47 protein-coding genes (1 of these 47 cut by a window edge) are annotated in these 56568 nt (G+C 73.0%); 23 read left to right on the top strand and 24 right to left on the bottom strand.

The genetic code is table 11. The annotated features are described in order from the left end of the window. On the top strand, positions 1–54 hold the 3' portion of the coding sequence (locus tag G1H19_RS11515; protein WP_162392171.1) for an aldose epimerase family protein. The gene continues 1125 nt to the left of window position 1, outside the view; only the last 54 of its 1179 coding nucleotides appear in the window; its start codon lies off the left edge, out of view; it ends in the stop codon at positions 52–54. A 257-nt stretch (positions 55–311) separates the two neighbouring features. Beyond that, entirely contained in the window at positions 312–1175 is an 864-nt protein-coding gene (locus G1H19_RS11520; RefSeq protein WP_152731046.1) for a hypothetical protein, read from the top strand. Here the strand turns inward: G1H19_RS11520 and G1H19_RS23960 are convergent. Then, on the bottom strand, positions 1168–1302 hold the full coding sequence (locus tag G1H19_RS23960; protein ID WP_268895304.1) for a hypothetical protein: 135 nt from the start codon (positions 1300–1302) through the stop codon (positions 1168–1170). The two genes, G1H19_RS11520 and G1H19_RS23960, sit on opposite strands and share 8 nt — an antisense overlap. Before the next feature lie 126 nt (positions 1303–1428). After that, positions 1429–1830, bottom strand: a complete 402-nt coding sequence (locus G1H19_RS11525; RefSeq protein WP_152731047.1) for a hypothetical protein — start codon at positions 1828–1830, stop codon at positions 1429–1431. Positions 1831–2118: 288 nt separating this feature from the next. Here G1H19_RS11525 and G1H19_RS11530 point away from each other — a divergent pair, with 288 nt between their 5' ends. Continuing rightward, positions 2119–2316, top strand: a complete 198-nt coding sequence (locus G1H19_RS11530) for a hypothetical protein (RefSeq protein WP_152731048.1) — start codon at positions 2119–2121, stop codon at positions 2314–2316. A 34-nt stretch (positions 2317–2350) separates the two neighbouring features. On the opposite strand, the gene G1H19_RS11535 is transcribed toward G1H19_RS11530, so the two are convergent. Next, positions 2351–2776: an SDR family NAD(P)-dependent oxidoreductase gene (locus tag G1H19_RS11535; protein ID WP_152731049.1), complete on the bottom strand. Its 426-nt coding sequence runs from the start codon at positions 2774–2776 to the stop codon at positions 2351–2353. Between the two features lie 285 nt (positions 2777–3061). Here G1H19_RS11535 and G1H19_RS11540 point away from each other — a divergent pair, with 285 nt between their 5' ends. The 7 genes from G1H19_RS11540 (at position 3062) to G1H19_RS11570 (ending at position 10934) form a co-directional block, all read left to right on the top strand. Then, entirely contained in the window at positions 3062–3559 is a 498-nt protein-coding gene (locus G1H19_RS11540) for an FBP domain-containing protein (protein ID WP_162392170.1), read from the top strand. 63 nt (positions 3560–3622) lie between these two features. Next, complete coding sequence (locus G1H19_RS11545) at positions 3623–4762, top strand: hypothetical protein (RefSeq protein ID WP_152731050.1); 1140 nt, start codon at positions 3623–3625, stop codon at positions 4760–4762. A 190-nt stretch (positions 4763–4952) separates the two neighbouring features. Beyond that, complete coding sequence (locus G1H19_RS11550; RefSeq protein ID WP_152731051.1) at positions 4953–5858, top strand: NAD-dependent epimerase/dehydratase family protein; 906 nt, start codon at positions 4953–4955, stop codon at positions 5856–5858. A 222-nt stretch (positions 5859–6080) separates the two neighbouring features. Beyond that, positions 6081–7019 (top strand): LysR family transcriptional regulator, encoded by a 939-nt coding sequence (locus G1H19_RS11555; protein ID WP_162392169.1) that lies wholly within the window; start codon positions 6081–6083, stop codon positions 7017–7019. A gap of 146 nt (positions 7020–7165) precedes the next feature. Continuing rightward, entirely contained in the window at positions 7166–8347 is a 1182-nt protein-coding gene (locus tag G1H19_RS11560; protein ID WP_152731052.1) for a sugar ABC transporter substrate-binding protein, read from the top strand. Then, a complete protein-coding gene (locus tag G1H19_RS11565; RefSeq protein WP_152731053.1) occupies positions 8347–9903 on the top strand; it encodes a sugar ABC transporter ATP-binding protein in 1557 nt (518 codons plus the stop codon). The genes G1H19_RS11560 and G1H19_RS11565 overlap by 1 nt, the downstream gene beginning before the upstream one ends. Next, positions 9900–10934: an ABC transporter permease gene (locus G1H19_RS11570; protein ID WP_152731054.1), complete on the top strand. Its 1035-nt coding sequence runs from the start codon at positions 9900–9902 to the stop codon at positions 10932–10934. The genes G1H19_RS11565 and G1H19_RS11570 overlap by 4 nt, the downstream gene beginning before the upstream one ends. 15 nt (positions 10935–10949) lie before the next feature. Here G1H19_RS11570 and G1H19_RS11575 read toward each other — a convergent pair whose 3' ends face one another. Beyond that, positions 10950–11546 (bottom strand): TetR/AcrR family transcriptional regulator, encoded by a 597-nt coding sequence (locus G1H19_RS11575; protein ID WP_152731055.1) that lies wholly within the window; start codon positions 11544–11546, stop codon positions 10950–10952. An 83-nt stretch (positions 11547–11629) separates the two neighbouring features. On the opposite strand from G1H19_RS11575, the gene G1H19_RS11580 reads away from it, so the two are divergent. Next, a complete protein-coding gene (locus tag G1H19_RS11580; protein ID WP_152731056.1) occupies positions 11630–13153 on the top strand; it encodes an MFS transporter in 1524 nt (507 codons plus the stop codon). Between the two features lie 90 nt (positions 13154–13243). On the opposite strand, the gene G1H19_RS11585 is transcribed toward G1H19_RS11580, so the two are convergent. Beyond that, positions 13244–14137, bottom strand: coding sequence for a LysR family transcriptional regulator (locus tag G1H19_RS11585; RefSeq protein ID WP_152731057.1), 894 nt, complete (start codon positions 14135–14137; stop codon positions 13244–13246). A 37-nt stretch (positions 14138–14174) separates the two neighbouring features. On the opposite strand from G1H19_RS11585, the gene G1H19_RS11590 reads away from it, so the two are divergent. Beyond that, positions 14175–15293, top strand: coding sequence for a hypothetical protein (locus G1H19_RS11590; RefSeq protein ID WP_152731058.1), 1119 nt, complete (start codon positions 14175–14177; stop codon positions 15291–15293). Between the two features lie 66 nt (positions 15294–15359). On the opposite strand, the gene G1H19_RS11595 is transcribed toward G1H19_RS11590, so the two are convergent. From G1H19_RS11595 to G1H19_RS11610, 4 genes are all read right to left on the bottom strand, one after another. After that, a complete protein-coding gene (locus tag G1H19_RS11595; protein ID WP_152731059.1) occupies positions 15360–15605 on the bottom strand; it encodes a hypothetical protein in 246 nt (81 codons plus the stop codon). Between the two features lie 65 nt (positions 15606–15670). Continuing rightward, entirely contained in the window at positions 15671–16912 is a 1242-nt protein-coding gene (locus G1H19_RS11600) for an ANTAR domain-containing protein (protein ID WP_152731060.1), read from the bottom strand. Positions 16913–17073: 161 nt separating this feature from the next. Then, on the bottom strand, positions 17074–17823 hold the full coding sequence (locus G1H19_RS11605) for a GAF and ANTAR domain-containing protein (protein WP_152731061.1): 750 nt from the start codon (positions 17821–17823) through the stop codon (positions 17074–17076). A 1-nt stretch (position 17824) separates the two neighbouring features. Further along, entirely contained in the window at positions 17825–18727 is a 903-nt protein-coding gene (locus G1H19_RS11610; protein WP_162392168.1) for a GAF and ANTAR domain-containing protein, read from the bottom strand. Positions 18728–18951: 224 nt separating this feature from the next. On the opposite strand from G1H19_RS11610, the gene G1H19_RS11615 reads away from it, so the two are divergent. The 4 genes from G1H19_RS11615 (at position 18952) to G1H19_RS11630 (ending at position 22339) form a co-directional block, all read left to right on the top strand. Next, on the top strand, positions 18952–19191 hold the full coding sequence (locus tag G1H19_RS11615) for a hypothetical protein (protein WP_152731063.1): 240 nt from the start codon (positions 18952–18954) through the stop codon (positions 19189–19191). Then, entirely contained in the window at positions 19188–20669 is a 1482-nt protein-coding gene (locus G1H19_RS11620) for a DHA2 family efflux MFS transporter permease subunit (protein ID WP_162392167.1), read from the top strand. Before G1H19_RS11615 ends, G1H19_RS11620 begins: the two co-directional genes overlap by 4 nt. Positions 20670–21719: 1050 nt before the next feature. After that, the gene (locus tag G1H19_RS11625; protein ID WP_152731064.1) at positions 21720–21926 is read left to right on the top strand and encodes a DUF2191 domain-containing protein; all 207 of its coding nucleotides are present in this window, start codon (positions 21720–21722) and stop codon (positions 21924–21926) included. Continuing rightward, on the top strand, positions 21917–22339 hold the full coding sequence (locus G1H19_RS11630; RefSeq protein ID WP_162392165.1) for a PIN domain-containing protein: 423 nt from the start codon (positions 21917–21919) through the stop codon (positions 22337–22339). The genes G1H19_RS11625 and G1H19_RS11630 overlap by 10 nt, the downstream gene beginning before the upstream one ends. Positions 22340–22380: 41 nt before the next feature. Here the strand turns inward: G1H19_RS11630 and G1H19_RS11635 are convergent, their stop codons facing one another. Further along, the gene (locus tag G1H19_RS11635) at positions 22381–22605 is read right to left on the bottom strand and encodes a hypothetical protein (RefSeq protein ID WP_152731065.1); all 225 of its coding nucleotides are present in this window, start codon (positions 22603–22605) and stop codon (positions 22381–22383) included. A 194-nt stretch (positions 22606–22799) separates the two neighbouring features. Between G1H19_RS11635 and G1H19_RS11640 the strand changes: the two genes are divergently transcribed. After that, a complete protein-coding gene (locus tag G1H19_RS11640) occupies positions 22800–23387 on the top strand; it encodes an ABC transporter ATP-binding protein (RefSeq protein WP_162392164.1) in 588 nt (195 codons plus the stop codon). Here the strand turns inward: G1H19_RS11640 and G1H19_RS11645 are convergent. Together G1H19_RS11645 and G1H19_RS22615 are read right to left on the bottom strand one after the other, a co-directional pair. Next, entirely contained in the window at positions 23368–23772 is a 405-nt protein-coding gene (locus tag G1H19_RS11645) for a hypothetical protein (RefSeq protein WP_152731067.1), read from the bottom strand. The genes G1H19_RS11640 and G1H19_RS11645 overlap by 20 nt on opposite strands. Before the next feature lie 72 nt (positions 23773–23844). Beyond that, positions 23845–24183: a site-specific integrase gene (locus G1H19_RS22615; RefSeq protein WP_202925710.1), complete on the bottom strand. Its 339-nt coding sequence runs from the start codon at positions 24181–24183 to the stop codon at positions 23845–23847. 248 nt (positions 24184–24431) lie between these two features. Between G1H19_RS22615 and G1H19_RS11655 the strand changes: the two genes are divergently transcribed. Then, complete coding sequence (locus G1H19_RS11655; protein WP_162392097.1) at positions 24432–25397, top strand: hypothetical protein; 966 nt, start codon at positions 24432–24434, stop codon at positions 25395–25397. A gap of 227 nt (positions 25398–25624) precedes the next feature. Further along, positions 25625–26467 (top strand): HNH endonuclease, encoded by an 843-nt coding sequence (locus G1H19_RS11660; protein WP_162392163.1) that lies wholly within the window; start codon positions 25625–25627, stop codon positions 26465–26467. Between the two features lie 328 nt (positions 26468–26795). Here G1H19_RS11660 and G1H19_RS11665 read toward each other — a convergent pair whose 3' ends face one another. Together G1H19_RS11665 and G1H19_RS11670 are read right to left on the bottom strand one after the other, a co-directional pair. After that, the gene (locus G1H19_RS11665; protein WP_152731069.1) at positions 26796–27596 is read right to left on the bottom strand and encodes a hypothetical protein; all 801 of its coding nucleotides are present in this window, start codon (positions 27594–27596) and stop codon (positions 26796–26798) included. A gap of 39 nt (positions 27597–27635) precedes the next feature. Beyond that, positions 27636–27905 carry a hypothetical protein gene (locus G1H19_RS11670; protein WP_152731070.1) on the bottom strand — a complete coding sequence of 90 codons (270 nt, stop codon included), beginning with the start codon at positions 27903–27905 and terminating at the stop codon, positions 27636–27638. Positions 27906–28134: 229 nt separating this feature from the next. Here G1H19_RS11670 and G1H19_RS11675 point away from each other — a divergent pair, with 229 nt between their 5' ends. Next, positions 28135–28629 carry a hypothetical protein gene (locus G1H19_RS11675; RefSeq protein ID WP_152731071.1) on the top strand — a complete coding sequence of 165 codons (495 nt, stop codon included), beginning with the start codon at positions 28135–28137 and terminating at the stop codon, positions 28627–28629. A 64-nt stretch (positions 28630–28693) separates the two neighbouring features. Here G1H19_RS11675 and G1H19_RS11680 read toward each other — a convergent pair whose 3' ends face one another. The 9 genes from G1H19_RS11680 to G1H19_RS11720 all read right to left on the bottom strand — a co-directional run bounded on the left by G1H19_RS11680 (position 28694) and on the right by G1H19_RS11720 (position 50661). Next, positions 28694–29509, bottom strand: coding sequence for a phospholipase D-like domain-containing protein (locus tag G1H19_RS11680; RefSeq protein WP_152731072.1), 816 nt, complete (start codon positions 29507–29509; stop codon positions 28694–28696). After that, on the bottom strand, positions 29485–31347 hold the full coding sequence (locus G1H19_RS11685) for a hypothetical protein (RefSeq protein WP_152731073.1): 1863 nt from the start codon (positions 31345–31347) through the stop codon (positions 29485–29487). The genes G1H19_RS11680 and G1H19_RS11685 overlap by 25 nt, the downstream gene beginning before the upstream one ends. Before the next feature lie 7 nt (positions 31348–31354). Next, positions 31355–34795, bottom strand: coding sequence for a helicase C-terminal domain-containing protein (locus tag G1H19_RS11690; protein ID WP_152731074.1), 3441 nt, complete (start codon positions 34793–34795; stop codon positions 31355–31357). Positions 34796–34991: 196 nt separating this feature from the next. After that, positions 34992–37358 carry a DISARM anti-phage system protein DrmE domain-containing protein gene (locus G1H19_RS11695; RefSeq protein WP_152731075.1) on the bottom strand — a complete coding sequence of 789 codons (2367 nt, stop codon included), beginning with the start codon at positions 37356–37358 and terminating at the stop codon, positions 34992–34994. Further along, complete coding sequence (locus G1H19_RS11700) at positions 37355–39538, bottom strand: MBL fold metallo-hydrolase (RefSeq protein ID WP_152731076.1); 2184 nt, start codon at positions 39536–39538, stop codon at positions 37355–37357. Before G1H19_RS11700 ends, G1H19_RS11695 begins: the two co-directional genes overlap by 4 nt. Beyond that, on the bottom strand, positions 39535–45810 hold the full coding sequence (locus G1H19_RS11705; RefSeq protein ID WP_152731077.1) for a hypothetical protein: 6276 nt from the start codon (positions 45808–45810) through the stop codon (positions 39535–39537). The genes G1H19_RS11700 and G1H19_RS11705 overlap by 4 nt, the downstream gene beginning before the upstream one ends. A 1003-nt stretch (positions 45811–46813) precedes the next feature. Continuing rightward, a complete protein-coding gene (locus G1H19_RS11710; RefSeq protein ID WP_152731079.1) occupies positions 46814–49030 on the bottom strand; it encodes a hypothetical protein in 2217 nt (738 codons plus the stop codon). A 45-nt stretch (positions 49031–49075) separates the two neighbouring features. Continuing rightward, the gene (locus G1H19_RS11715) at positions 49076–49753 is read right to left on the bottom strand and encodes a hypothetical protein (RefSeq protein ID WP_152731080.1); all 678 of its coding nucleotides are present in this window, start codon (positions 49751–49753) and stop codon (positions 49076–49078) included. 452 nt (positions 49754–50205) lie between these two features. Then, positions 50206–50661 (bottom strand): hypothetical protein, encoded by a 456-nt coding sequence (locus G1H19_RS11720; RefSeq protein ID WP_152731081.1) that lies wholly within the window; start codon positions 50659–50661, stop codon positions 50206–50208. Between the two features lie 444 nt (positions 50662–51105). On the opposite strand from G1H19_RS11720, the gene G1H19_RS11725 reads away from it, so the two are divergent. Then, a complete protein-coding gene (locus tag G1H19_RS11725) occupies positions 51106–51537 on the top strand; it encodes a DUF1016 N-terminal domain-containing protein (RefSeq protein WP_162392162.1) in 432 nt (143 codons plus the stop codon). Between the two features lie 74 nt (positions 51538–51611). Here G1H19_RS11725 and G1H19_RS11730 read toward each other — a convergent pair whose 3' ends face one another. After that, positions 51612–53357: a zinc-ribbon domain-containing protein gene (locus tag G1H19_RS11730; protein ID WP_162392161.1), complete on the bottom strand. Its 1746-nt coding sequence runs from the start codon at positions 53355–53357 to the stop codon at positions 51612–51614. A gap of 199 nt (positions 53358–53556) precedes the next feature. On the opposite strand from G1H19_RS11730, the gene G1H19_RS11735 reads away from it, so the two are divergent. Beyond that, positions 53557–55191: an exonuclease domain-containing protein gene (locus tag G1H19_RS11735; protein ID WP_202925709.1), complete on the top strand. Its 1635-nt coding sequence runs from the start codon at positions 53557–53559 to the stop codon at positions 55189–55191. A 298-nt stretch (positions 55192–55489) separates the two neighbouring features. Continuing rightward, positions 55490–56568: zinc-ribbon domain-containing protein (locus G1H19_RS11740; protein WP_163638814.1), on the top strand; the 1079-nt coding region annotated here is incomplete at its 3' end.

Below are 56568 nucleotides of genomic sequence, written 5' to 3' on the forward strand. Positions count from 1 at the left end.
CTGCTCCCGGGCGAGGTCTACGACAGCACCACGGTGTTCGAGCTCTCCGACTGAGCCCGCACCGATCCCACGGAGGCCCCGGCCCGCGACGGCGCGCCATCGGATCTCAATGTGGGTCCTGGCGGCCGGAGGCCGCCCGATGTGACCACCACCGTGGCCCCGGTCCAACGGGACCGGGGCCACGCTGTGTCTGCGGCGCTGGTGCGACGTCGGACGTCGAACTGGCTCCGGCTGTCGCTCTTCCGGCTGAGACCAGCCTGCTCGTGTGTCGGGCTGGTTGTCCTGATCCGGAGATCGCGCATGCTGTGCGAGTGCCCGCCGAGGTGATTCCTGCGTCCGCCCTGGTGGCTCATGTGGAGGCCGATGAGCCTGAGGGCGTCCTGGCGGCTTTGTCAGAGCTGTCCGACGAGATGCGTGCTGAAGCGTGGGAGGTGCTGCGCCGGCCGCTGTCCGCAGTGCTGGGACCGGACGACCGTGCCGGGTTCACCGAGGACGGGTGGCAGAGGCACATCCGCACGCGAGCTCTGGTGGCTCTGGCCGTGGGTCCCAGCGACATCGTGCGGCGGGTGGGCGCGTGGGTCCTCCTGCCGGAGCACCCGTCCGACGTGGACCGCGTGCTGGGGTCCAGGACGCCTCACTGGCGCGGGGAGTTCACTGCGGCGACGCTGCGCGCTTTCGCGTCTGAGCCGGAGGTCGGGCTGATGGGCCCCTTCTGGTGGGTGTGGTGGCAAGAGCTGCGCCAGCGGGAGCGCAACGGCGTGCTCTGTTTCGACCCCAGCTCTGCGGACTATCTGGTCATGATGATCCGGGGTCTGCTGTTCAGCGGCTCCATCGTCGACGCCGTGCACGCTGACGCCCAGCTGGCCGACCGCGCGATCTGGTCCTTGTTCGAACCGGCGCCAGGCGTGCAAAAGGCACTGTTGGGTGCCGAGCGGTTCTGGGACCGGAGCAACACGTGGCGGATCGCCCTGGTTCGACTCGCCCTCGCTGGGGTGCTCGACGATGAGCGGCTGGCCGATGCGGCCACCATCGCCGCCGGCGACGAGCGGATGGGCCGCAATCACCGCGCCTGGTACCGGAAGATCCCCGAGCTGTTGGCCGACCCGAGCCGCATCCCGGAACCCGCCGAGCACGGTGCCCCGCCGGCCGGCAACCAGCTGTACCGGCTCAGCTGACGCGCCTCAGATCGGGCGGCTCGGACAGCGGCGGGGGCGCGGAGGCGGCAGCATAGAGTGCCTGCACCTCGGCCGGATCGGGCAGCGGGTCGCCCGCGGTCGCGACGCGCACGTCGAGCTCGGTCACCTGCGCATGCTCGCACCGACGGCCTCCTCGACACCGGAGGGCCACGATGGTGCGCTGCTTCGCCGGACTGATCCGCCCCGCACAGGCGGGGTCGACGCTGTGGAACGGCCCGGCTGCGGACGGCGGCTACGCGGTCGAGCCCAGCTGGCCGATCAGGGACCACGCGCCGGCCCCCACCGCACACAGGGCCACCGCTCTCACGAGGAGCATGCGCTTCGGCAGTCGGAACGAGCCGGAGGACAAGCGATGGACGACCACCGTCATGGCGAGGGTGGGCGGCAGTTCCACGAGGAGAGAGAGGACGAACCCGAGGAAGAAGACAGGGAAGGGGTCGGAGAAGCAGGGGGCGCTGCGGCAGGGGGCTCCGTAGTCCCGAGTCAGCGCGTGGACGGCGGCCTTGGCGAGCAGGTAGCAGATGTGGATGCCCGCGAACGTCCCGATCGTCCCCCAGGGAGAGACACGATCATGGCCGTCGGCCATCACCGGCGAGGGCTCCGGGGGCATGGCCGGCCAGGGATCGGGGTTCACGGGGCGACCGACGTCCGAGCCCGGCCACGTGGTCGGGTGGGGATCGGTGGACGCAGCACGGAGTGCACCCGTGCATCAGAGCAGGCCGCCGTGCCCGAGCGCGGCAACCGGTGCGGTCAGCGCCGGGCGACGTACCGTGGCGCTGTCGCGGTGTGCTCGTGCAACGACACGGGATGACGGGAACCGGCGCCGGCTCCAGTTCGCGCCGTCGCTGCCGATGTGTCCGTGACCAGGTACGACGCGCCCCCGGCCGGGTCACGGCCGGCGCCAGATCAGGGAGAACACGCCATGGACTACCTCCGCGAGCTGCAGTCGTCCAAGCCGCTGCTGTTCTGGCTGCTCGTCGCGGTCGCGTTCTGGGCCGGGTTCCAGCTGCTGCTGTTCGTCGTCGGCCTGGTCATCGGGCCGTTCGGGCTGCCGTCCTGGGCGCCCATCGCCCTGGTGATCGGCGCCCTGGTCGTCATCGCCCGGCGCCAGCAGCGCTAGTCCGGCGCCGCCGGCGCGTCCGGTCGGCGCCGGATCAGCGGATCTTCGCCTTGCAGGTGTGGAAAACCCCGGTCAGGTTGACGTCGATCGTCTCCTGCCACTGCTCCAGGGTGATCTCCCAGCTGTTGCCGGCCGAGCAGATGCCCGCGTTGGCGACCACGACGTCCAGCCGGCCGAGCTCGGCCACGCCCTCGCTCACAGCGGCCTGGACGGCGTCGAAGTCCCGGACGTCGGCCTGCCGCGCGACGATCCGCCGGCCCTGCGCCAGCACCAGGCGGACCGTCTCGGCCAGGTCCTCGGGGGTGGCGCCCGCGTAGTGCGTGGTGGCCGGCTGCGCGCACACGTCGATCGCGATGACGTCGGCTCCCTCGGCGGCCATCCGGACGGCGTGTGCCCGCCCCTGGCCGCGGGCGGCTCCGGTGATGAAGGCGACCTTGCCCTCGAGACGGTGAGCGGCCATGGCGTGACCTCCGGTGCGGCGGCGAGTGGTGCTCGCACCGGATACCTGCTGGTCAGAGGGTCAGCGCGGGCGCCGCTCCCGCGCCGGCGGCACCCTGGGGTCACCGTCGGCACGTCCGGCCGTGCCGACGGTCGCCCCCACGTGCGGGCCGCCGACCCACGCTGCTGCCGGAAAACGGGTGTCGAGCGGTGGGGCGCCGGGCCTAGCGTCGAGGGCGGCGCTCAGCCGGGTCCCCGCCCGGTGGCGCGCGTCCCCCGACGCACCACCACGAGAGGAGGACCCGACGTGCGGGCCCTGACCGAGAAGGAGATCCGCCGCTCCTTCGTCAACTGCTCCCGCAGCGAGGCCGCCGGGCTCACCCTGCCCCGCGACCTGGACGACGTGCCCTGGGAGGACCGCGAGTACCTCGGCTGGCGCGACCCGAAGGCACCGCTGCGCGGCTACGCCGTGCTCTGGCACGACGACGGCCCGGTCGGCATCGCGCTGCGCGCGGCCGAGAGCAGCATGTCCTCCCGGACGGCGGCGATGTGCCTGCTCTGCCAGAGCACCCTGTCCGGCGGTGAGGTGTCCCTGTTCACCGCCCGCCGCAGTGGACCCGCCGGGCGCAACGGCGACACCGTGGGGCAGTACATCTGCGCGGACCTGCAGTGCTCGCAGCGGATCCGCAGCGACGTCCCGCCGTGGCTGCGCGACCGTGACCCGGCGGAGGTCGTCCCGCAGCTGGCCGGTGACCTGCTCGATCGCATCGGCGCGTTCGTCGGCCACGTGGTCGACGGGCAGTGACCGTCGGCTGCCGGCCAGGTCCGCGCCGTGGGACCCGGGCACCGGCAGAGGGAGGACCAGCGCGTGGACGGTGAACGGATGCTGGTCAACTTCTTCTACGCCCAGCCCGTCGGGCACGCCATCGAGGCGCTGTACCACGCCCAGGGGCACGCCCTGGCCGTGCCCGGCCGGCAGGTGTCCGTGGCGCTCAACGCGGCGACGGCGACGGAGCTGGCCGGGTACTGCCCGTTCGTGTCCGCCACCTACCGGATCGAGCACCCGTTCCTGGAGCCGTGCGCCGACTCGGCGTCCCGCCTGGCCGGGCTGCCGCGCGACTGGGACTGGGTGGTCGACGACACCCGGCGCCACCAGCCCCTGCAGTACGAGCTGTTCCCGGGGATGCGCGACTACTACACGGCGTCCGACACGCACCTGCGGGCCGCCGTCAGCCGCTCCGTGGTCGGCGCCGAGCGGGCCGGCTACCTCCGGCACCAGCAGCTGCGGCTCGAACTGCCGGCCGACGCCCGGGCCGCCGCGGTCCGGCGGCTGGACACCGGCCGGGCACCCCGGATCGCGCTGATGCCGGCCGGTTCCAGCGACGCCTCGCTCTACCCGTCCCCGGGTTCGTGGCTGCTGGTGCTCGACGCGCTGGCCGACGCCTTCCCCGGCGTCCAGATCGCCCTGGTGGGCCGGACGGCGCGCGACGAGCGGACCAGCACCGCCCTGGACGCCGACGGCCTGGCGAGGCTGCGGGGGCACCGGTCGGCACCGGTGGACTGCTTCGACCTGCCGCTCGCCGAGCAGCTGGCCGTCGTCGAGGCCTGCGACGTGTTCCTCGCCCCGCACACCGGGTTCGGCATGGCGGCGCTCGCCGTCGGCACGCCCTGGCTGTCGCTGTCCGGGGGCAGGTGGTTCGAGTACTGGTTCAACCACATCCCGTTCCGCTCGTTGCTGCCGGACCCGGACCGGTACCCGAGCTTCACCCAGTTCGACCCGGCGGCGATCGTCGTCGACGGCGACGAGGGGCCACGGACGCCGAGCATGACCCGGGCGCGGATCCGCGCGGACCTCGACCGGCTCGTGGCCGCGGCGCGGGAACTGGTGGCCGGCTCGCTGCCCTACGAGCGGGCCCTGGCGGAGTACTTCTCCGACCTGCGCGACGTGCACGGCGGCGACACCTCGGCGCTGTGGTCGATCGACTTGGTGCACCTCGACCACCTGTGACCCCCGCCGGGCGCGGGGAGACGGCGACCACGGGCGGCCGCGGCTGGAGCAGGGGCGCTGCCGGGTCCACGGCACGGCACACCGAGACGAGGTCCCGCCTGCGTCCCGTCCCCGCGCTCCGCGCGGTCGCCGTACCGCCCGCACGGTCCCCGACGGGCGTCGGACGGCGGTCGCTGGCAGGGTGCAGGGCATGGCCGACCCCACTCCCGTCGTCGTCGTCACCGGTGCCAACGGCCTGGTGGGCGCAGCGGTCTGCCGGGCACTCGCCGAGCGGTCCGCCCAGGTGCGCGCCGTCGTCCGCCGCGCCGGCACGGCGCCGCCGCTGCCCGGGGTCACCGAGCACGTCGGCGACCCGGCCGACGAGGACCTCGCCCGCACGGTCACCACGGGCGCCGACGCCGTGGTCACCACGGTGCACCCGATGGGCTCCTCCCGGCAGGTGCAGCACCAGGTGGGCGTCGAGGGCACGCAGGTCCTCGCCCGGGCAGCCCGGGACGCCGGCGTCGGCCGGCTCGTGCACGTGTCCACGGCCGGCATCTACGACCGCTCCGCCGGCATCGGGGACGTCGCCGAGGACGGGGCGCTGCTGCCCGAGGGCAGCGATGACTACCCGGACACCAAGCAGGCCGCCGACGCAGCGCTGGCCCGGATCGGCGGCCTGACGACCGTCCTCGTCCGCCCGCCGGCCATCCTGGGTGCCGGCGACACGTCGGTCTGGAACACGCTGCGCCCGCGGCAGCTGCGGGACGGGGACCGCCGGAGGAACCCGGCGGAGACGTGGGCCTGGGTGCACGTGGAGGACCTGGCGTCCTTCCTGGCAGACGTCGCCACCGGTGCCGTCGCGAGCGCCGACGACCCGGACCGGGGTCCGGTGGCCGGCGGCACGACCCCGGTGATCGTGGCGGGGGAGCCGGCGACGTGGCGGGACTACCTCGGCACGGTCGGCGAGGCACTGGGCGTCGAGGCCGAGTGGACCGACGAGCCGGTCTGGACCGGGCAGCTGCGCACCGACCGCGTCCGCGCCTGGGGCTGGACGCCGCGGGTGCAGCTCGCCGCCGCGCTGGACGAGCTGCGCCGGGGCCTGGCGGGCACCTGACGCCGCACTGCCGGCGGCCGGGTCCAGGGGTCCTGGCTGGTCCCCGGGGAGTCGGTCCACCGCGGCGACGACCCGCGCCTGCGGGCCCGGCGTGTTCCGCCGGGTCCGGGACGATCGGCCCGGCTGGACCAGCGTTCGGAGCGCCGGTCGGCCCGGAGAGGCCTGACGCGCAGGCAGACTCCTGGTGTCCGACCCGATGTCCGGCGTCCTACAGGGGTGCGTGTGCGCGAACTGAAGTCCCTCGACCTGAACCTGCTGGTCTCGCTGGACGCGTTGCTGCGGGAACGGAGCGTCACGCGCGCGGCTGACCGGCTCGGATTGAGCCAGCCGTCCCTCAGTGCGGCGCTCGCGAAACTGCGCCGGCACTTCAGGGACGAACTCCTCGTCCGCCGGGGCAACCAGTACGAGTGGACCCCGCTCGCCGTGCAGCTGAACGAGCGGGTGACGGTCGCCCTGGACGGGGCCTCGCGGGTCTTCGCCGTCCAGCCGGACTTCGACCCGTCCACGGCCGTCCACCAGTACACCCTCCTGTCCTCCGACTACTCCCTGGCCGTCCTCGGGCAGGTGATCGCCGGACTGCTGGCCGAGCGGGCACCCCGCATCAGCGTGCGCTGGGACCAGGTCACGACGGCGGCGGTCGACGACGCGTCCTCGAGTCTGCGTGCCGTGGACGGTCTCATCGTCCCGCGCGGGTTCATCACCGCAGTCCCGCACCAGGACCTCTACGTCGACGAGTGGGTGTGCGTGGGGGCGGTCGACAACCCGCTGGTCGGGGACTCCCTGACGTTCGAGGACCTGGGGCGGCTCCCGTGGGTCCTCACCTTCCACGACCGGACGGCCTACAGCGCACCCGCCCAGCAGATGCGACTGCTCGGCATCGAGCTCAACGTGCAGATGGTGATCCACGGCTACCTGGCCGTCCCGCACCTGCTGGTCGGCAGCAATCGGTTGGCGCTGCTGCAGGGCCACCTGGCGCGGCAGGTCGCGGGTCCCGGCTCGGGACTGCGCGTGCTCACGCTGCCGTTCGAGCCGGTGGCCCTGGTCAGCGCCCTGTGGTGGCACCCGATGTACGAGCGCGACCCACAGCACATCTGGCTCAGGTCGCTGCTCGCCGAGGCCGGCACGCTGCTGACGGCTGCCCAGCACCATCAGATCGACTGATGTTGATCATCAGCACTTCGATCTACACCGCTGTGCCTCGGATCACTACTTTCCGCTCATCGGTCCTGCACCGGTGACAGGACTTCCCCTGCCGCGCTGATCTGGAACGTGGCACTCCCGAGGAGATGACAGTGCACAGTCCCATCGTGCCCGCCCCCCGACTGACTCGGATGCGGAGAGTTCTCGCCGTCCTGGCCGTCGCCGCGCTGGCGACCGCCTGCGGGGCGGGTGAGTCCGCCGACACGGCGGCCGGCGAGCCGGCCGGCTCGTCCAGCGCCGCGGGCGGCGAGCAGGGCGTCGACGCCCTGCAGGCGTGGTACGACGGGACGGCCGAGCAGCCGCCCACGACCTCTCCCGCCCCGGTCGCCGGCAAGGAGGTCTGGGTCGTCACCTGCGCGCAGGCCTCGCTCGGCTGCAAGCTCGGCGGGGACGCCGCCGTCGAGGCGGGCACGGCGCTGGGCTGGAAGATGGAGGTCTGCGACGGGAAGTTCAACGCCGGCGGCGCCCAGGGCGCCTGCCTGCGCCAGGCGCTGTCCGCCGGAGCAGACGGCGTCCTCACCTTCAGCATCGACTGCGCGAACATGCAGCAGGGCCTCATCGAGGCGAGCACCGCGAAGGTCCCCGTCATCAACATCAGCGGCATCGACTGCGACGACCCGCTGCTCGGCGGGACGGACCCGCTGTTCGCCCACTCCGTGCTGCCGTCGTCGGCCTACCCGGACAACGCCACCTACCTCGAGGCCACCGGGGAGGCGCGGGCGGACTGGATCATCGCCCAGACCGACGGCAAGGCCAAGATCCTGGCGATGGACTACGAGGGCCAGGCCGGCGCCGCGCACGTCATGAAGGGCTTCGAGCGAGGCCTGGAGAAGTGCGGTGACTGCGAGGTCGTCACGATCCCGTTCGCCGGGGCCGACATCGCGACCGGCAAGCTGCCGGCCAAGTTCCAGGCCGCGCTCGTGCAGAACCCGGACGCCAACGCCGCCTACGTCACCTTCGACTCGTTCTTCCTGACCGGCATCTCGCAGACCATCGCCGCGTCGGGCCGGACGGACCAGCTGGCGGTCATCGGCGGGGAGGCGCTGCCCCCGAACGTCGAGCAGATCGCCGAGGGCTCCGGCGGCCAGGACGCCGCGGTGAGCCTGCCCTTCGCGTGGAGCAGCTACGGCGCGGTGGACGACCTCAACCGCATCTTCGCCGGTGAGCAGCCCGTCGCGCAGGGCTTCGGGTTCCAGCTCGTCGACGCCGACCACGGCATCGAGGGCGGGCAGCTCGTGGAGAAGGTCGACTTCCGCGCCGCCTACCGCGCCGCCTGGGGCGTCTCCTGATGCCCGCGCCGGACGGTGTGGCCCTGCAGGTGCGGGGGTTGTCCAAGACGTTCCCGGGGACCCGCGCACTGGCGGACGTCTCGCTCACCGTCCGGCGCGGCACCGCCCACGCCCTGCTGGGCGGCAACGGCTCGGGCAAGTCGACGCTGATCAAGGTGCTTGCCGGCGTCTACACCCCCGACCGGGGGGCCGAGCTGCAGCTGTCCGGGCGGGTCCACGACCTCGACCAGTGGTCGCCCATCGCCGCTCGCGACGCCGGGCTGCGGTTCGTGCACCAGGACATCGGCATCGTGGAGCGGATGACCGTCGCGGAGAACCTCGCCCTCGCGCGCGGCTTCCCCACCGCGGCGGGCGGTCGGGTGGACTGGCGCGCCCTGCGCCGCTACACCCAGGACCTGCTCGACCGCTTCGAGATCTCCGTCGCCCCGGACGCACCGATGGCCGCGCTGCGCCCCTCGGACCGGACCATGGTGGCCATCGCCCGCGCGCTCCAGGACGACGAGGACGGTGGCGGCGCCGACGGTGCGCCGGCGTCCGTGCTCGTGCTCGACGAGCCGACGGCCAGCCTGCCCGAGCACGAGGTCGACGTCCTGCTCGACGCCCTGCGCCGACGGGTGGCCCGCGGGGCCACGATCCTGTACGTCAGCCACCGGATCCAGGAGGTCCTGTCCCTCACCGACGAGATCACCGTGCTGCGCGACGGCCGGCGCGTGGGCACGGTCACCACGGCCGACGTCGACGAACGCGCGGTCGTCGAGCTGATCGCCGGACGCCCGGTGGAGTCCCTGTTCCCCGAGCCGGTCGGTCCCGCCGACGACGACCCGGCGCTCACGTTGAGCGGTGTCAGCGCCGGCCTGGTGCACGACGTCGACCTGCACGTCCGCAGGGGCGAGATCGTCGGCGTCGCCGGGCTGCTCGGGTCGGGACGGACCGAGCTGCTCCGTGCGGTCTTCGGTGACCTGCCACTGCGCAGCGGGAGCATCGCGGTGGCCGGGCGACCGGTGGTGCTGCGGTCCCCGCTCCAGGCGATCGAGGCCGGGCTGGCGTTCGTGCCGGAGGACCGGCGCGCCCACGCCTCGTTCCCCGCCCTCACCGTCCGGGAGAACCTGTCCGCGGCGGTGCTGCGCACCTACTTCCACCGGCTGGGCAGCCGGCGGGGGCAGGAGGTGCGCGACTCCCAGCAGCTGGTCGACCGGTTCGGCATCAGGACGGCGTCGGTGGAGACCCCGTTCGACCTGCTGTCCGGCGGCAACCAGCAGAAGACGGTGCTCGCCCGCTGGCTGCGCCGCCGGCCCGCCGTCGTCCTGCTCGACGAGCCCACCCAGGGGGTCGACGTCGTCGCGCGGGCCGACATCTACCGGCAGCTGCGCGAGGCAGCCGCCGCCGGGACGGCCGCGGTCGTCGTCGCCTCCGACTTCGACGAGCTCGCCCACCTGTGCGACCGCGTCGTGGTCCTGCGCGGCGGTCGACTGGTCGCCGAGGTCTCCGGTCCACAACTCTCCGCCGGCCGGCTCGTCGAGCTGGCCTACTCCCCAGAACAGGTGATCGGTTCATGAGCGTTGCCGACGAGAAGATCGCGCCCGGCGAGCAGGAGGCCTCCGCTTCGCCCGCGCGGAGGCGCCGGCCCTCCGTGCACGACGCCGAGCGGTTCGCGCTGCCCACGCTGCTCGTGCTGCTGCTGGTGGTCTTCTCCCTCATGCCCGAGGGCGGGGACACCTTCATCTCGCTGATCAACATCCGCACCGTCCTCAGCGAGCAGTCCGTCGTCACGCTGCTGGTGCTGGCGCTGCTGTTCCCGCTGGTCGCCGGCTACATCGACTTCTCCGTGGCCGCGGTGGCGACCCTGGCCTCGGTGGGCACCGCCTCGGCGATGTCCGACCACGACCTGCCCGTGCTCGTCGCGGTGCTGGTCGGCATCGCACTGGGGCTGCTCGTCGGGCTGGTCAACGGCGTGCTCATCGCGCGGCTGAAGCTCAACGGGTTCATCACCACGCTGGCGATGGCCACGCTGCTGGGCGGGCTGGTCCAGTGGTACACCGGCTCGGTGGCGATCGTCACCGGGATCTCGCCCAGCCTCACGGCGTTCGGGTCGCTGACCTGGTTCGGCGTGCCCCGCATCCTCTTCCTGGTCGCGCTGGCCGCCGTCGTCGTCTGGTACGTCCTGACGCAGACGCCGCTGGGCCGTCGGCTCGCCGCGGTCGGGGCGAACCCGCACGCCTCCCGGCTCGTCGGCGTCGACGTCGAGTCCGTCGCCATGCGCTCGTTCCTCATCGCCGGTGCCGTCGCCGGCCTGGCCGGGGCGATGATCGTGGCCCGCACGGGCAGCGCCACCGTGGAGGGCAGCACGTCACTGCTGTTCCCCGCCCTCGCCGCGGTCTTCCTGGGCGCCACCGCGATCACGCCGGGCCGGCCCAATGTGCTGGGTGCCGTCATCGGGGTCCTGTTCGTCGCCTTCAGCGTGAACGGCCTGACCCTCGCCGGGGTGGCGAGCTGGGTGGACCCGGTCTTCAACGGCGCCGCGCTGCTCGTCGCCATCGGGCTGTCCACCTACCTGTCGCGCAAGCGCGGGATGACGGTCAGCAGGTGAGCGCCGGGTCCCCGGTCAGTCGGCGTCCGGGGCGGTGACCAGGGCGGCGAGGGCGGGTTCGAGCAGCCGGGTGACGTCCTCGCGGGAGGCGCTCGCCAGGGGTGGGAGCTCCAGCAGGTAGCGCGCGATGGTCACGCCCATCAGGCAGGCGTTCAGCACCGCCGCCCGCAGCTCCGCGTCGTCGCCGCCGATCACCCCGGCCATCGTGCTGATCCGGTCGCACATCACGTCGTCGCGCACGGCGGTCGTCGCGCTGGGGTGGGTGAGACAGTTGCGGGCCAGGGCGAGCGCGGTGTCCCGGCCCTCCTCGTCCTCGAAGCGGTCGAGCACCTCCTCGATCGCCAGCCGCGGCACGTCGGCAGCCGACGTGCCCGGGCCCCAGACCGGCTCGTCGGGCATCCGGGTCGCGGCCGCGAACAGGGCCTCCTTGGACCCGAAGTGCTGCATCACCAGCGCCGGGTCGACCCCGGCGGCCGAGGCCACGCCGCGGATCGTCGTGCGCTCGAACCCGGCGTCGGCGAACTGCTGCCGGGCCGCTGCCAGGATGGCGGCCTCGCTGCGCTGACGGCGGTCGTCCCGAGTGAGTCGGTGAACATCTGGCGATCCGGGCATGGAATCGACTCTACGGCCGTTGAGCCGTCCGAACCTCATGGTCAACGGCTGTTGAGTCACACGAACGAAGGGTCGTCCCCGGCATGTCCTCGATCTCCGATCCCGCACGCACGGAGCCCGGCGCTCCCGTCACCGCACCACCGGTGCCCGGCGGGCGCGACGTCCGCTGGCTCGCCCTCGCCGTGCTCGCGATCAGCCAGCTGATGATCGTGCTCGACGCGACCATCGTGAACGTCGCCCTCACCGACATCCGGGACGCCGGCCTCGGTTTCACCGAGGCCAGCCTGCAGTGGGTCGTCAACGGGTACACCCTGGCCTTCGGCGGGTTCCTGCTCCTCGGTGGCCGGCTGGCCGACCGGTTCGGCCGCCGCCGGCTGTTCATGGCCGGTGCCGTGCTGTTCGCCGTCGCCTCGCTGGTCGGTGGCCTCGCGCAGAGCGAGGCCATGCTCATCGCCGCCCGCGCCGCGCAGGGCCTCGGCGGTGCCGTCATGGCGCCGGCCGCGCTGTCGCTGCTGACCGTGGTCTTCCAGGAGGGCCGCGACCGGGACCGTGCCCTGGGCCTGTGGGCCGCCATCTCCGCCGGTGGCGCCGCCGTCGGCCTGATCCTCGGTGGCGTGCTGACCGCCAACTTCTCCTGGCGGTGGGTGCTGCTGGTCAACGTGCCGATCGCGCTGGTCGCCGTCCTCGGGGCCCGTGCCTTCGTGCCCGAGAGCAGGGACGAGTCCGCGGGCAGGTTCGACGTCGCCGGTGCCGTCACGGTCACCGGTGGTCTGGTGGCGCTGGTCTACGGCCTGGTCCGTGGGGCCGAGCTCGGCTGGGCCCGGACCGAGACCTACCTGGCCTTCGCGGTGGCGGTGGTGCTGCTCGGTTCGTTCGCGGTCATCCAGGCGCGCCGCGAGCACTCGCTGCTGCCGACCCGGCTGCTGCGCAACCGCAGCGTGCTCGGCGCGGACATCGCGTCGCTGACCATCGGCGCAGCCATGTTCGCCATCTTCTTCTTCCTCGCGATCTACATGGGCGGCATCCTCGGCTACGGCCCGATCCGCACCGGGCTGGCGTTCCTGCCGATGACCCTCCTCATCGGTGTGGGTGCGGCCATCAGCTCGACGCTCATCGGCCGGGTCGGCCCCCGCCCGCTGCTGATGGGCGGGACGGCGGTGGCCGCCGCGGGGCTGGCGCTGCTGACCCGCATCGCGCCGGACTCCACCTACGCCGGCACCCTGCTGCCCGCGCTGTCGCTGGTGGCGCTGGGCATGGGCCTGGCGTTCGTGGCGCTGACCAGCGCCGCGGTCGCCGGGGTGCCCGACGAGGACAGCGGCATCGCCTCGGCGATGCTCAATGCCGGCCAGCAGGTCGGCGGCGCGCTGGGCCTGGCCGTGCTCACCGCGGTCAGCACGGCGCGCACGAACTCCATGACCCCCACGGTCGCCCCGCAGGACCCGGCGTTCCTGCAGCAGGTCAACGAGGCACTGACGTCGGGCTGGGCGCTGGGCTTCGCGGTGGCCACCGCGATCATGCTGCTGGCCACCGTGATCACCGGGTTGATGGTGCGGGTCAGCAAGGAGGACGCAGCCGACGCCGCCCGGGGCGGGGTGCACGTCGGCTGACCGATCGCACCGACGGGCCGCGGACCGACACCGGTCCGCGGCCCGTCGGCGCCGGCACGGCCTCACCTGCCGCCGGCGCCTCGTCGTCCGTCAGGGTGCGCCACCCACCGCCGCGACGACGGCATGGACGGCCGTGCTGGCGTCGGCACTCCTGCGCCACACCGCGTACACCTCCCGGGACGGCGCCGCGGGCACGGTGAGGACGGCGAGCTCCGGTCCCAGCGGTGGACGGGCCAGCCGCGGGATCATCGCGACCACCGCTCCGGCCGCGACCAGCGACAGCTGGGCCGACACGTCGTCGACGACGTGGCGCACCCGCGGGCCGCTCGGTGCGGCCGCGAACAGCCGCCGGAAGGAGGTGTGGCTCCCCGTCCCCACCGGGCTCACCACCCAGGGGTGGGCCGCGAGGTCGCCGACCTGCAGCGGGGCACCCGGGCGGGCGAGGGGGTGGGTGCGCGCCACCACGACGTCCGCCCCGTCGGTGTGCACCCGGCGACGGGTCAGGAACGAGGCCGGTGGGGGCGCCAGGTCGTCGTCGTGCACCAGGGCGAGATCGGCCTGGTCGGCTTCGACAGCGTGCAGGCCCGAGACGGGGTCTGCCTCTTCGACGTGCAGGACGAGGTCGGGGTACTGCGCCGAGAGGCGGGGCATCGCCGGCGCGAGCAGTCCCCGGATGGCCGCGGAGAAGGCCGCCACGCGCACCGTGCCGCCCGGAGTTGCCTGCCCGACCGAGCGGGCGACCTCGGCGCAGCGTTCCAGCGCCATGAACACCTCCGGGGCAGCCTCGACGAGGGCACGCCCGGCAGCAGTCAGCACCACGCCCCGCCCGGACGCGACGAGCAACGGGACTCCCACCTCGCGCTCGAGTCGCTTGATCCGCTGCGAGACCGCCGACGGGGTGTAGCCCAGCTCGTCCGCGGCGCGGACCACGGACCCGAGGACGCCGACGGCTCGCAGTGCACCCAGCGAATCGAGAGCGATCATGAAGTGATGCTAAACGGTATCGGGTGAAAAGCATTGCTTGTCGTTCCGAGATGCGCTCAACAGACTGGCCACCGAGCGGCACCCCGCCTTCCACCAGCCCGCCGAGCGAGGAGACGACCCGATGGACGACCCGGACCTGCAGCGCACCCACGTCACCGACTACGTCGCGCTGCGCGAGAAGTACCTGCACGAACGGGAGACGGCCGACGCGCTGCTCGACCTCGCCGTCGGCTCGCGCGGGTGGCGCGACTGCCACCGGCGGCTCGGTGACGGCGACGCGCTGAAGCCCTTCTCGCCGGTCCGGTTCCGCACGCGGGTCACCGACGTGGATCCACTCCTGTTCGACTGGTCCTGGAACCAGCTCGACCAGACCCAGTACCTCCACTGGTCGGTCTACCACGTCTTCGCCGAGTGGCTGATCGCCCCGGACGAGCGCGGCTTCGGGGGCATGAACGTCGGCATCCAGGAGGTCCCGCCCACGGGTGGGCCGCTGCACCACGGCGTGCTGGACGTGGTCTTCGCGACCTGGGACGACCCGCGCGCGTACTGCGCCTTCCCGATCGAGACCGAGTCCGCCATGCTCATGCGCTTCTGGGACCACGACCCCGACGCGGCGGCCTTCACGCTCCGCTCGGTGGGCCCGGTGGCGGCGCTCCTGCTCCTGTGGGACCCGGCGCCCGGAGGCGGGGTGGACATCAGCATGATCCCGCTGACCCGTGACCCCGAGCAGCAGCTCGACGACGTCACGTTCGTCGACGGGGACATCGCCACGGCCATGCCCCACGAGAACGAGGAGTGGAGCAGCTGGGGGATGGCGATCCGTGACCTGGGCCGCCGCCGGTCGTTCGACCCCACCGGCTACACGCCGGTCTGGCGGATGACCGAGCCGGGCCGTTCCGCGTCGAGCGCGGCGGCGGGCCCCGCCGCCTTCGACCGCTTCGCCGTGGACGTGCTCTCCGACGACGAGCTGGCCGGCCTGCCGTCCAGCGAGGTCCGCCGCGCGCACGACGCCCTGTGGCAGCGCTACCTCGCGGCCAAGATGCTGGCCGACGCCACGCTCCGGCACACCGTCAGGACTCCCCGGGACCTGCCCACCGCGCTGCGCGAGCTGTACGAGGACTTCCCCGTCGTCGGCAGAGCGCACGCCCTGGCGTAGTCCGACCCGGCAGGTCGCCGGGCACGTCGCCCGGTGCGAGCCTGCCGACGTGCTGGATCGCCGGCCTCACTGGCACACCGTCCAGACCTCGGCGTCGCCGGCGTCCGTGGGCAGGACCTGCGGCGGGTCCGAGCGACCGTAGACGCCCATCCAGACGGGTCCGTCGTAGACCAGCCACCCGGCGAGCAGGTGCGCGGGCACGGGAGCGACCTGGCCCGCGCGCGGCCCGCCGTCGTGCGCGACGAGCACGTGCGCCTGCCCGGGCGTCCGAGGCTCGTGGGTGCCGTCGACGCCGGGCCCCTGACGGGTCATCGGCCGACCACCGGCCGTCGGCGTCAGTGCCTGCGCGAGCCGGGCGCCGGCGTCCCGTCGCCGGCTCACAGCTGCCCGGTCCGGGCGAGTGCCTCCGCCAGGTCGACGACGGGCGTGTTGCGCTGCTGGGAGACCTGCGCGAGCACGTCGAAGGCCTGGTCGGCGGTGAGCCCGTGACGCGCCATCAGGATCCCCTTGGCCTGCCCGATGACGTCCCTGCTGGCCACGGCCCTGTGCAGCGCCCGCCTCAGCTGAGCGTTGCCCAGGCCGGTGGCCGCCCGGGCGGCGAGCTGACCGGCCAGCTCCCGTGCGTCCGTGCCGAAGGCGTCGGAGCGGTCGCTGTGCATGCTCAGCGCCCCCAGTCGTTGCCCCTCGTGCTCGAGCCGGAAGGTGAGCAGGCTGTGCGCTGCCCCGCGGGCCGCGCGTCGCGCGAGCAGGGGCCAGCGCTGGTCGGCGTGGAGGTCGCGGGTGTAGACCTCGGCCTCCGCCCGGATGCAGTCGAGCACCGGGCCCTCACCGCTGCGGCGCTGCAGTGCGGCCAGGTCGGCAGCGGCGGCGCTGCTGGACATGGTGTCGCCCTGTGACCTGCGTGCAGCCGTCGTGGTGAGGCTGCTGTGCTGGGCGCCGGGCACGGCCTGGAGGACGTGGTCGAGGACCGCGCGGCGGGTGCACTCGACATCGCCTCCCGCCCCGGCCAGCGCCCGGTCCAGCGCGACCAGTGCTGCCCTGCCGGCAGCCGCGGGGCAGCGGGACGGCGGCGGGGTCGTGGACGGTCCGGCTGCCGTCGCGGGGCGGTCCACGACCGGCGTGGGGAGCGCGCGCAGGCCCGGGTACGCGCCGGGCTGGACCGGTTCGGCCCCGGTCGCCCTCACCGCCGACAGCCGTGGACGGGTCGGCGCCGGGGTCGCGCCGTCCGGGCCGGGGGTGCTCACCAGTTCCAACCGGGCCGGCGCCGGGTCGGTGGCGAGGACCTCCTCGACGTGCCGTGCCAGTCCGACGAGCACGAGCAGCCGGGCCACCAGCCCCGGACGGCACTGCAGGACCAGCCGGGCGCCGCGGGCGCTCCTCGTCCTGCTGGTCCTCAGGAGGCAGGCCAGCCCCCGCGCGTTGACGAAGGTGACCTCCCGCAGGTCCACCGTCACCGACTCCGGCCAGGCGTCCCACGCCTCGGCCAGGGCGGCGGTCAGCACCGACTCACTGCTGTGGTCCAGCTCGCCGACGACCGTCACCGTGGTGAGACCCGGCTCCTGCACGTGCACGGCGACCGAGACGTCCTGCGCCCGGTCCACCACCTGGGTACCGCTCATGACCCGTCCCCTCGATCGAGGGTCGCCGGGTCCGGGGCCACCTGCGCCGCACTGGCGCCTGCCGTCACTGTAGGGGGGCCTCCCGGTCGGCGCCAGCCGAGAGGCCGCCGTCGCGTCCGGTGCGCCGGTGGTGCCGGCAGGGGCCGCGCGACGGGTGCTGCTCAGCGGGCCTCGGGGGGCATCCCCTGTCGCAGTGCGGTCACGGACGGCAGCACCCGGCCGGCGATGACCGCGGCAGCCAGCTGCGACAGGGAGGTCCCGGTGCGCCGGGCGTGCGTCCGCAGCACGACGAAGGCCTCGGCCACGTCCACCCCGGTCCGCTCGGCGATGATGCCCTTGGCCTGCTCGATCATCACCCGGGTGTTCAGCGCGCCCTGCAGCTGCTCCGCCAGCTCGTCACGCGCGGCGATCGCCCGGGCCTGCAGCAGCCCGACGGTCGCCACGTCGGCCATGGCCCGCGCCAGCCGCACGTCGACCTCGCTCAGCGGGACGGGAGCGGCGCGGAACAGGTTGAGCGCGCCGATGACCTCGGTCCGCAGCCGCATCGGGATCGCCTGCGCCGACGAGAACCCGGCCGCCTGCAGGCGAGGGGTGAACCGGGGCCACGACGCGAGCATCTCCCGCACACCCGGGACCACCACCTGCTGGCCGGTGCGGAAGGCGTCCATGCACGGCCCTTCCTCGTGCTGCAGCTCGAAGAGCTCCAGCAGGTGCGTCGCGTGGTCGGAGGCTGCCAGGACCTCCAGCCCGCCGCGCTGGTCGGCGAGCATGATGCCGCCGGCGTCGGCGCCCAGCAGCTCGACGGCGCGGTCCACCAGCGTGTGCAGGAAGTCGATGACGTCGAACCCGGTGACCAGGGTGTCGGCCAGCTCGACGAACGTGTCGGCGATCAGTGTGTCGCGCGCGGTCATGTCAGCTCCTGTGCCTGGTGCCGTCGTCATCGGGCTGTGGACCTCCGCGGTCCGTGTCGTCGTCCGGTAGCTCCTGGTCCGGCAGACGCCCCGACCCCCCGGTCGGCGACGACGAGACGCCGGTGTCCGTGTGGTCGAACCGGAGGCGCCGGGCCACCACGTCCTCGGAGACCTCCTCCATCGACTGGGACCGGCTGTACACGTGAGCGCGCAGCCGGGCCAGCGCCTCGGCCAGCGGCACCCCCAGTTGCACCGAGATCATGCCCGTTGCCTGGTGTACCACCGCACGCCCGCTGAGGACGCTCGTCAGCGGGGAGTCGGCAGCGGCCGGGGGCCACGGGGCCTCGCCGGTCCGGCCGCCGACGGCAGGGACGACGTCCGGCCCGGCGACGGCGGAGCCGCTCCTGTCCTGCACGTGCAGCACCACCGTGACGGCCGCCTCGGCGTAGGCCAGTGCCTCTGCGAGGTGCGCATCGCTCAGCGGGCCCCGGGTGTCGCGGTGGAGGTCCAGCACCCCGATGCCGATCGCCCCCACCTGCAGGGGGAACGTGAACGCGGCCCGGACACCGGCGGCGACGGCGCCCGGCCCGAACGCCGGCCACCGCGCCGAACCCTGCCCGGCCACGTCGGGGCACAGGACCGGCGCCCCGCTGCGCGCGGCGTCGATGCAGGGCCCTTCGCCGACGCTGAACTGCAGGCGTTCCAGCTGCCGTGCCGGACCGGCCGTGGCTGCCAGGACGCCGCCTGCCTCCTCCCGGGTCAGGAGTGCCAGCCCGACCCCGGAGACGCCTGTCGACCGCTGGCAGGCGGTGACCAGCTGGTCGGGCCAGGAGTCCACCGCACCTCCAGCGACGAGCGAGGCCAGGATGTCTGCGACCCGCGACGCTGCGGCCGATGTGCTCACGCCGCCTCGTCTCGTCGTCCGCCCTCCCGCGCTGCTCGGCAGCGCGTACGGCGAGACCGCGGGGTCTGCATCGTCGCCGCTGGCGAGGTCCCCGGCAAGCCGGACCGACCGGGGACGCACCCCGCACCGGCGCGTGGGAGGGGGAGTGCTGCGCACCGAGCTGCGGCGGGCAGCCTGCCCTGCGTCCCCCGGTCGTCGTCGCCGGGCGCACCGTCGACCAGCTGGTGAGGCGGGAGGTGGTCGAGCGGCGCGAGAGCACGACCGGCGGGCGGGTCACGGTCGTCTCGTCGGTGCCGAGTGGTAAGCAGCTGGCGGCGCAACACATCGAGGCCGAGCGCGCCAGTCCGAAGACCTCCACCCACGCACGTCCCCCGGAGCAGGGCGATCAGCTGCACCGGGCACCCACGGACATCCTCGCGGGCGGCGTCCTCCGCCCGCCGACAGACCAGGAGCACCGCCTGTGACCGCCCCATCCCCGCCGATCGCGCCGGCGTTCCCCGAGAAGATCGACGGGCCCGTCCTGAAGATCGCCGGTGTCGTCGTCCTCGGCGCGATCATGTCGATCCTCGACATCACCGTCGTCAGCGTCGCGCTGCCGACCTTCCAGGACGTCTTCGACGCCACCTACGCGACGGTCGCGTGGACCATGACGGCGTACACGCTGGCGCTCGCCACCGTCATCCCGCTCACCGGGTGGGCCGCCGACCGCTTCGGCACCAAGCGCCTCTACCTCGCGGCCCTGTTCCTGTTCACGACCGGATCGGTGCTGTGCGCGACGGCGACGTCGATCGAGCTGCTGGTCGCCTTCCGCGTCCTGCAGGGCCTCGGCGGCGGCATGCTGATGCCGCTGGGCATGACGATCCTGACCCGCGCGGCCGGCCCGGACCGCATCGGCCGGCTCATGGCCGTCCTCGGCATCCCGATGCTGCTCGGCCCCATCTCGGGCCCGATCCTCGGTGGCTGGCTGATCGACATCGCGTCGTGGCACTGGATCTTCCTGATCAACCTGCCGATCGGCGTCGCCGCGCTGGTGTACTCCTACCGGGTGCTGCCCAAGGACGAGCCGAGCCCGGCGGAGCGCTTCGACTTCCTGGGCATGCTGCTGCTCTCGCCGGGCCTGGCCCTGTTCCTGTTCGGCGTCTCCTCGATCGCCGAGGGCGGCGAGGGCGCGTCCTTCGGCCCGCGGGTGTGGGTCTCGGCGACGGTCGGCGTCCTGCTGATCGTCACGTTCGTCGTCCACGCGCTGCGGACGGCGAAGCCGCTGATCGACCTGCGCCTGTTCAGGAACCGCCGGCTGACGATCGCGACGGTGTCGATGTTCGTCTTCATCATCGCCTTCATGGGCGCCGGCCTGCTGTTCCCGTCCTACTTCCTGCAGGTGCGCGGTGAGACGACCCTGATGGCCGGGCTGCTGATGGCCCCGCAGGGTCTGGGCGCCATGGTGACGATGCCCATCGCAGGCGTGCTCGCCGACAAGGTGCCGATCGGTCGGACGGTGCCGGTCGCCCTGCTGGTGATGGCCAGCGGGTTCTTCGTCTTCACGCAGGTCGGCGCCGACACGTCCTACGTGGTGCTGTGCGGTGCGCTGTTCGTGATGGGCCTCGGGATGGGCGGCACGATGATGCCGATCATGACGTCGGCGCTGAAGTCGCTGACCAACACCGAGGTCGCCCGGGGGTCGACGCTGGTCAACATCGTCCAGCAGATCGGCGGGTCCATCGGGACCGCCGTGCTCGCGGTCGTGCTGACCAACCAGCTCACGTCGACGCCGTCGGGCACGGTCGAGCCGCTGGAGTTCATGGCCGACGGCTTCGGGACGACGTTCACCGTCGCCTTCGTCCTCATCCTGCTCGCCCTCGTCCCGGTGGCCTTCCTGCCGCGGAAGAAGGAGGAGTCGCACCTCCAGGACGACGGCGCCGCGGCGCCGGTCATGATGCACTGACGCGCCGCACGACGCCGCGACGGCCCCATCGGATCTCCGGTGGGGCCGTCGCTGTGCCACACGGCATCGCCGATGACCTCACGGTGGGGAGCGCGGCGTGGTCGTGCGTGCGCCTCGCTCGCTGACTGCGCGTGCCAGCCGCAGCTTGCTCGGCTGGGGGAGTGGCTCGCGCGGACCGACGTGTCGCCGTGATCGCCGAGCGCCTCATCGGCACCAGCGCGGCGGCCCGTGCGCGGGTGGCCGCGGTCGCACACCGATGGGCACAACGCGGTGTCCGAGCGGCGCCTCGCTACCTACGTCCGCGGTCAGCGGCAGGTCGATGACCACCACGCGCAGGAAGGCCCGCCGAAACTGCCGCCGCGCACGGATCGTCCTCCCTCCTACGTCACTGCGGTGCCGAGGGGGTCGGGAGCAGCCAGAGTCCGCCCGCCAGCGCCCCGTACAACAGCGCGGGGCCGGTGTGCGGCAACCTCTTTCCCGAAGCTGCCCGCGCCTGTCCGTGGCGGAAGGCCCAGCGTTCGGCGCTGAGGACACACCCGACCGACCCGGCGAGAACGACAGCCACGAACCCGAAGCCGGCGGCCCTGCTGCTGGTAGGCAGCGACCTGAGGACCTCCCGCGGAGTGGCCTGGGAAGCGAACTGCTGCTGTTCTCGTGCGATCGCCCATGTCGCCCGCAGTTCCGGCACGGATGCTGCGACGGCGAGAGCAGTGAGTCCTGCCTTCGCCCAACCGCGCACCGCGCGCGAGGAGATGACGTCGGGCGTGGCGTAGTAGGCGGCGGTCCCGACTCCGGTGACCACGGCTGCGACTGTCTGAGCAGGCGTCGGCGGGAAGACCATGCAGCCATTGTGTCGTGCGGGAGCGCCGGTGTGGCGCTGTCGGCGTGCAGGCGTCCTGCGGCGGACAGGATCTCGCACGGCCCGGGAGACCTCTTGTTCGACTCGGTGGGCGGAAGAGTCCCCGACGTCGCGTCGCAACGAGGGATGACAGAGCGATCATGTACGTATATGCTCATTGGCCAATTGGCATATACACCTGGAGATTCGTCATGACCAAGCGCCTGATCGACCTCGATGACGAACTGCTTGCTCGAGCGCAGCGGGAGCTGAACACGAACGGGGTGTCGGACACGGTCCGCGCCGCGCTGGCACAGGCCGCGAGCGCGGCCGCGCGTGCGCGGCAGGTTGCTTGGTTGCGAGAGGGGGGCGTGGAGACGTTGGCCGATCCGGAGAAGCGGACCGACGTGTGGCGGTGATCGCCCGGTTTCTCATCGACACCAGCGCGGCGGCCCGTATGCGCGTGGTTGCCGTCGCGGACCGATTGGAGCCGCTCATCACCGGCGGCCTGGTCGCCACGTGCGCCACCCTCGATGCCGAAGCGCTCTACAGCGCTCGGAGCCCGGCCGAGTACGAGCAGGTGCGTGCGGACCGCCGAGAGGCGTACGAGTACCTGCCCACCGACGACGTCCACTGGCAGCGTGCCTTCGACGCCCAGCGAAGGCTCGCCCGGAGCGGGCAGCATCGGGCGGTGGGCATCGCTGATCTGCTGACCGCAGTGCTTGCTGCCGAACACCGGGTCACCGTCCTGCACTACGACAGCGACTTCGAGATCGCCGCCGAGGTGCTCGACTTCGAACACCGGTGGGTCCTGACACGAGGAACCGTGTAGCGACGTGCCTCGGGGTGTTCCCCAGCGCTGCGGCTTGTCGGTCACCGCCTGACCAGAGGCCGGAAGACCAGGATCACCAGCCAGATCACGCCCGCGGTCAGCACCAAGGCGCCGGGGACGTGCACCCCCAGGGTGTCCCGGCCGTCCACCGCTGCCTGGACCAGCCCGGCGAGGAAGACGGCGGCGGCCAGCCCCGGCAGCAGCAGGTCGGCGCGGCGCTGCCGCCACAGGTAGAGGGCGGCCAGCGTGTCCACCCCGGAGGACACGTGCAGGGCGATCGCGTCGGCGGCATGCAGCTGCTCAGGGCCACCGTCGACCTCCGGGGCCCGCCAGCTGCCGCCGCGCGCCGGCGGTGCCGTCCACCGGCGGCGAACAACTGCTACGAGGCAGCGGGCCGGACGGACACGAGGAACTCCCGGCTCGTCGTGGTCACCGGCTCACCGGTCCACGGGTCCACCAGGTGACCGTCGTCGCCATCCTCGAGGCCGCACAACTCACGTCCACTCGGCACGCGGAGGACCGCCGGGATGGCTCCTCCGGCGCAGCGCACCTGTATGTCGGTGACACGTCCGGCGACCTGCACGTCCGCCGCGACGTCGAGGCCACCGTGGTGGCTCTCTATGAGCCGCAGCCGACCGTCCGGGTCCGGGTACGGGATGCAGGAGAAGTCCACGAGCTGGTCACGCTCGATGGCCTCCCCGCAGCACTCGTGCTCCCAGCCACCCACCTCGACGACGACGTCCACGACGAGCAATTATGTCCGGCCGTGGCCACCCGGCGGGCCGCCGGCGCAGGTCGGTCGAGGCAGGACGGCGGCGTGTCCGACGTGCTGCTGGTCACCGGTCCGCCCGGGGCGGGGAAGTCCACGCTCGCCACCGTGCTGGCTGGTGCAGGGGAGCCAGCGGCGCTGGTGACACCGCCAGCACAGTCCGGCGGTGTCACCAGTGCGCCAGGAGCCTCGGCGATGCCCACGTGCGACAGCCAACGATGCTGGTGGGGTCAGGTCCCCGATCTTCCGTTCGGGGCGGTCAGCACGACTCTTCGATGACCAGCAGCGAGCGGCGCCGTTCGTCCCTGAACTTCGCGACGCGAAAGTCCGTGTAGTCGTCCGAGGCGCGGACCACCGGCTCGCGCAGGTAGGAACGAACTCGCTGCCACAGGGCTTCCCGGTCAGGCAAGGCCACTGCGGTCGGGGCGTCCGGCCCGTAGAAGTGCAGGACCCGGACCTCGGGCGACGCCAGCAGGTGCTCCAACCGCTTCTTGGGTGGGGTTCCGCCGCCACTTCGCGGGCGCCACCGCGTCCCATCGGCGTCCACCCACTCCCTGGCCCGAATCGCCGAGGGCCACTCCATGTAGTTGGCCCCAACGGATCTCGCCTCTGCGACCTCGGCCTTCGGCGGCGCCTGCTCCGGCCGGTTCGCCCGCTTGCTCACCCGCACATCGTGCCTGGCCCGGCCGACCGGGCGTTGTCGCGGAGTGGAGTGTCGCGGCTTGCCGACCCGTCCTCACGCTGACGCAAGCGGGTGTGGCTCGCCGGTGAGGGCCGCCAGGACCCGGGCTACGTCGCCCACCTGGGCCTTGATGTACGTGGTCGTGGCGTCGGCCGGCTCGGCGTGGCCGGCGTAGGCGCGGGTGATGCCGTAGGAGCCGCCCACCCGCTCGGCGGCAGTGAGTGCGGTGTGCCGCAGCCAGTGCGGGCTGACGCCGTACTGCGCTGCCCAGGGAAGCGACCCCTGCCAGCGGTCGGCCAGGGTGTTGTACCGACGGCGGGTCAGCGGCGCGCCCTCTTCCTCGCCGCGTCGCGGCCGGTACCGGAAGACCTGCTCGTCCAGGTCCCGGGGCACCGCGGGCGCCGGCGTGTTCGACGAGGGCCGCGAACAGGGTGGGGCTGACGGGCTGCCAGCGAGCCTTGCCGCCCTTCTCGCGCAGACGCACGCACAGCCGTGGTTCTTCGAGGTCGGCCAGGGTGAGGGCGAGCGCGCCACCGCGCCGCGCGCCGGTCTCCGCGTGGAAGCGCAGCAGGAGCGTGTCGAGCACGGGGTCGTTCCCGCCGGTGCGGGTGACCTCGTCCAGCTCGCGGAACTCCTGCTCAGTGAGCGCCCGACGCTGGCTCGGCGGCCGCACCGGCTTCTGGACGGCGGCGGCCGGGTTGTCGGTGAGGTACTTGTCCTCGACCGCGCAGCGGAAGAACGCGCGCAGGGACGCGACGCAGTTCTCCTCGGCGCTGGCCCCGCCCTGGCCGTTGCGGCTTCGCACGGCGTTGGCGCGCGCCGACTGCGCCAGGGCGCGCAGCTTGCTCGTGGTCACCTCGGTGATGCGGTCTTCGCCGTGCTCGCGAACCAGGAGGTTCCAGTACGTCGAGTACGTCCGGCGAGTGCCCGGCGTGGCCGCCGCGAGCACCGTCGCGTGGTACTCGCGGACCGTGGGCACCGTCGAGGCTGCGGCCGGCTGGAGTCCCAGGCCGGCCGCGAGCGCCTTGATGACCCCGGCGGCCGTCGGGTCGGCCAGCAGCGCCGCCAAGTCGTCGGGCGTGAGGGCGTCAGGCGCAGGCATCGAGAACCACCAGGGAGTCGAGGAGGGAAGTGCAGGAGAGAGCGAGGACGCCGTCGGCGGGGGAGGCCGACAGCAGCAGCACTTCGCCCGCGGCCCAGCCGCGGAAGTTGCGCAGGGCGTCCGGAACGCGGACCCGGCCCTTCGGGTCGAGGACGACCGGGCCGTCGGGTGTGGCGCAGACGAGCAGGCCGGCGCGGTGCTCGACGACCTCGACCGTCTGCTGGGGCTGCCAGCCGAGGAAGGCGACAAGAGTCGCCTCGCGGACCCGGCCTGGTCCTCGAGCAGGGCGGTGCGGTGGACGAACCGCGCGGGCTGGACCGGAGCCAGCGCCGGCAGCGGGAGGACCGTCGCGGCGGCGTCAGGGACGGCGACGGTCGGAGCGGTGGTCGGCGGGATGAGCGCGGCGACCAGCCGTTCGGTGTGCTTGGCCCGAATCAGGCCAGTGGGGGTTGGCACCTCAAGACAGGTGCCGGAAGAAATCGCGAGCGCAGTCGCATTCGCGTGAGCTGCGTCACTTAATGCAGGGGAAGCGTCCCGTGAGAAGTGTCCGAGGGGGGACTTGGGCACCGGGAAGTGGGAGCCGTCCCACCGACTTCTCCCGCTGGGGGAGTGGGGCGCGGTGTGCGCGGCTTCGTGGACATGGTCGGAACGTATCGCGCTAGACGGACAGTGAGGATCGCCCTGCTCTGGTCAACCATTCACGCCGCGGGGTCCGCTGGCACACTGCCCTCCGTGTGGTCTGGCGCGATCCGCGAGAGCGAGGAAGGGGACTCCGCTCGGCGGCGCCGGGGCAACATCCCGGTTCGGAAGCTGGCAGTGGTCGGCGACGACGGCGAGCTGCTCGAGGTGATCCACGCGCCGCGGGAGGGATCGACCGACCACCCGTTCCACCTCGTCCGCGAGATCGGGGCCCACTTCTTCGACCGGTGTCCGATCTGCCTCAGCCCCGAGCCCACCAGCGCCGAACACCTGCCGCCCGCCGCGCTGGGCGGACGACCGATGACCCGCACCTGCGCCCGATGCAACAACGACCTCGGACGGGTTGAGGCCGAGCTGACCGACTGGCGCGACGACGCCTTCCGGCACACGACGACTACTGCGGACGCGATCGTCGGTGCGCGCAAGCTGCCGCGGCTGCTCCACCGCCGGACCGCCGACGGCAAGTTCGCGCTGATCATTGACGGCCCGATGCACCCTGACGCTGAACCAATGCTCAAGGGACCGGAGTTTGCGTTGCAGATGACGCCGCCGAACCCTCGCCTCTACAAGCTGGCCGCCCTCAAGCACGCCTACCTCGCCGCCTGCCTGGACCTTCGAGCCATCCCTCAAACGCCTCGGGCCGACCTCATCCGGAGCGACCTCCTGGCTGCCCGCGACGCCCCGTCCCGGAAGAAGATCCCGGCCAGCGAGTACGCGCTCTCGATGCCGATCATGCGCACGTACGAGCAGCCGCGGGGACCGTCGGCAGCGCTGGGCTATGTCCCGCGGTCGGATGGCCTGGCCGAGTGGTGGATCTCGCTGGCAGGGACCATCGCGGTCCCGTGGCCCCTGCCCGACTCGCCTCCCGTTGGCTGAAGAGCCGCTGCCTACGACGCAGTTCGGACCGCGGGTGCCCGGGACGCCCACCGCTGGCCGTGACGCCCAGACGGGTCGCCAGTTGGTCGACGTGCTCGGCGTCGTCCCGGCCTTCATGTTGCTGTCCGGCGGCGCGACACATGTCCGCGAGCCGCGCGGCTGCGCCAAGGTGCGCGGGCATCCAGGCAGGAGCTAGCCCCGGGCAACGCCGTCGTCATCAAGTCCGAGGCTGACTTCGGCCACCGGCGGCGCCGCGTAGCGGCGTCTCCAGAGTCGCTGGTGAGACGGCTGCTGGAGTGATCGCCGGCGACTTCGGGCCGCTACTGGATCAGGCAACCAGCTGCCGGGTGAAGAACTGCTGGTGCGGCGTCACCTCGCGGAAGCGGTGGTGAAGCACGGTCACCCCGGATGCGGTCTGCTCCTGTGCGTACTCAGTGAACTCACCGGGCACCTCCGCCGTGACCACGTGCAGCCCACGTTCGGTGAGCGCAGGCAGGCTGGTCAGCGAAAGACCGGCGGCATCGGCCCGGTCGGCGGCCCGATCGACGAGTTCGGCGCGGACCTGAGCAACGGTCGCGCGGCGGCGGCGGCGCAGCACCTGAGCGGCCTCGCTGACAGCGTTCCGGCCGCCGACGTCGACGGCGTGCAGCCCCATCACGACGTCATCGTGCGCCCGCAGGTACACGGTCAGCTCGCGGCTGCCAACACCAGCGACCGCGCAGCTCGGCGGCAGCTGCTCGCGCAACCGGTCGGGGTTGCCGGTGGTGATCCACAGCCGAGGCGGGTCGGCGGGTGTGATGAACCCGTACGGCCGGATCTTCACGCTGGTGGTGACCACAGCGGGCCCGTCGGCGTCGTAGACGAGCAGGTCGGCCAGGGCCAACGCGCCCCTATCGCCGCGGATGGCGGTGCCGCCGGCGAGAAGCCGCTCAACGGCCCGTGCAGCCAGCGGCTGCCCACCACGCCGCCCGATGCGCAGGGTCCGGTCGCCGACCGCGTCGGCGACCCGCCGGGCCAGCGCCCGGGAGTCGGCGGCCTTCTCCGGGCCCATGACCACCGAGCGGGGGTCGGTCATCGGCACGCCGGCGCCGGCCAGAGCCTGCTGGATTGGGCCGACGACGCCGGTCACGCTGAGGTTGATCGCGTCAGCGACGGCCAGCTCGAATCCCTACCCTGCCGTGCCGTCGTGTTGACGGAACAGGGAGGCGAGCTGGGCAACGGTCAGGCTGCCGATGTCGCGGGTGTCTACATCGAAGCGCTCACCGCGTTCCCGGCTGACGTGGATGGTGAAGGCCTGCAGCACGGAAGCGGCGAACAGCAGGCGCAACGCTGCAGCGAACCCCGGTGCCGGGTCGAGCAGCGGGGCGTCCTGCCCGGTGTCCACCTCGACGGTGGGAACGAGCGCGTCGAGCAGCACGGCGCCGCGGGTGTCCACCATGTCGCCGAGGTTGGCACGCGCACCCGAGGTTCGAGAGGTTCGACGCGCCCGCTGCTGCCCTTGAGCGACGAGTCGCGGCAGCGGGCACGGGCCCCGCCGAGCGAGCGGCCGGGCCTACCAGCTACAGTTCTATCTGTACCGCTGATACGCCGGTACAGATGCAGGGCCCGGGGTGGACCAGGCGTCAACCAACCCCACCCCGGGACCACTACATGAGAGGAATCATCCCATGAGCGACACGAACATGACGCTTGCGATGCCGTCTCCGGCCATCCAGATCACCGTCGACGTCACGCAGTGGCCCGAGCACCTCCGGCAGCGTCTGCTGGCCGTGGCGCGCGACCTGCAGGCGGAGGTCGCCCTGCCGCTGCCGGAGGACCTGGAGTCCACCGGGTGGACGAAGGAGCTCGTCGAGGAGGCGCTCACCGCGCTGACCGCGAGTGGCGCCGGCGTCCAGGTCAAGGCCATCCGGCGGGCCGCCGAGAACGGCGGCTTCGTCAGCCGCAGCGAGGTCTACGAGCTCGGCGACTACCCGTCCGGACGGAGCCTGCGGGGCTTCAGCCGGCCGAGCAACCGGATCGTGCAGACGATGAGGGAGAGCGGCAAGCTGCCCGAGGACGCCGCCGAGCTGCTCGAGACGCAGTACGACCCCAACGGCAAGGGGTACCGGCCCACCACGGGCTTCTCCGTGCCGCCGGAGATCGTGAAGCACCTCCTCGGCTGACGGGGAGGCTCCGCAGCATGTCGGCCCGGGTGCGGTCTTGCCGTACCCGGGCCCGCGTCTGTCGCTATCGCTCGGGCAACGGCGCAGTCAGCGCTACCGCCAACAGGTCAAGCCAGTCGGCCAACGGGGCGGCCAACGTGCGTGGCAGCCGCACCCCGGCCTCGACGTGGTCCCGCTGGCCGCCGCCGGTGACGTTCGCCGACCCGAGGTAGCCGTCGGCACGGTCACCGACGACCGCCTTCAGGTGCACCCCCAGCCCCGGCCCCTCCCACGAGCGGACCCGCAGCGACCCTGGCCGGCCGTCACCGGCCGCCCGGACGGCCGCGACCGCGGCGATGTTCGCCCCCGACGGCTCCGGGCACCGGGAGGTCAGCGCCCGCGTGAGCACGGTGACACGCCCACCGGCCCCGAGCACCCGGCGCACGTCAGGAAGCAGGTCCTCGACGGCCACCGCCGCCAGGAACGGCGCGGCGACGGTCAGCTCCCGGACGGCCCCGGCGGCGATGTCGGCGATCACGCCCGACGTCCGGCGGGCCCCGACACCGGGGTGGTCAGCCAGGAACCGGGCGTGCGCGGCGGTGAGGAACTCCGGCACGGTCAGCACCAGCGACACCCGCCCGGCCAGCTGCTGAGCGACGAGGACCTCCAGCGCGCCGGCGACCGCCGCCAGCTCACTCTGCGGACAGCCGGGCCCGGCACCGGCGAAGGCGAGCGCCGCGGGCAGCAGCCGCCGGTCCGCGCCGGCAGTGGTCAGCGCGGCCGCGACCGCCGCCGGCCCGCCCGGTGCGGCGGCGCGCACCCCGGCCACGGCCGCCGCCGGGTCCGGGGTGTGCGCCACCAGGTCCGCCAGCGGCGTCACGGCCTCCAGAAGGCTCGCCACGCCGGCTCCGTCGAAGCACCCGCCGCCGGCACCGGTGCGGCGCCGACCGGCGGCGGCAGCGTGCCGAACAGCTTGTTGCGGTCCAGCTCGGTGTTGAACCGCTCGCAGGCGACCTCGCTGGTGTGCAGGCACGCCGCGCACGCCCCGCCGAACGACCGCCGGCACGGCGGGTCGAACACGCACCGGGGATCGGCGTCGAGCTCGGTGAGCGCGTCGGCCAGGTCGTAGCGGAACACGTGCTCGATGCCGCCGAGGGTGAACTCGCTGCGGGTGTTGGCGTAGATGAGGAACCCGGCCGCCGACGGGAACAGGTACTCGGCCAGGGAGTCGCTGTGCAGCCCGCACCGGGTCGCCAGCGCCTTCATGAACCGGTGCGACATCGAGTGCACCAGGCCCAGCACCGCCCGGGTCAGGTGGTGCTCGGGCGGGTTGAAGATGTCGCTCACCGACGGGCAGTGCTGCAGCAGCCACCGGTAGGCGCCGGCCTCGGTGGTGACGCCCGGGTCGACGGGCACCACCCCTGAGTCGACCAGCCAGGAGATGACCACTTGCGGGTCCAGGCGCACCAGCAGCCCCTCGGTGTTGGCCCGCCGCCCGTACATCGGGTACCGGTCGGAGCGCTCGTTGGGGAAGAAGTTGAACCGCGTCGGGACCGCACCCCGGCGGGTCACCTGCTGATGGGTGGGCGACATGCGGCTGTACCCGGCGACGATGTGCGCGACCGGTAGCTCCCGGAGCAGCCGCACCTCGGCCAGGCAGTACTTGTCCAGCAGCTCCCGGTACCGGGCGTAGATCGGCGTTAGCCGCGCCGCGGGCGGGTCGGACTCGAGCTGGTCGAGGGTTAGAGGGTTCGCCTCACTGGCGCGGGCCAGGGCCAGCGCCTCGTCTCCGAGCGCCTCCAGCGTGCCCTCGTCCAGGCCGAGCGCGTCGACGTCGGCCCGCCAACCACCCGACGAGGCGGACTGCTGCCGCGCCCGCTCCAGCATGGCGGCGAACAGCGGGTCGTCCTCACCGACGCCGAGGGTGGCCGCCATCGCCCGCGCGGTCGCCTCCGGGTCGGCCTCGGCGGTGCCGGCCGCCTCGGCCAGAGTGCCCAGCCCGGGCCGGACCGCGCCGATCAGCTGCCCGACGGCCGCGGCCCGGATGTCCCCGCCGGCCAGCGCTCCGTAGGAGGCCCGGTCGGGCGGGTTGAGCACCGTCAGGTGCTGGGCGTAGTGCACCGAGTTCTGCGGCACCCGGGACACGGAGAACCGCCCGTTGCCGCACCCGTTGCAGAACCGCATGACGCCGGTGTCCGATCGCTGGCTGCACTTCGAGCAGCTCCAGAACCACTGCCCGACCTTGAGCTGGTTGGTCGCGTGCAGCCGCATCGGCGCGCGGCATCCGCGGGCGCACCGCGGCGGGGACATCTCTCGCAGCAGCCCGCAGTTGTGCACTTCGGCGAACTGGAACTGCGGCATCGGCCCGTGCCCGGCCGGGCAGTTCGGGGGCCGCTCACCGGGCCGGACGACGAGGAACATGTCGCAGCGGCGGCACAGGAACGTGTTCGGGAACCGGTCGGCGGTCAGGTCCTCCACCCGCACCAGCTGGTACTGGGTCCGGTCGATGACCTCCAGCTCCGGGCCGGGGCTGGTCGGGGTGGCCCGCTGGGCGGAGAACGGCCGCACGAGGCGGCGCAGCTGCGGGGCGACGTACTCCTCGGGCACGTCCAGCGGAGTGGGGTTGCGCGGCGTGCGGCCCATCACCGACACCTTGTGCGGACCCCACTGGAACGGCTGCCAGGGCATGTGACGCCACAGCGCCTGCATGCCGGAGCGGGTGATCTCCTCGGTCGTCATGGCGTCCTCACAGGTTCCCGGTGATGGTGATGGGCTCTTCGATGTCGCGCAGCGACGTCGGCACCGGCGGCCGCAGCAGCGACGCCGTGCGGGTCCTGCCGCCGGTGCCTGCGGCGACCGGCAGCCGGACGAGGGTCGACTCGACGAACTCGCGGACCTCGTCGCGGTGCATGTTGTGGTATGGGTTGGCGTCCTCCAGGCCCAGCCCGGTCTGCAGCTCGGCGATCAGGGCGTTCCGGTCGAGGAACCCGGCGGCCAGCGCGGCGCGGACCTGCCCGGAGTCGCCGAGGGAGAAGCGGTTGCGGCCCGAGGTCATCCACGCCGGGTCGTGGACCTGCAGCAGCCGTGCCATCAGCGCCCCGGGCAGTGCCCGCCGCAGCACCTGCAGCGACTCCCGGTTCACCGGCACCTTCGTGACCAGCCGGTCCAGGTAGGAGATCCACTTGCTGTACCAGCGGAACACCGAGGAGTCCCGGTCCCGGGAGGGGTTGAACACGTGCACGACCAGGCCCGGGGTCTGCCGTCCGCGGCCGATGCGGGCTGTGGCCTGGATGACTTCGGCGGCCTGGGTGGGGGTGCCCATGAGCACCATGACGCCCAGCCGCGGGGAGTCGAAGCCGTGCCCGATCGCCTTGTTCGCCACGATGAGCTTCATCCGCTGCTCCGGGTCGGCCGGCGGCTTGTTCAGCCGGTCGACCGCGGCCCGGATGTCGGCGGCGTCGGCGTCACCGGAGATCACCGCCCGCTGCTCGGTGGTCGTGGCCACGTCGGCGACCCGCTCGTCGCTGGCGTAGGCGGCCATGTCCTCGTTGCGCAGGTGGTAGGCCAGCAGCGCCTCATAGTCGTCGCGGGCGGCGCGGACGACGAGGTCGAGGACCGACCGGTCGGCGGGGTCCAGCGGCTGCCCGTCGACCTGCAGCTGGCCGATGATCGCTGCACGGTCGGCGAGCACCTCACCCAGCCAGTCGCGGTGCACCCGGGTGACGTCGGCGGCGGCGGTGACCATCGTGGTGCCCCGCGGCCGGACCCCGACGAACCGGCGGTGCGGTTCGCTGTCGTCGACGTGGGAGAAGAAGTTCTCCGCCAGGTCCGGCCCGGGCTCGGGGAACCGGCGGGCGCTGTCGCGCCGGTACAGGTGCTGGGCCTGGGCCTCGTAGCCCTCGATCGTCGCGGTCGCGGCGAGGATGTGCAGCGGCTCGTTGCCCAGGTCCGCGCCGATCTGCTGGACCAAGGTCTCGTACATGCCGTCCAGTGCCCCGAGGGACTCGTCCAGCAGGTGCAGCTCGTCGGTGATCTCGCACCGCAGGTGCCCGAACCCGTTCCCGACCGGCAGTCGCGGCTCGGTGCACCCGTACACGCCGCAGCGGGTCGGTTCGACCGTCCAGCCGTGCTTCGGGCAGCGGCCCAGCGCGGCCCCGAAGATCACCTTGAACCGGTCGCTGTGCGCGATCTGGGCCAGCTTGTCCACGGTGCCGACCAGCACCGACGGCGTGTTGCGGTAGATGTCGTCGTCGACGACCCACAGCGGCAGGACACCGCCGAGCGGGCATCCGCGGACGGTGCACAGGTGCTGCATCGTCCAGCTGCCGCCGTGGAACCGCACGACCAGCCGCGGACCGGTGCCGGCGGGGTCGCAGACCGGGCAGTGCTCGAGGATCCGGCACCGCTCGGCCTGCGCGGGGTCGAACGGGTCCACGCCGCGGGCCCAGACGCTCTCCGGCGGCCAGTACCGGTTGGGCGTGGTGCCGCTGCCGACGAAGAAGCCGATGCCGAACGGGTCCCCGGCACGCAGGTCGTCCTGGGTGAGGCGAACGAGCTCGGCGGCGAGCACCGCCGCGGCGAACCGTTCGGTCTGCTGCGCCGACAGCAGCCGCAGCGGGAACCGCGCCCACACCGTCACCCCACGCAGGTCACCGCGGAGTCGGGACAGGAACAGGTGCACCAGCGCGACACCGTTGTAGGCCTCGGACTTCCCTCCGCCGGGCGGCACGGTGAGGATCTGCACGGCCAGGTCAGCGGTCGGGTCGGCGACCGCCGGCAGGCAGCCGATGATCCAGGCGATCTGGAACGGGTACCAGGCGTCGAAGCCCTTGGCGGCCGCGACCCGGCCCATGGCGTCGTTCATCAGCGCGAACGCCCGGCGCAGCTTCGCGTCACCGCGCAGCGCGTCGACGCCGGCCTGCAGCCACTGCATCTCGGCGCGGGCGGCGTCGGCCTCGGCGTCGGCGTCCTTGCGCTGCTGCGGCCCCCACTGCCCCTCGGCTTCGCGGCGGGCCAGCTCGGCGGCCGACCAGCGCTCCTCGACCCAGGCGCGGTGGGCGTCGACAAGGTCGGTCGCGGCCGTGACCGGGTCGCCGGTGAACGCGGCGAACGTCGTGTCGACCGCGGCGGTGGGGTGGGTGCGGCGGGTGGTGGTGACCGCGCCGTAGGCGGTGGTGAACGTCGTCGGCCCGCCGGGCGTGGCCGGCGGGTGGACCTCGACCGGGCAGGCCTGCCCGAACGCGGGCACGGTGCGGTCGTAGCGGTGGGAGGCGGCGACCTGCTCGAGGGTGTAGACGTCCAGCGGCGCGTCGGTGGCCGCGGTCAGCTGCACCTCGTACAGCCTGCTGTCCAGGTGGTCCCGGTCGAAGACGATGCTGCCGGCGCGGTCGGCGAACTGGGCGTCGTCGGCGGGGGAGGCGTTGACCACGGTGACCAGCAGCTCGCGGCCCCGCTCGGTGGAGGTCACGTCGACGTCGATTGCGGCGGCGAACACCGGCGGGGTGACGTCGGCGGTCGGCAGCAGGTTGTTCGCGGTGTAGGACGCCCAGGCGACGTCGTCGACGAAGTCCGCGTCGCGGGGCAGCTCACCTACCGGCCGGCCGCGGCGCCGGGCCCGGTACAGCTCCCGGCCGCCGCTGGCGTGCACGGCGCGCTTCACCGCGGCGGTGGCGGCCAGGGTGAGCTCCTCGGCGCCGAACCGCCGGCTGGTGTCGCCAGGGTCCACGGTCAGCGGCACGGTGACCGGCCCGACGGGCACCTTCATCCACACCCGCGCCAGGTGCCGGCCCTGGCCGCCGCCCCCGGCCCGGCTGTCGCTGCCGGCGGTGACGAACTCCTGCTGCTCGGCGACGGTGGGGTGCAGTGCCACGTACACGGCGAAGCCGACCGTGACGGTCGCGTCGACCGGGTCGCCGCCGAGCACGGGGAACGAGAAGCCCTGCGCGGCCGGCACCAGCTTGGACGTCGACAGCCCGCGCTGTGCGTCGGCGCGCAGCTGCGGCTCGCTGGCCAGCTGCCCGAGCCAGTGCCGTTCCTGCGGGCTGTCGGGCAGCGCGACACCGGCGGGCACGTGCTCGCCGGCGGCCTGGCTGAGGATGCGGCGCTGCAGGTGGGCCAGCAGCGCGTCCCGGATCTGCGCCGGGCTCGGAGTGGGCGTGCCCGCGGGCACGCCTCGCAAAGCCGACATGGGCGGCTTCCCTTCGTCTGTGGTGTGTTCGCCCGTAGGCGTGGAGGCGGTCCGGGCCGGTCGGCCCTCGCGCGCCCTGTGAGATGCAGGTGTTCAGTTGTGCCGCGCAGCTTGCGGTCCGGGCGCGGCGGTGTCAACAACTTCCCGCGCGAGTTCCGGTTCTGCCCCGATCAGCTCACCGGATCGGGCGGGCGCATCAGGCAGGTTGGGCCTCGGCGCGGACGGCGGCGAACGTGTCGGCGTCCAGCAGCAGCCCGGCCAGAGCCGCGGGCACCAGCACCAGCCCGGTCGCGACGTCCTCGACCTGGTGGGTGGTGACCGCCTCGAGCAGGTCGGCGGCCTGCACCCCGAACTTCGGGTCCATGAGGGTCTCCTCGGCGCGCAGCAGCGTGCCGGTGATCTGCGCCGACAGCCGCCGGCCGACCTTCTGGTGCAGCTCCCGCAGCGCCAGCAGCGCAGCACCGACCGCAGCACCGCTGCGCCGCAGTTCGGCGTCGCCGACCGCAGCGGCGAACCGGCTGACGTCCGCGGCGCGCAGCGGCACCGCGTGGTGACCGAGCCAGGCGCCGATCGTGGTTTCGGACGTGATGGCGGTCGGGTCGGGCCCGGACCGCATCCGGGCGAGGATCTCGCGGTGGGTCAGGTCGCTGCCGCGGGCGGCGTCGACGCGGCGGTGCCACACCTGGGCCATCACCTGCAGCAGCTGGTAGTCGGTGTCGACCTCGGCCAGCGCGGCGATCGCGGTGTCGAACAGGTCGCGGCGGGAGGCGGCGTCGACGAGCGCGACGTCGTCGCCGGGGACCAGCGCCTTGGCCGCGACCTTGCCGACCTGCTCGCCGCTGCGCCGGTAGATCGGGTCGTTGGGCGGCATCAGCAGCCCCTGCCCGCCGCGGAAGGTGATCGCCAGCGCCGGAACGTCGATCCCGTCCTCATCGCGGGCCGGCGGCCCCAGGTCAGGGGCGTCGTCGCGGCCGCCGCGCAGCCGCGCGAGGACTGCCAGCACGTCGAAGGTGAACGGCTCCCACGGAGAGGCGTCGTCCTCGGGCACGGGCAGGGTCGCACCGTCGCGGCAGATGAGCACCGGCGGCGGGTCGGTGACCGGCCCGGCCACGCTCACCCCAAGCGCCGGCGCGCTGACCTGCAGCGTCTCCCGCCGCAGGTCGGCCAGCGCGCGCAGCGTGCCGGTCACCTGCCGGGCGGCTCGCCCGGCCTCCCAGCCGCCGGCGGCCAGCACCGTCGCCCGCGCACCGACCGGTGCGGCGGCCAGGCTGCCGTAGGCCCGCGGCACCGGCCCGGTGACCAGCAGCTCGTCGACCGGAAGGTCGGCCACCCGGCCCATCAGCAGGTCCCGCAGGCCGACCACCCGGACGCGCGCCTGCCAGCCGAACGGGGTGCCCGGCGAGGCCTGCAGCGCGTCGGTGAGCGCCTCGACCGCCGCGGAGTTCCGGACGACCACCAGCCCGGCCCGGCCCCGGTCGACGACGTCAGCCAACCACTGCTCGACCAGCGGCAGCTTCACCGCCGGCGCCGCGGCGCGCAGCAGATCGGTGAACGCACCGGCGACGTCCAGCCACGCCGACCGCGCCCCCGGGGCGCTGCCGTCGGCGATCGCCCGCGCGTGGCCGGCGGCGTCGGCCAGCCGGGTGCTGTACGGACCGGGCAGTACGTGCCGGTCGTAGTCGGCCGGTGTCGTGGCCAGCAGCGCGAACGTCGCGTACACGCCCCACGCCCAGCGCAGGGCGGCCGCGGCCGCGACGCCGTTGCCTGCGGGCAGCGCGGCCAGCGCCGACCAGGCGGCGTGCAGCGCGGCGTCCAGGCCGGTGTCGGCCGGTGGCGCGAGGACCTGCCGGTGCGCGGCGCCGGCGGTACGAAGCAGCGGCGAGGGGGCGACGACGGCGGGCTGCACGGCCGGAGCTCCGGCCAGCTGCCCCAGCGTGGGCGGGTCGAAGGCCCACACGACGCCGTCGGCGTCGCGGATCTGCGCCACGGCAGCGTCGAACGGGTTGTCGGTGATGTACACCAGCGCCCGCCGGGAGCTCAGCAGTCGCCCGATCTCCCCGGCGCCGCCGCCGGTGCCATCCACGACCAGCCCGCCCCCGAACTCTGGGACCCGGTCGACGTCGCCGGTCAGGATCATCCGGCCGCCGCCGGACCCCGGGTAGGGGTCGCCGACGGGCACGACGCCGCCGTCACCGTCGAGCCGGGCCCGCGGGATGACCGCCGACAGCGCCGAGTCCCGGACGCACAGCTGGTCGTACAAGGTGCGCTGCGACAGCTGGGAGGACACGACGGTCGCCGAGGCGGCCACGCTCCAGCTGCGGACGATCTCGGCGGTCAGCGACGCCGCGCCGAGCATCACCGGGGCGTCGGCGGCCGGCAGCGGCACGACGAGTGCCAGCGGTGCCCGCGCGGCCGAGGCGGCGTCGACCACTGCCAGCAGCTCGGCGTCGAACGGCGTCGGCGCCAGCCGCCGCACCTGAGCTCCCCGCCGCAGCCGCAGGTCTCCGCGGCGCACCACGGCGGCCAGCCCGCCGGCGGTTGCGCCGGTCGGGCCGGCGGTCACGGCGCCGACCACGCGCCGGTGGGCACGGTCGCCTGGCCGCGGTGCGCCAGCCGCTCGGCGAACGCCGCCTGGCCCCGCCGCTCCCCGTGCACGAGCATGACGTGGGCGGCGCCGACGTCGGCGGTGATCGTGACGAGCTCGTCGGCGCTGGCGTGCGCGCCCAGCTTGTAGCTGCCGACGCTGGCGTTGACCGGCACCGTGATGTCGGGGCCTCCGTCGACACCGGGCAGGTCGAACGTGCCGCCGCCGGTCTCGGCCAGGGCCAGCAGCCGGGCGCCGGGGGAGTCCTCGTCCTGGTAGCCGACGACCATCAGGGCGGCGTTGGGATCGGGCAGCAGCGCCTGCGCCCAGCGGACCGCGGGCCCGGCGGTCAGCATGCCGGAGGTCGCGATGACGACGCCGCTGCGCAGGCTGGCGATCGCGTCCCGCGTGCCGCCGGGCGGCACCGCCCGCACCTTCGGCCCGAAGATTTGCATCAGCGTCCCGTCCGGGCCGGGGTACTGCTCGTACACGCCCGACACCGACCGGGCCAGGCCGTCGATGAGCACGTCGACGTCGGGCAGCGCCTCGGCCAGGGTGAGCGCCACCTCCTGCGCGCGGCCGAGCGCGAACGCCGGAACCAGTACCCGCCCACCGCCGCTGGTGACGGTCGCGACCTTGTTCACCAGGTCATCGGTGGCGATGTGTCGGGGCGTGAGCCGTCCCTGCGCGGCGTAGGTGGACTCCAGCAGCAGCAGGTCGGCGCCGGTCGCGGCCGTGGGGATGTCGATGCCCCCGACGGTCCGCTGCCCGGGCCTGGACACGTCGCCGGAGACGACGACCCGCTGCTCGCCGGCGTGCACGACGACACCGGCGGCGCCGACGATGTGCCCGGCGGGGAACAGCTCGATCTCCACGTCCCGCAGCCGGCGGGGCCGGTTGAACGGCAGCGTCTGCATCCGGCTCAGGGCGTGCCGGACGTCGTCACGGCCGTAGGGCACGGCGGCGGCACCCTCCCCGGACTCCGCGCCGCGGCGGGCCATGACCTTCGCCGAGTCGAACCACATGGTTGCCAACAGCGAGCTGGTCGCGTCGGTGACGAACACCGGCACGTCGGGCTGGCGAGCCAGGATGGCTGGCACCCAGCCGGCGTGGTCGTTGTGCGCGTGGGTGATGACGATGCCGTGCAGCGGCCCGGACAGCGCCTCGTCGATGCGCGGCGGCCCGGACGCGGTGGCCCCGGGCCGGGAGCCGGCGTCGACCAGCAGCCTGGTGTCGCCGGCGGTGATGAGCACGCACGACCCACCGATCTCGGTGCCGCCACCGAGCACGTCCACGCGCAAGTTCCGCTCGCGCACCTGCGCGACTGGCCGGGGCGGCTCAACGAACGCGGTCAGTAGCGTCGGCAGCCACGTCGTCACGGTGTCGGCGACCTCAGCCGGCAGCGCCGCGGCGCGGGCGGCGGCGACGAGCCGCTCGGCGTCGAAGGCCGGCGCCGCCGCGGGGCGACCGGGGTCGACGAGGGCCGGCTCGCCGGCGGCCGGGCCACGGCTGTCACGCAGCCCGCGGGGCGCGGCCGGCGTCAGCGCGGCCGCCAGTGCCGCCGCCACCTGCAGCGGATCGGCCAGCGCAGAGCGCATAGTGGCCAGCTGCACCTCGGCGGCCTCGGCCCGAGCGACGGTGGCGGTCAGGTCGTCGCCGACGTCGGCGAGCTCGGCGCGCAGCTCCGCCGCCTCGGCTTCGGCCTGCTGCGCCCGCATCTTGGCGCGGTCCCGCGAGTCGCGAAGCTGGGTTAGCCGCTGCGCGGCCCGCTGCTCCTCCCGCTCTGCGGCCGGAGCCCGAGCCGCACGCTCAGCGCCCCGCGCCGCCCGCCGGGCAGCGCGGCGGTGCTCGTCGATGAGCTCCCGCACCCGCGCCGCACCGCGCGCGGCCTCACCGCCGTCGGCGGCCGTGAGCGCCCCGGCGGTCGCCGCCTCGGCGCCGGTGAGCGCATCGGCCGGCAGCCGCGCCGCGGCGACCCCGCGCAGAGCCGCAGACTGCTCGAGCAGCCCGAGCAGTTGCGCCACCCCATCACTGCTGGACACGGCCCGTTCCGGGTCGATTTCCTGACCGGGCCGGCCGGCGACCACGGTGGCCGCGGCGTGCAGCACCTCCCGGATCGGGCTGGGAAGAGCCGCGACCGCGGGGTCGGGTGCGCTCACGCAGCACCGCCGGCCGCGGGCAGCTGCTGGGCCAGAACCGGCTCGGGCCGCACGCGCCCCCCGGCGGTGGGCGCCAGGCAGCCCAGCGCCTCCAGCGCGTCGACGACGTTGACCAGCGGGCCGAACCCGGCGTCGGCCGCGGCGGCGGACAGCCCGTCGAGCTCGAGGAGCTCGGCGAGCATCTGGCGGTCCTCCCCGTCTGCGCTGCACAGGTTCACCGCCGACCGGAACGCCGCCGTCAGCACCGGCGTCTCCGGGCCGAGCCCCGCACTGGCGACCAGCTGCTTCCCGCCGCCACCGGACAGCCACGTGTCCAGGTCTGCCAGCAGCTTCCCCGCACCGGTCGCCGGCCCCGCCTTCCCGGCCATCTGAGTGAGGTGGGCGAGCACCCTGGGCCACCCCCCGGAGGCGGCCAGCAGAAGCGCCCGGGACTCGTCGTCCCGGAAGGGCAGCCCGTCCTCGTCGCACCACATCCGCAGCCCCGGCTCGTCGACCCGCAGCAGGTCGACCCGGTCGACGTCGGCCGCCCACGCGGCCGCATTCGCCGGCGAGGCCAGCACCGCCACCGTGACATCGCGGGCGGCGTCGGCGACGGCCTTCTCGGCGACCTGGACCAGCTCGGTCAGCGCCGCCGGCGAGTGGGCCTGGGCGTCGACCAGCATCAGGGTGCTGTCAGCGGCCGCGAGCCCGACCGCGGTGCGGACCCCGTCGGGAGTGGTGGTCCGCACCCGCACGAGCGCGGCGACCCGGTGGGCCTCATCAGCCCGGGCGGCCTCGATCGCCGACCACACGGCGTCCACACCCAGCGCGCCGGATCCGGTCACCGTCAGGACCTGCCGGCGGGCGTCGAACAGCCGCCCGAGCTGCGCCTCGGTGAGCGGCGACCGGCCGTGACCGACGCGCCGCCGGTAGGACCCGCCGTCGGCGGCTGAGGGCACCGCCAGCCGCTCCGAGGCGGTGTACAGCGTCTCCAGCACCTCCTCGTCGGTGCCCAGCAGCCGCAGCACCGTCGGCGTCCGCAGCCGGTACCGGCCGCTGTCGGCGGCCAGCACGCCCAGGTCGACGCACTCGGCGACCAGGCCCCGGAAGACGTCGGCGCCGACCCCGCTGAACCCCTCCGGCCAGTGCAGCCGTGCGGTCTCCGACAGCTCCACCAGGCTCAGGCTGGTATCGACGCCGTGCTCGTGGGCGACCGCGGCGACGGCGTAGGCGATGACCAGGTACCGGTGGTCCAGGTTCAGCGTCAGCACGTACTTCTCTCGAAACGCGGCGTTCAGCTCCGCGTCGTAGAAGACCTCGTCGACGTCGGCGTCGGTGATGACCTGCGGCGGCCCGTCGGCCGGCACGGGCAGCGCGCTGAGGTGGGCGACCAGCGCCTGCCCGAACAGCTGCAGTAGCGCCGGCATGTTGTTCGTCATCGCCAGGATCCGGGCCGGTAGGGCGATCGGGTCGTCGAAGCGGAACCCGAGCGAGGCCAGCGGCTCGACGAGCAGGTCGTGGGCGTGCTGCGGGCGCAGCGGCCCGACGCTGATCGGGCGCCCCAGGTGCGACAGCGGCTGGTTGGGCAGTGACTCGAAGCGGGCGGTGCGGTGCAGGCCGGCGAACACGACCTTCGCCCGCCGTCCGGAGTCCCACATCAGCCGGCGGCACGTGTCGACGTGGTCGAACCGGTTGCCGGCGGCGTCGGCGTCGAGGAACGCGTCGGCCTCGTCGAGCAGGATGAGCAGCGCCCGCTGTGCGTCGCCCTCCAGCCACTGCCGGACGGCGGTGTACACGACCTCGGACAAGTCGTCCTCGCTGGCGGGCGGGGCCCCCGGCACGATGCCGATGTCAGCCAGATGCGGCCACAGCTTGCCCCATAGCCGCTCCGGTCTGCCGTCCCCGCCGACGTTGAACACGCTGATGAGCACCGCGTGCCGACCCTCGCCGCCCTCTTCGAACCGGCGGGCCGCGGCGCGCAGCAGCGCCGACTTGCCCAGCTGCCGGCCACCGGAGACGAACGACGGCCCGTTCAGGTCGACCACGGCGGCCAGCTCGTCGGTGCGCCCGTAGAACATCTCCAGCGGCGTGTCGCCGGGGGTGTCGCGGTACGGGCTGGCCGCGGTGAACGGCAGCGCGGTCGCCTCGAACGTCGCCCGCCGCGGCTCGCCCTGGCAGACCAGGTAGGCCAGCGCCGCGTCGTCGAGGACCAGCAGGGGCGGGTTGGGCCGGCCGCGGGCCGCGTCGGCGATCGCGCGCCGGTCGGCCGGGCTCAGCGCTCCGCCGAGCCACAGTGCCAGCACGGTGTGGTCGGCGGGTTCGACGCCCATCCACTCGATGAGCGTCGCCGGGGTGGGCGCGTTCTTGACCAGCAGCACCCGCAGGGTGGTGCCGTCGGGGCTCATCGCCGATCCGAGCGTCGGGGTGAGCGCGGGCCCGGTGCCGGCGACGCCGGTCAGCCGGACCCAGGTACGGCCGGTCTGCCCGGTGCCGGTGCGCTCGGTCTTGGCGGTGTCGAACTCCAGACCGGCCTGGGCGAGCACGGCCCGCAGCGCGCTGGTCAGGTCGGCTCGCTGCGACGTCCGCCCGGCGAGCGCGGTCCACGCGCCCAGCGCCTTGCGCCCGGCGTCGCGACGGGCCTCGGACAGCCCGCTCAGGTCCAGCCCGGCCTCGTCCAGCCAGGCGGTGACGTCGTCGTCGACGCGGCCACCGAGGACGGCGTGCAGCGCGGCCAGAAGCTGCGGGCGGCCTGCGGCGGCCTGTGGCACCTGCGGGAAGAACCGCGCCAGGTGATCGGTGCCGGCCGCGGCCTCGGGCGGCTGCCCACCGCTGATCACCGTCTCCAGGTACTCCTCGGCGCTGGCGACCTGGCCGCGGCGGGTGAGGTCGGCGAGCATGTCGGCGTGCTCGGCGACGGCGGTGTTGTCGCGGGCCCGCTCGTCGATACGGTGCAGGGTCGCCTGGATCTTTGCCTGCACGTGCTTGTCGAGGTCGGCGGTCACTGCGGCCATCGCGGCCCGGATCCGGCCGAAGTCGCGCCGCTTGGCGTCAGCCAGCGCCTCGGCGCGGGCGGCCAGTGCCGCCCACGGCTGGTCGTCGAGGGTGCCAGCCATCCGCCGGGTGTCGATGAGGTTGACCAGCGCCGCGACGTCGTTGGCGACGTCGGCGGACTGCGCGGCGATGTCGGCGCTGCGCCGGCGCTCGAGCGCCGAGCCGGTGGCCGGGTCGGTGGCCGACACGCCACCGATGAGCACGGAGGTCAGGTCGTGGTCGCCGCGGGCGGCGCGGTGGGCGTAGACGTCGGTGATGTCGGCCGGTCCGGCCTCGGCGACGGCCAGCAGCGCCGCCAGGTGCTCGCCGGCCAGTCCGCCGTCGGGCAGCAGCGTCTCGGCGTCGAGGGTCAGGTCGGAGGCCAGCAGCTCGTGGTGCGCGGCGTACGCCGGCGACGGCTCCCCGCCGCCGGGGGCCTCGCCGTCGCAGATCGCGAACGCCTCGGACAGCAGGTCCCCGGCGGCGGAGACCGCCGCGAGCACTCCGGCGTCACCGGTGGTGGCGGCGAGCTCGGTCAGCGCATCGTCACGGACCGCGGCCAGCCGGTGCCGCAGCTTCGCCAGGGGCCCGGCCTGCCACGCGCCGGCGTCGATCGCCGCCCGCCGCTCGGCGGCACGCTCGGCGAGCTCGGCCCAGGTGGCGGCCTGGTCGACTGCGGCCTCCCAGCGGGTCTGCAGGGTGGCGCGGGCGCCGGCCACGATCTGGTTGGAGTGGTTGCGGCGCTGCTCGGCGAAGGTGGTGTCGATGGCCTTGTTCGCCTTGCCGCGGAGCCTGACCACGCCGTCGCGGACCGCACTGACGGCGTTGATGTCGTTGGTGGCAACCATCGCCAGCAGCTCACCGAGCTCCCCGCTGGGGGACATCCACGCCTGATAGACCCCGTTGGCCGGGATGTACTTGATGACCCGCCGCGAAGCGCCCGAGATCAGCTCGGCTGCGCTTGCAGCCGCTTCGGCTGCGGCGTGCTCCGCGGCGGCGAGGGTGCCGACGGCGTCGGCGGCCTCGGGCAGGACGACGACACCGGCCCGGCTGGCGTCGGCCAGCGCGGTCAGCGCCTCGGTCAGGGAGCTCTGCGCGCTGACGCACGGCAGCAGGTCCAGCATCACGCTCACCGGCCCGGCCGACGGGGCGAGCAGCGCGATGCGGGCGGCGGCGGTGAGCGCGAGCAGCTGTCCGCCGCGGTCATCGCCGAGGGACTCCCGGTTCAGCTGGGGCGCGAGCTCGGCGAACGCCGTGGCCAGGCGGCCGGTGGGGGAGACCAGCGCGTCGGCGTAGGCGGCCAGGCGGCGCGCGGCGACGCTGGGGGCGGGCGCGCCGGCGGCCTCCAGGACGTCGGCGGCCAGCCCGAAGCGCTGGCTGGCCAGCAGGGCGGCGACGTCACCGACCTCGGGAGTCCCCGGCGGGGTGTCCTGCGCCCGGTCGTCGACGGAGTCGGTGGAGGCCGGAACCTCGACGGCGGCCGGCGGCGGGGTGGTCGCCCGTCGGCGCTGACCACTCACCGCCGCGAGCGCGGCGCCGGCGCCGGCGTTGAGCAGCTCGTCGAGCTCGTCGAGGTCGGCCACCTGGACCGTTTGGTCGCGGCCGCTGCCATCCGTGGCCGCCGAACTCGTCGTGGGCTCGGCCGCGGTCGCGGGCTGCTCGGTCTCGGCGGGCGACTGCGGCAGCGCCGGGCCGCCGCTGGTGTCCTCAGCGTCGGCTGGGCGCTCGCTGTGACCCGGCGCGTCGGCGGTGTCCGGAACGTCGGGGATGTCGGTGTCCGGGCCGGTGCCGGAATCGGTGGCGCTGCTCGGGGCGGCGTCGGGCTGGTCGCCGGCCGGGACCACGCCGAGGGTGTTCTGATCGGTGGGCTGGGGCGCGTCGGCGGAGGTGCCGACGGCCGCCGGCGCAGTGTCGAGGTCGGCCGAGGGCTCGGTGGCGGTCTCGGAGGCGGTCTCGCTGCCGGCGGCGGCCGGGTCGTCCGCCGTGGTGATCCTGGCCTCGTCGGGAACGGTGACCGCTCCGACGGCGACCGCGCTGACCAGAGCGACCGCGTCCGGCCAGGCGGCGACCGCCGCGGCCTGCGCCGCGGCCAGGGCCGCGAAGTCGACCGCCGCACCGCGCCGAGCTTCCCCGGCCAGCTCGACCAGCTGCCACAGGGCGCTCAGCGCGTCCCGGGGCGCGTCCGGGTCGGACACCGCGGTGAGCGCGGCGGCGCGGACGGCGGCGAGCTCACCGGCCATCGCATCGGGGCCAGAGACGTCCTGCAGCCGCAGCAGCCAGGACACGTCCGCCGCGGCTTCCCGCCGGCGGCGCAGGCCATCAGCGGCGTCGAACACATCGTCCCGGGTGGGCGGCACCGCGCGCCCGAGCTCATCGGCCAGCGCAGCGAGCACCACCGACCCCGCTGCGCTGTGCTCCGCCACCCGGTCCACCGCGTCAGGGTCGGCGAAGCGGCCGTCGGCCAGCGCGGCGGCGATGGCGGCGGCATCCTCGGCAACGGCGTCCCAGTCGTCGAGGAAGTCCCCGACAGCGTCGAGGACATCGGAGTCGTCGAGCATGCCGGACGCCGCCACGGGGGAGGCGGCCGAAGCCGCCCTGAGCGGAGCGGGCAGGCCCTCGGTCTCCGCGCCGAGCGCCTCGGCGCCCGTCCCTTCGTCGTCGGGCAGCACGTCGTCGATTTCGCCGCTGCTGAGGTCATCGAGCAGGTCGGCCAGCGCCTCGGGGCCGGTGTAGCCGTCCTCCTGGCCGATCGCTGCTAGCCGGGCCGAGGGGGCCAACTCCGCCAGGGACCACGCCGGCACCGGCGGCAGGGCCGGGTGGCTCTCGCGCAGCGTGGTGTACGCCTCGCGGGCAGCGTCGTGACCGACGGCGAGCGCCGCCAGCGCCGCCGCAGCCGCGGCCGTGTCGACGGAGATGGCCGCGGCCATCCCGGCGTCGAACAGCGCGGGGCTGAAGTCGCGGACGGCCAGGGCGAGGCTGTCGGCGAGAGCGGGATTGGCCGCGTAGACGTCCAGCGCCGTCATGTCGTCGTCACCGAGGACGGCCCGCCACTGCGCGGCGTCGGCCCCAGCGTCGAACGACGCGCTGATGGGTGCGGTGACGTCCCGCAGCAGGTGCACACGAGTCGCCGCGTCGCCACCACGCAGCCGGGCGAGCAGCTGGGCGGCCATCCCGCGGTTGACGGTGGCGGCCTTGCGCAGCTGCAGCGCGCCGAGGACGAACTGCCGGTGCCGGGGTGGCATCGACTTCAAGACCTTGTACATGTCATCGGCGGTGACCTCGGCCAATGCCGCCGACGCGAGGGCGTCTACGTCCAGGTGCGCAGCGATGGTTCGACCGGACGGCCACTGCTCGGGTCTGACAGGTAGAGGCCGATGATCATGTTCGTGGCCGTCAGGGCGAACGCGGTTTGCTCGACGTCGCCGGTTGTTGGCCACAGGTAAGCCTCCGAGGTCTAGCGGGGGGAGCACGGCGCGAAGACGTTAGCCCGCGCGGCTGACAGAACCGGAACGCGCGAGTGGTTGAACTCACCGTGTCGGGTGACCGGGTCCGGCGCCGCCACGCGGTGAGCAGGTAGGCCTTGCTCTCGTCCTGCGCAGCCGAGATCCCTGCCGCCAACGGCACCGGCGCCGTTCGTGCCGTCTCCCGCCTCTACGGCGAGCTCGCCACCGGTGGGACGGCGCTGGGACTGGACGCGACGACCGTGGATGTGCTGACACGCCGGTCGCATCCCCAGCGAGGGGGCGAAGGACCTGACCCTGCGGGTCCAGACGCACTACTCCCTGGGCTACCTCGAGCTGTTCCCGCAGTTCCGCTTCGGCTCGACCGCAGAGCAGGCGTTCGGACGAGGGGAACCGGGGGCTCGTTCGGGTTCGCCGACCCGGACACCGGTGTCGGTTTCGCCTACGCCATGAACCGCAGCGGCTTCCGGCTCTGGGACGACGCGCGTGAGCTTGCCCTGCGAAACGCTCTCTACGTCGACGTCCTCGGGGAACGCCCGCATCTGCCGGACTGAGCGGCGTCCCGAGCCGGCGTCGCTTCAGGGTTCGTCTCCAGCAGCACTGCGACCTCACGCTTGCGGCCAAGTGCCTTGAGGAGCCGCTCGCGGGCCTCCTCGCGAGCGGCTCCGTCCAGGTGGCGGCGAATCTCCTGAACCAGACGATCGGTATCGGTGCGCAGCAGCTGGCCGGGCGTAGGGCGGGACGACGACATGACGACTCCAGACGGTGCGGCGTCTAGGGGACGTCGTTGGGAGCCGCACCGTCGTCAGACAGTCCGGGGTGCCTGCCGTCCGTCCACAGTCATCCAGTCGCCGGATCGACCGCCGTTGGTGGTTCCGAAGCCGCGCGGCCCTTCCCACGGGATCAGGTAGTCGTCCGGGAATCGCACGCGGCGCATGTCGGCGTCAGGCACGCGTCGGCAGTCAGGGCAGAGAACGGCCCATTTCGCCGTCTCGGGGACTCGGAGCACGACGGTGCACCAGCCTCCGTCCCGCCCACGCTTCTTGCCTTCGCAGTCGCGGTGCGGGCAGCGGATGACACGGACGCGCTTCTCGTCAGGCGCAAGGTGGGCCCCGTCGCGATCGAAGGGCGTCACGCGCTCGACGGTCTTCGGGTAGGCCGGTGCGCGGTTCGTGCGGCCCACCTGGTGCTGCCTAGACCACTCGAGGATCCGGTTCTCAGCAACGCCGAGAGCCCGGGCCGCTACGTCGATCGACACGCCGTTGTGGCGATCCGTGGAGGCCATGCACAGTTCCACCAGGCGACGGCGGAAGACATGCGTGTCCCCGGCCCAGTGATCGCGCCAGACCAACGCGGGATCGAGGTAGGTGGCGACGACATGGTCGCGGAACTCGGCCGTCAGATAGCTGGCGATTCGGCTCTCCTTGGGCTTGAGCGCGGCCCAGACGGCATGCCGGACCTCGACGAGGGGACAGTCGAGCAGCGCGCTGCGCAGCCCCTGCGTGGGGATCCGCTCGATCAGTTCGGTGTTCTTCGGCAGGCCTGCTCGCACTCCGATGAGGACGCCGACCTTCCGGCGGGCCTCGTCCGCGGTCCAGCCGATGGTCTGCCCCAGCTCCTCGAAGGTGACCAGGGTCGGCGCGGTGAACCACAGCCGAGCCACCCGCTCGAAGAGGCTGCTGTCCAGGTCGTGGCCCGTGCGTTTCCGGTTCGGGACGGTGGCGGTAAACGGGACGACGCCGGTGGAGCCGTCCGGTCGCCGCAGGACCACATCGCCGGTCAGCTCGACGGCCAAGCCTAGGTCGGTCACCCGGGCCCGCTGGTTGTGCAGGACCCCGGCTGCCGTGTCCGCCAGCTCGTAGGGGGCCTGCGCGGGGTAGGCCATGAGTCCGGCGGCAAGGGCCGCGAGCGGCCCGAGATCGATACGCTCCTCTACGAGGCCTGTTGGCACCTCCTCGCCCGCCCGAACCTCCAGTGCCTCCGCCTGGAGAAGCAGGTCGTCTGCCCGCCGCCGTAGCAGCGGTTCGTGCTCGTACTGCTGGATAGCCGCCTGGAGGAGGCCCTTGGCCGTAAGCTCCAGCGCCAGCGTCGGAATGGCTTCTGCTTGTGCGAGGAGGGAGGCCGCCTCCTTCCGCGCGTTCTCTGCCTCCTGCAGGAGCCGGTCGTGCACCGACGAGGGGCCCAGCGGCGCCTGCTGTCCCGGGTGGATGGTGAGGGGCATCGCCTTGTCGCCAAGCAACGCCGCGACGTCAGCGAGCGCGGTACCGACAGCCTGGTGGTGGTCCGAGCTGCGCCAGACGGCGAGCCTGCGGCCCGGCGTTGTCCGCCACCCTCCGACCGCGTCGCTCGGACGAGAGCGGAGTTCGTAGGTGTGGGTTGCGTTGGACACGATGGCGTAGCGGGTGTTGTCTACGACCCACTCGTGCGGCCCCACGAGTGGCTTCTTGTCCCGCTTCTGCAGCGCGGCGCCGCGTGAGCGTTCGACAGCGGCCTCTTGCTCCAGGCGCAGTCGGACGCCGTCCCACATGGGGTACGGGACGCCCCACGGGCAGAGTTCGCCGTCGGGGCCGGCCAGCATAAGGACGCCCCAGTCCAACTCGTGGACGAAGTACCCCTTTTCCGCCTTGACCCGCTGTCGAGGGGTCATCGCTAGGAGTTCCTCGAGCTCGTACATCTCCGGCTTCCCATGGCGGCCGTACTCAGCGCCGCCCTGGATCTTCGCGTGCCACCTGACCGTGCGCTTCCCAGTCACGTACAGCTCGAGTCGTTCCGCGAACAGGCCCTTCACCGCGTGTCCAGGGTGGGCCAGCTGGTCCAGCGTTCGGCCGGTGTCGTGTCGGATGTCCACGCCGGCTCGGGCGTGGACTCCCAGCCGGCCGGCCTCCACGCCGATCTCGTCCCATGGCCGCCTGGCTGCGATCATGGGCACGATCGCTTTCATGATTCGAGCCGCTTCCGGCCGGGGTACCACTGCCTTGGGAACCTGCTTTTCGAAGGTGATGGCTCCCTTGGTGATGGTCACGCGCTTGAACCGGTGCGCGAAACCCAGACCCGCCTCGTTCCGGGGTTAGAGATTCCCGTCGAGGTCGTCCAGTTCTCCACGGCCGCTCGCCGTGTGGAACTCGATGGTCTTTTCCTCGTCTTTGGTGCCCTCCATGGCATCGACGAGAAGGTTGGCGAAGTCGACTTCCTTACCACCGATGACGGCACGCCAGTTGTAGGCCTTCAGGGCACGGTTCATGGCGACGCGGTTGAAGTACTTGCGCGCCCGGCGAGTGGAGAAGGCGTAGTGAGCAGTCCCTGCGCGTCGACTGCGAATCAGCATGAGCTGAAGCTCTGTGAAGGCGTTTCGGCCGTCGTCGAGGTGCTGGCCAGGGATGTTGTCCTCGAATGCGGAATGCAGCACGACCAGGAACAGTCGGTGACGGACGACGAATGCCCAGCCCACGCGCCCCTTGAGTCCAGCGACGATGTCCGCCATCTTGATCTCTACGACGCCGAGGCTTCTCAGTTCCGCCACGGGGATGCGCTTGAGAATCTTGGCGATGAGGAGACGCGCCTCGGCGACATCCTCGCCGTCTTCGATGTAGGCCAGGGTCTCGTCGGCGATGTCGGTGACGTTTTCACCGGTGTCGTTCGGATCGGACCATCGGACGTTGACGAGGTCGGTCCATCTCGGGTCGACGATGAGGTCGTGGAACACGCGCGGTGCTTGAGAGGCACCGGTGCGCGGGGGGTTGGTCATGGGGGGCTCCTGGGTCGAGTCGTTCGGGACTCGACCGACCGTGCGGAGCCGATCGCTGCGTGCATCCATCTCTGCTGCTACCTCCGGACTAGACATCTGGTCCGGTGGCAGCGGGACATGGGAAGCGCCCATCGTTTCTGCAGCTCAGTGCTGAGGAGCCCGTGGCGGCACGGCTGGGCGGGCCGTGCTCGGGCCCGGGCCGTCAGTCGGATCCACCCCGATTGCGCTGGCCGCGCCGGGGCCGCACGCTCCCGCGCGACTGCCTTGCCGGAGGGACGGCGGTACGAGCGCCAGGACGTCACCGGCAACCTTGGATACCGCGTGCACCGTCTCGTCGGGAGACAAGAACAAGGGGGCGCCCCACAGTTCTGGGGGCGCCCCCTTGCCGTCGCTTCACGATGGCGGCCCGTCTCGTGGTGGCAACGTTCCGTTGGTGAAGGGGCCCGTGCCGGTTAGTCGTGGGCAGCTTCCTCGTACAGGCGCTTCCAGTAGGTGGCGGCCTCGACTGCGCGCCACACGCCGTCCGAGAGACTGCACTCCTCGGACAGGAAGCCCGCCTCTACCAGCGATTCGCGAATGTCATCCAGGTCTCCCCGCGCGTCGGCGAGCTGGTCGCCCATCATCCACAGCAGACGTGCACGGTGTCGTGCCACCGCCGGCGCCGTCTGCACAGGCGCGATGTCTTCGAGCGGTTCGGTTCCGAGGGGGAGCCCGACGATGGCCAGCATGTCGGTGTCGATGAGGAATCGGGCATCCCCCATTCGGCCGGCCTTGCGCAGGGCAGTGGATGCACGGGCGCCGGCGCGCATCATGCAGTCGGTACACACCGTGGGAAAGACGATGCTTCGCGGAATGTCGAGACCGCACGACGGGCAGGCGGCGGGACACGTGTTATCGGGGGTGGGCATTGCGTGCTCCTTGCGCGGTGGTGGGCTGGCCTTTCGCCTGCCGATGACGCGAACCGTCCGGTGCCCCGTTGGATGCGCAGTCGCCCCCGGTCGATCGTCCATTCCGCCACCTCGGCATCACTGACGCTCAACGCGGCAGAAACCGCGCGCGGGGTTCACGCAGGTCCGCCTGGCCTGGCGCGCCACCGTTGCTCGTCCCGGCGTATCGGCGGCGGTGAGGCTGGGGGAGTGGGCGGCCGGCGCAGCCAACGTGACCCCGTAGCGGCACTGACCTGCTCGCCATGGCGCCGTGCTTCGGACCTCGGCGTCGTCGACCCGTAGGCACCGGGGGAGCCCGGCTCTCTGGTGGACCCGCTAACGCTGTCAGTCCTCTGCGGCACGATGCCGGGCATGGCCGGGACTGGATCGCCACCGCCCGCTGACTACGGGCAGCTGCTCGGTGACGTGCGCGAGCAGCTGCACTCCTCACGTGCCGCGGCGCACCGTGCGGTCAACGCCGAGATGCAGGCGCTCTACCGGACCATCGGCCGCAGCCTGCTCGGGCGCATGCGCGAAGGCTGGTCGGTGGATGTCGTGGAGAAGTTGGGCGTCGACCTGCGTGCGCAGTTCCCCAACAGCATCGCCTTCTCGCCCTCCAACCTCGACTACATGCGCCGCTTCGCCGAGGCGTGGCCTGATCCGGCCGCCCCGCTGCTGGAGCAACTGCCCTGGGGACACATTCGGGTGCTGCTGGACGAGGTGGCCGAACCGCAGCTTCGGGATTGGTACGCCGCCGCGGCGGTGCGGCACGGCTGGTCACAGGACGTGTTGCTCAACCAGATCAAGGCCGGCAGTCACCGGCGAACGCCGCCCGCCGACAGCTCCCTTTCGCCGTAGCGACGCAGCCGCGAGCTGGCGAGCACCGTGTCGGCGGGTTTCCGGTCGAGAGCTTCCGCCCGCTGCGTCCCGGGTCAGTCGCCGTCCTGGCCCCGGAGCCAGTCACGGATCAGCTTGATGATCTCCTGCGGCCGGGGAGCGGCGGCGTAGACGCGGAACTCCCGGTAGCGGGGGTGGTCGATGTCCAAGGCCCGTAGGTCGTCTTCCCGGAGGCGTGCGACGTAGTAGCCGGCGGCCAGCAGGTCGCGGCTCTTTGAGGTGTCCACGAGCACCTTGGGTTCGGCGCGATGCCAGTACGCGCCGTCGTACTCGATGACCACACGCCGGCTGACGGTGGTCACCAGGACGTCGACGGTCCAGCTCTTGCGCGCGGTGAACGCAGGTTCGCGGAGCAATGCGTTGGACCGCGCGTCCCCGAGCAGCTCGTTGGCCGCGGCGTAGTGGTCCAACTCGATCCTGGACTTCCCGGTTGGCCGGCACTCCGGGCACTCTGCGCCGGCGGAGCGGGACGGCAGCGACATCTGCCAGACATGGTCCGGGTTGGTCGCGCACACCCACTCCGGCACGAAGTTGGTGTTCGCGTATGGCCGCACGTGCCAGGCGGTGACCGGGTTGGCGGGACTCCACTCCGCCGCCAGGCCGGGGTCGCACCAGGCCAAGGCGCCAAGGATGGTGCGACACCGGGGGCAGCGCAGCCGTTGGTACTTGTCGCGGGCGCGCACCGTTTCCTGCCACTCGTGACCGCAACAATCCGCGCGCCACCACATCTTGCGCTGGGAGTCCCACGGGACGTTGTGCGGCGTGTACTTGCCGTTGCGGGTCGGGTGCCACTGGGCGGCGATTTCGGGCAGGACGTCGGCCAGCCATTTGGGCTGAGCGCGGGTGGCCGCGGCTCGGCAGGCGGGGCAGCCGGCGTTGCGGAAGCGCAGCGGTGCGAGGCGGGGGTGATGACCGGCTGGGCACCGGAAGCGGTACTGCCCCCCGCCGGCAACCATCACTCCGCGTGGGTCCGCGTCGTCGGTCCACGCCGCCAGCAGCTCGGGCACGTCGGCGACCGGCGTGGTCTTGAGGCGCTCGTACTCCCGACTCCACTCGGCTGAGCGTCGGGCGCTGCACGCCGGGCACGAGGGCCGCTCGGCCATCAGGTAGATCTGCTTCTCGAACCGCAGGTCGCAGACAGGGCAGCGCCAGTGGGCGGCGCGGGTGGCGCGCACGGTGACTGTTGCCAGGGTGCGCTCGTCGTTCGCCGCGTGGTCCCACCAGTCCAGCGCCTCGGCACCGGAGTCGGCGAGCCGAACCTTGCCGGCCGGCTTGTCGGTGGGATGGGTGGAGCGCGTGTTGCGGGAGCAGACGCAGCCCCACCCGAAGTCGCTCATGCGGGCGGCCTGGATCTTGCCGCACCAGCGGCACTTGCCGAGGACGGGCTCGTGGCCCTCGGTGACCGGCGCGAGAGTGTCGAGGAGTTCCCAGCCGTTGGCGTCCAAGTGCTGTGCGACCTGCTCACGGGTGTACACCCGCGGCTCGTACCAGTACTCAGTGCGCCTGTCGGCGGCCCATGCCTTCCAGAAGCAGGCGCGGCAGGTGCGTTCGCGGGTCCGGTTCCTCTCGACCGTGTAGGTCAGCCTGTAGTGGGCCTGGACGCCGCAGGTCAAGCAGCGAGTGAGCCGGTCCTTCTCGGGGCCGGGGAACGGTTCGACCGCCTCCAGGCCACCGGTGCGCAGGATGACGTCGATGCACTCGCTGCACCAAGCCGGCTTGGTTCTCGTCGTGAACGCTGCCTGCCGGGTGCATCCGACGGTCGAACACTCCTGGACCCGCACATCTACACCTTCGGCAGCGCGGGGCGTGTGCTGAAGGTGATCGGTCAAGTCGGCAGCGGACCGGGACGCCTGCCGCGGAGCATCGGGCGTGGACTCGTCTGCCGAGCACACCGGTCCCGGCTGGCTCACCCGCCCCAGTCGGTGGCCCGCTGTCCGTCACGGTCGGGATACGGTCCGTCACCTCAAACCGGGAGGGGACATGGACGAGGGCAGCCGCGTACTCGCGATCGTGGACCAGGTGGACGATGCACCCGTCGTCTGGTGGGTAGACATGGGACCCAAGATCGCCAGCATGACCAGGCTCTGCGGAGCATGGGTGCTGGACGGGGATGACCGCATGCAGACGCTCCGGGCGCTGACCGCGTCCCGCGTCATCGTGGCGACCGCGAGCGGACAGGCGTTGCTCGATGCCCAGCAGGTCGTGCCCGATCGGATTCTCGACACCGACGCCACCCTCACCGCCGTCATGGCGGTCCGCGACGAGCTGCAGACTGTGTACGAGAAGGCCGAGGCGGCCAGGAGGACCACGCTGACGCCGCCGCGCTGGCCATCCCTCCTGGAGCCGCTGGACACCGAGACCGCGTCGACGCCCGGCGGCGATCCCCGCACCTCACGGGCCCTGGGCATCGCCCAGTGGCTGCATTCACTGTGCGCTGCCTGGGACACCATCGAGGAGCAGCGGCTCGCCCGCCCGTACATGCGTCCCCTCGGCGGCCCCGCCACCCGCGGGCTGCCGGTCATCTACCGCGACACGTGGCCCGATCCGGTCCGCCACGAGCCGGCTCTGTCTGTGGAGGCGCCCGAGGTTGCTGCGCTTGTGCCGGCACCGCGCACGTCGGTGGAGGACGCGGCAGCGTCGACGCTGGTGCCACTCGAAGCGCTGGACTTCGTTGCCATCGACGTCGAGACCGCCAACGCACACCGCGGCTCAATCTGCGCCATTGGTGCGGCCGTGGTCCGCGGCGGCGTCGTGGTGTCCACCCACTCGTGGCTGGTGCGTCCGCCCGCCGGCCTGGACGCCTTCGACAGGATCAACGTCCGTCTGCACGGCATCACCGCGGACATGGTCGCTGACCAGCCCTCCTTCGCCGAGCGGCTGGACCAGCTCGTGGAGGTTGCCGGAGGCCTGACCCTCGTCGCGCATAACGCGGCCTTCGACATCGGCGCGCTCCGCGAGGCCTGCCTGGTCGCCGACAAGGAGTGGCCGACCGCCGACTACGCCTGCTCGCTGATCCTGGCGCGGCGGGCGCTGGACCTGATCTCCTACCGCCTGCCGATCGTGGCTGCCGAGTGCGGTGTCGACGCCGGGCGCCACCACGAAGCCGGCGCCGATGCGCGCGCGTGCGCGCAGGTCGTCATCGAGATCGCGCGGCGCCGCAACGTCGGGACCCTGGCCGAGCTCCTTACCGACCTGCATGTGCTGGCCGGCCGGCTGGACGCCGCGGCCTGGCGCGGCTGCCACAGCACCCTCGGCTCCGCGGGCATAGGGCTCATCCGGCCGGAGACCGCCGTCGACGCCGACCCCGAGCACCCGCTGTACGGCCACGTCCTCGTCTTCACCGGCGCGCTGAGCATCCGCCGGCAGGACGCCTGGGACGCCGCCGCCCGGTGCGGTGCCGTGGTCGAGAAGACCGTGACGAAGCGAACCACGATGCTCGTCGTCGGGGACGGCTTCACCGGCAGTGACCCCGCCGACTTCACCACCGGCAAGGCGGCCAAGGCGGTGCAGCTACGCGACAACGGCCAGCGCATCGAGGTCCTCACCGAAGCTGACCTCGTCCAACTTCTCGCCGATGCACAGACCTTCGGGGTTCGGGAGGCGGTCGTCGTCTGACTGCCGGCCGGTGCACGACTGTCGAACACATCCCCGGCTGCAGGCGACACGATGCTGACGACATACAGCAGCGACCCCCTCCCAGGTCCGGGAGCGGGTCGCTGTTGTGGTTGATCAGGCGGTCGGGATCGCCGCAGCCACGATGGGGAGAAGCTCCGGGGCGGTCAGCTTGAAGCGCGATGTGGCAATCCGGAGCGGAGGGGCTGTACTAAAGCGTCAGCAATGGCCCACACTTTCTCGCCATGACCCCCCTCGCAGGTCGAAGCACGGGACGATCGCCGATCACCCTCGCCTCGCCGTGCAGTTCGACCCCGCGGCCAACGGGGGGTTGACCGCCGATCAGGTCAACGTCGGCACCAACGAGAGGCTGTGGTGGAGGTGCCCGGTCGCCGCTGATCATCGCTGGCAGGCCACCGGCGCGAACCGGCTGCGCGGCACCGGGTGTCCGTTCTGTGCCGGCCAGCAGTCCTCGGTGACCAACAACCTGCTCAACTACCCGGAGCTGGTCGCCGAGTTCGACGTGGAGGCCAACGGCGGGCTCGCCCCCGCGCAGGTGGTCGCCACGACCACCAAGAAGGTGTGGTGGCGCTGTCCGGTCGCCGACGACCACCGGTGGCAGGCCAGGGGTGCAGACCGAGTCGCCGGGGCCGGCTGCCCGGCCTGCATCGGCCGGCAGCTGTCGGTGACAAACACCGTGGCCGCGTATCCGGAGCTGGCCGCGCAGTTCGACGTCGCCGCGAACGGCGGGCGCACCCCCGACCGGGTCATCGCCACCACGAACGACCGCCTGTGGTGGGTCTGTCCGGTCGCCGACGACCACCGGTGGCGGGCCACCGGCAACAACCGGGTGCGTGGGGGCACGGGCTGTCCTGCCTGCGCCGGGCTGCAGGCGTCGGTGACGAACAGCCTGGCGCGATTCCCCGAGCTGGCCGCGCAGTTCGACGTGCAGGCGAACGGGGGGCGCACCCCCGACCAGGTCGTCGCCCTCACGATGAAGAAGCTGTGGTGGGCCTGCCCGGTCGCAGACGACCACCGCTGGCGGGCCCCCGGAGACAGCCGCGTCCGCGGCAGCGGCTGCCCCGCTTGCGCCGGCCGTCAGGTGTCGGTGACCAACAACCTGGCCCGGTTCCCCGAGCTGGCCGCGCAGTTCGACGTCGAGGCCAACGGCGGGCGCACTCCCGAGCAGGTCGTTGCCGGCACCCACGAGCTGCTCTGGTGGGCGTGCCCGGTCGCGCCCGACCACCGCTGGCGGGCACGCGCCCAGGCGCGGGTCGCCGGGGCTGGCTGCCCGGCCTGCTCTGGCCGTCAGGTGTCGGTGACCAACAACCTGGCCCGGTTCCCCGAGCTGGCCGCGCAGTTCGACGTCGAGGCCAACGG

This window comes from Goekera deserti (genome assembly GCF_010685995.1).
In the GTDB taxonomy this organism is placed as follows: Bacteria; Actinomycetota; Actinomycetes; order Mycobacteriales; family Geodermatophilaceae; genus Goekera; species Goekera deserti.

Coding starts and splice junctions, on each gene's coding strand:
- G1H19_RS11530 (WP_152731048.1), top strand. CDS start 2,119: ATGGACTACCTCCGCGAGCTGCAGTCGTCCAAGCCGCTGCTGTTCTGG.
- G1H19_RS11535 (WP_152731049.1), bottom strand. CDS start 2,776: ATGGCCGCTCACCGTCTCGAGGGCAAGGTCGCCTTCATCACCGGAGCC.
- G1H19_RS11550 (WP_152731051.1), top strand. CDS start 4,953: ATGGCCGACCCCACTCCCGTCGTCGTCGTCACCGGTGCCAACGGCCTG.
- G1H19_RS11565 (WP_152731053.1), top strand. CDS start 8,347: ATGCCCGCGCCGGACGGTGTGGCCCTGCAGGTGCGGGGGTTGTCCAAG.
- G1H19_RS11570 (WP_152731054.1), top strand. CDS start 9,900: ATGAGCGTTGCCGACGAGAAGATCGCGCCCGGCGAGCAGGAGGCCTCC.
- G1H19_RS11575 (WP_152731055.1), bottom strand. CDS start 11,546: ATGCCCGGATCGCCAGATGTTCACCGACTCACTCGGGACGACCGCCGT.
- G1H19_RS11580 (WP_152731056.1), top strand. CDS start 11,630: ATGTCCTCGATCTCCGATCCCGCACGCACGGAGCCCGGCGCTCCCGTC.
- G1H19_RS11585 (WP_152731057.1), bottom strand. CDS start 14,137: ATGATCGCTCTCGATTCGCTGGGTGCACTGCGAGCCGTCGGCGTCCTC.
- G1H19_RS11595 (WP_152731059.1), bottom strand. CDS start 15,605: ATGACCCGTCAGGGGCCCGGCGTCGACGGCACCCACGAGCCTCGGACG.
- G1H19_RS11600 (WP_152731060.1), bottom strand. CDS start 16,912: ATGAGCGGTACCCAGGTGGTGGACCGGGCGCAGGACGTCTCGGTCGCC.
- G1H19_RS11605 (WP_152731061.1), bottom strand. CDS start 17,823: ATGACCGCGCGCGACACACTGATCGCCGACACGTTCGTCGAGCTGGCC.
- G1H19_RS11625 (WP_152731064.1), top strand. CDS start 21,720: ATGACCAAGCGCCTGATCGACCTCGATGACGAACTGCTTGCTCGAGCG.
- G1H19_RS11670 (WP_152731070.1), bottom strand. CDS start 27,905: ATGGTGGACACCCGCGGCGCCGTGCTGCTCGACGCGCTCGTTCCCACC.
- G1H19_RS11675 (WP_152731071.1), top strand. CDS start 28,135: ATGAGCGACACGAACATGACGCTTGCGATGCCGTCTCCGGCCATCCAG.
- G1H19_RS11685 (WP_152731073.1), bottom strand. CDS start 31,347: ATGACGACCGAGGAGATCACCCGCTCCGGCATGCAGGCGCTGTGGCGT.
- G1H19_RS11690 (WP_152731074.1), bottom strand. CDS start 34,795: ATGTCGGCTTTGCGAGGCGTGCCCGCGGGCACGCCCACTCCGAGCCCG.
- G1H19_RS11705 (WP_152731077.1), bottom strand. CDS start 45,810: ATGTACAAGGTCTTGAAGTCGATGCCACCCCGGCACCGGCAGTTCGTC.
- G1H19_RS11715 (WP_152731080.1), bottom strand. CDS start 49,753: ATGACCAACCCCCCGCGCACCGGTGCCTCTCAAGCACCGCGCGTGTTC.
- G1H19_RS11720 (WP_152731081.1), bottom strand. CDS start 50,661: ATGCCCACCCCCGATAACACGTGTCCCGCCGCCTGCCCGTCGTGCGGT.
- G1H19_RS11735 (WP_202925709.1), top strand. CDS start 53,557: ATGGACGAGGGCAGCCGCGTACTCGCGATCGTGGACCAGGTGGACGAT.